The following is a 57,671-nucleotide window of genomic DNA, read 5'->3' as shown; positions in this document are numbered from 1 at the left end:
TGCATTAGAAATGGTAAATTTATTTAAATCTCTAGATTAAATAATATCATTATTAAATAGTAGTATTGATTAAATATTAAAATCTGTCTAAATAACATAAAATACTAAATACCAAAAGGACAAAACATATTTGTTCTTTTGGTACTTAATAATTTCAAATATAATATATCTAACCTCCTACCCATTAGAATATATAAAACCTGTATACTTTTATATACTAACAATTCTATCTTGATGTATTTTTTTCAATATATAGTTTTTTGAAATTATTTATAATATCATCTACCTGAACTATCTCTCCAATATCTTCATAATTATTAGAGCTTCCTATATTATTCACATATATTTTTAACTCAGAATATACACAATCATTATGTAAGTTTTTAACGATATAAGACAGATTCTTAAAATCAATCTCATTGTAATCAAAAAAATCTACTGCTTCAGCTCCTCCATTTTTTACATATGAAATGGCAATTGCTCTACTTGTAAAGGATATGGAAATATAATTTTCTTCACAATTACTCAAAACAATATTTTGTTTAGAAAAAATTATTTTTCGACATCCTAACTGCATAAAAAATTCTTGCAATATTTTTATGTCTATACTTAATGCATCATCTTGAATTAATATATACAAAGCTGATTTCTTAATAGAAACTTTTGCTTGTATATCTCTAATAAATTTTTCAGTCTCTCCTTCAAATAGATAATAATAAAAAGGCACATTTGGAATGGGGTGTATTGAAAATGATACACTCTCTTTTAGGTCATTATCTTTATTATAAAAAATAAAACAATCATGGCATACTACAACAATATATTCCTTCTTATTGAACAATTTGCATACCCCCTCTAAGATATAAATTAATCATCAAAGTTACTTTAAAAATCTTAAAATAATTATAAATACGACTCTAAAAATAAAATACCACAAAAATATATATATTGCTATTAAAGCTATTGTTTTTATTTATAACATAGATTAATACTATACTAATTATCTATTTTATTATTTTTTTAATATACAATACAATATAATTAAGAGTAAGTGGCAATAAAATACTATGATTTAATATGTGCTTATTAAATATTTATGAGGAGAATAAATTATGAAAACATATTCAATACAAGATTTAACACCAGATAAACGTAACCTTATAGAAAAATATTCTCTTACTTTAAATGAGAATTTAATTTGGGAGTTTAAACATGGTAAATACCACACTATAAAATACTTCACACACAAGTTTGCAGTTAAAGAATCTGTTCTGGCTCTTTTGTTCAACATACACAAATTGTGCTATGCTAAAATAAAATACTTTGAGTCAAATTTTTCAAAATATGAACCTTATAAGTACAGTTATCAAGATGGATTTGTTAAATGTGAAATATATGATATGAGTTTTATGTTGCATAAATACAGTAATATAATGATAGATTTGAGAAATTTACAAGAAATCAAAACTATAGAAGAGTTTAGATTATTTTGTAATCACTTAGAAAGTTTTGAATACAATTTACAAGACTTAATTATATAACATTTTAGAGAAAATAAATCTTAGGAAAAAATTTATAGTAAGTAAACTATTTTTAAAAATAAACTATATAATAAAAAATATTACTGGAATTAAAAATTCCAGTAATATAAATTAATTAAATATTTTATTTATATAACTTACGTGTACTTCAATCTATCAAAATAGTTTTGTGATTTCTTATCCTAAATTTTCCTCTGGTAATTCCTTGTGCCACTCTGATACATTTTCTAAACCTTCTATTTCATCTGCAATAAATACAGGGTCTTTTATTCCAGATTTTTTTTGACTTGTGTAATCTTTTAAAGCGATAAATGCATACTTTCCTAAAAGCGATATTGCGATTAAGTTTATTATAGCCATCAATGCCATAAATAAGTCTGCTAGATTCCAAACTACTTCTACTTGAGTAAGAGAACCAAATAAAACCATACCTACAACGAAAACTCTAAATATATTAAGTTTAGTCTTGCTTCCACTCATAAATTCCATATTTGATTCTCCATAATAGTAATTACCTACTATAGAACTAAATGCAAATAAGAATATACAAACTGCTATAAATATGTTCCCCATTGGTCCTATATGATGAGTTAAAGCTTCTTGAGCCAATTCAATTCCAGTTGCCCCACTACTAGCATAATCTGAATATAATAATACCATAAATGCTGTACAGCTACATATGATTATAGTATCAGTAAAAACACCTAAAGATTGAATTAAACCTTGTTTTACTGGATGAGTTACATGTGCTGTTGCAGCAGCATTAGGAGCACTACCCATACCTGCTTCATTAGAGAATAGACCTCTCTTCACTCCAGTCATTACAACTCCCATAAAAGTACCAATTGCCATTCCTTTAAAATCAAATGCACTTTCAACTATTAACGCTATAATTTTTGGTATCTCTGTTATATTCATTCCAACTATAGCTAAAGCAACCAATATATATAATCCTGCAAATACAGGAACTATTATCTCAGAAACTTTTGCAACTCTATGTACTCCACCAAAAATAACTATTGCAGTTAAAATTCCAAGACCTATTCCCATAGCCATTTTACTTATTCCAAATGCATTATTAAATGCAAGCGAAACAGTATTTGCTTGAACTGCATTGAATACAAAACCATAACATATAGTTATAAGTATTGAAAATAAAACTCCCATCCATTTCTTATTTAGACCTTGCTCCATATAATATGCTGGACCACCTCTAAAAGCTTGACCATTTTTAACTTTGTAAATCTGAGCTAATGTACTCTCAACAAAGCTAGAAGCAGAACCAATTAATGCTATAAGCCACATCCAAAATACAGCACCAGGACCACCTGCCACTACTGCAATTGCTATTCCAGCTATATTTCCAGTCCCAACTCTTGAAGATGTACTTATACAAAATGCTTGGAATGAAGATATCTTCCCTTCCTTTTTTGCACTTTTATTTGCTGTACCATCACCCAGAAGTCTAAACATTTCTATAAAATATCTGAATTGTACAAAATTTGTTTTAATAGTAAAGTAAATACCAATTACAACCAACATTATAATTAAGATATACGACCATAAGTAATTGTTTACAAATACTACTGCATTATTAATGCCTGTTAAAATACCATTTAAAAAATCCATTATATTAATTACCCCCTATTTAGTTTTGTTTTCTTAATAAATCTTAAAATCAAAAAAATGAATAATTCCTTGTTAAAAATTCATTAATTTAATTATAATATTTATAAAATCAAATTACAAGGTTTGAAATGAATAATTTTTTTAATATATTGCAGTTTTATATTCAAAATCAATTTTTTTTATTGTTTTTATAATATAGATATATTTAATATTTTATAATTACTTCTAAATACAATAAATTCTATTTCTAATAGTATATTTTTTTGTTTGTCGTTTAATATTATTAGTAATGAGATTATTTTAAAATTTATTTAAATAACAAAAATTTTCTTTAAATTCTGTCAATTTCTCAGAAACTTTGTTAAATAATATACTTTTATGCATCCATTGAAAAAACAATAAAAAAGTAATACTATATATAGTACTAGCATTAGGCACAAAATAATACAAATGGAGGTACTTATATTATGGAATTTCAACAAATAATAGCTATATGTATATTTTTAATAGTTATGGCAGCTATTATTACAGAGAAGGTAAACCGATCTGTAGCAGCTGTTGGTGGTGCACTATTAATGATAATTTTCAATATACTTACACTTGATGAAGGATTGAGCCATATAGATTTCAACACTATTGGTGTATTAGTTGGTATGATGCTATTTGTCGCTGTTGTCAAAAACTCAGGGCTATTTGAATACATAGCTATCTGGACTGCAAAGAAAGCCAAAGGAGACCCGTGGAAAATAATGATTTGTTTTGCTATTATAACGGCTATTTTATCTGCTGTATTAGATAATGTTACTACTGTCTTACTTATTGGTCCAATGACTATAGTTATCACACAAATATTGGGACTTAATCCAGTTCCCTTTTTAATAACACAAATTTTAGCTTCCAATATAGGAGGAACATCTACTCTTATAGGTGACCCTCCAAATATTATGATTGGTAGTGCTGCTAATCTTAGTTTTATGGATTTTGTAATAAATTTAGGCCCTGCTGTTATAGTAATACTTATTGTAACTATAATATGCTTCAAATTTATTTATGGCAAACAACTTATTGTAGATGAGAAAGCTAAAAATTCAATATTAAAACTCGATGAAAAAAAATCTGTCAAAGATAAACCATTACTTATAAAAAGTCTTATATTAATAGCATTTATACTTTTTGGTTTTATGTTTCACAGTACAATCCACATAGACTCTTCTGTTGTTGCACTAACAGGAGCATCTATAATGCTTCTTATAGGAAAACAAGATGTAGATGAAATTATGGCTGGTATTGAATGGTCTACAATTTTATTTTTTATGGGCTTGTTTGTAGTAGTTGGTGGATTAGTAGAAGTTGGCATAATAAACAAATTAGCTCAAGCATTGATTGGACTTACAGAAGGCCATCTTGTATTTACAATGTTATTAATATTATGGTTATCAGCAATAGTTTCTTCTTTCTTAGATAATATTCCATTTGTTGCAACATTAATTCCTCTTATTTTGACTATGCAAGCTGAAGGAATTGATGTTATGCCATTATGGTGGGCGACATCTCTTGGAGCTTGTCTTGGAGGAAATGGTACATTGATAGGAGCATCTGCCAATGTTGTACTAGCAGGTATAGGTAATAAACATGGGCATCCTATATCTTTTAAAGAGTATTTTAAGATAGGTTTTCCACTTATGATTATATCTATTATTATATCTACTTTTTATTTAATTATAAAATTTTAAAAAATATAGTATAATAATACTAAAGGGGATGTGTATATATGAATATTAATACTGTTCAAGGAGATTCAATTGAAGTTCTTTTAAGGCAACTTGGAGCAACAAAAATATCAAAAGTAAGTAGTACATTGTATTTTATCAAGTTTGATTTAGGAGACGGTTGGGAAATATCTTATACTTATAATATTAATGCTAAAGATCAATATTTTTTACAAAGAATTGAACCATATCCTATTGGTAGAGGTCTGTTTAACGATGAATATGAAATAGTGTCATTTATATCAAAGGATTTAAACAAATTTTTAAATGCTAAGAATAGTAGTAACTTCAAAACATTTGTTGAAGTTACTAGGAAAGTTAATTCTATCATTGATAATGTAGAGGAACTATTTTTAAACTACAATGTGGATGGTGATGATTTGAAAACACTTAATAAAGAACTTAATGATATACTAAATGATATTAACTATATAGAGCAACATACAAAAAAAATCTAGTTTAGTATACTTATAAACTTTAAAATCCACCAGAAAATCATGAAAACCTAAATTTGAAAATTTGAAATGCAAAACTTTATTTATCAAAAAAGAAAATAGCTGATGAAGCATATGCTTCATCAGCTATCTTATTTTTAATGATGTCCACATCCATCATGTGAACAAGTATGATTTGATGGAAATTCTACTAATTTTCCATTTTTAAGTAAGTCTAGATTAGCACTTATAGTATCTGCTTCTGCTCTATAAACTTTGATTCCCATTCCATTTAATTTAATTATAGCACCTTGTCCTATTCCTCCAACTACTACTGCATCTACAACTGTGCCTGATAATGCTTTTAGTGGTTGACACTTTCCATGCTCATGCCCTAAATCTCCATTATCTAGAGATTTAACTTCTCCACTCTCTAAATCACACACAACAAAAATTGGAGCAGAACCAAAATGACCATATGGTTTACTATCCAATCCTTTATTCTCTTCTACTGGTATACATACTTTCATTATTATTTCTCCCTTCTCTTACAACATTTTTTAATAGATTTACACTCTTTACTACATCCTAGATGTATTGTATTTATATCAAATACATCTATAAAGCTTTCACTAGAATTACTTAACATAGAGTTTATAAAATCTACACATATATTAAATGATTCTTTGTTAATATGATATAAAACGTAGTATCCTTCTTTATGCCCTGTTATTATTCCAACATCTTTTAATATTTTTATATGTTGTGAAACAGCAGAATCTGAAATTCCTAGATATTTAGAAATTCCTTTTTGGCATATATTTCTCTTAGATACTAATATAAGTATGTTAAGTCTAGTTTCATCACTCAATGCTTTAAATATTTTAACCAAATTTTCCATAAATACCTCTTTTTAATTAAGTAATTACTTAATTAAATTATAGTACTCTTAATTAGATTTTTCAACCATTATTTTTAAATTTTGGAATATATTATAAATAATTTAGATATTTATTATTATAACTTTAGAAATTTCTCAAATAAATATACTTAAAAATACATTTAAGATAATTTAAATAATAAGAATTAATAAATAAAAAACTGCTTTAAAATAATTTTATTATTTTAAAGCAGTTTTTTATAAATATGTTTAAAAAGTTACTCAGTATAAATATTAAATTCTCTTTAATTTATCTAAATAGTAAACAGCATTTAAAGCTGCTATTTGTCCTTGACCTGCTGCTTTTATATAAGAATATGGTTTTCCAACACAATCTCCAGCAGCAAAGCATCCATCTATACTAGTTTTCATATCATTATCAACTTTAATATGGATACCCTCAATTTCTATTCCAGGAATCAATGAACTTGGAGCTGTACTATCTTTTATAACGAATACTCCATCAACTTCAATGTGGTTTTCTTTAAAAGATATTTTGTTTACAAGTTTATCTCCATCTATTTGTACGGGTCTATCATGTATAACTTCAATAGATTCATCTAAGTTATCTGAACCTCTCATAAGATTCTCTTTTTTGTACATAGGTATAAAATAAGTTTTTGAAGTTAATTCACTTAAAAAATTTGCTTCTTCTTTAGATTCTTCATTATATCCTATAACTGCCACCTTTTTATTTCTATAAAGTGGTGCATCACATGTAGCACAATACCCTACTCCTCTGCCTAGAAATTCTTCTTCGCCTTTAATTGGTCTAGTGTATTCTACACCAGTGGCAAGAATTACAGTAGTAGCTTCATACATATCATTTCCAGACATTATTGCAAAGTATTCTCCCATAGCATAAATATTATTTATTCTCTTATTTTCAATTGAAATATCCATACTATCTATATGCGATTTAAACTTGTCTTTTAATTCATCTCCACTTATATCATAAAAACCTAAATAATTATCTATTGAAGGAGCTTTAACAAGCTTGTTACTTAAATTATCACTACCAAACATGATAATTGTTTTATTTCTTATTTTTGCATTTATAGCAGCAGATAATCCAGCAGGACCACTACCTATTATAGCTATATCATATCTCATAACACTCACCCATTTTTTATAAATATGATTTTACTTTCATTTCAATTTTGTTCTTTGGCATAAATCCAATTAGTGTTTCTACTGGTTCTCCATCTTTAAATATAATCATAGTTGGCACTGTAGATACACTAAATTGTTGAGCTATTTCTAAACTCTCATCTATGTCAACTTTTACAAATCTAGCTTCATTTTTCATTTCTTCACCTAACTCTGCAAATACAGGCCCTAACATGTTACAAGGTCCACACCAAGTTGCAAAGAAATCCACTACAACTACTCCTTTACTACCTTCAACACTACTTCTAAATTCAGATGTATTTATAACTTTTGCCATTTTTTTAATCCTCCTATAAACTTTAATTATCCCTATACAATTATACTATGAAATTCATAAATATAATTTTACTTTTATAGGGTCTTTTTATATTTTATTTTATACTAATTAGTATACCCATTCTTTATTTCTAAAAACAGCTTTTTATATTTTTATTATTTTAACTTTTGTGGTATTGATAATTCAAATGTAGTTCCAATACCTATCTCTGAAGTTACATTTATATCAATATCCAAATTCAAACTAATCATACGAGCTATTGAAAGACCTATTCCAGACCCTTCTAAATCTTTATTTCTTACATTTTCACTTCTAAAAAATCTATCAAATATAAGAGGTATTTCTTCTTTTTTTATACCTATACCAGTGTCTCTTATAAGTAAAGTTACTTCATCTTCTATATCTTCTTTTAATTCTAATACTATCTCATCACCTTGTTTTGTGTATTTAAAAGCATTATCAATAAAAATTAATATAAGCTGTCTTAATTTATTTTTATCCGTTATTATAACTTTATTCTTAAGCTCAGAATTAAATACAAATTTTTTTTCCTGAAATTCTGCAATATCAATATAATCTTCTGATATTTCCTCAAGCAATCTTTCTAAATCTACTTCCTCCAAGTTGACTTTAACAATGGAATCTTCTTTAGTAAGAGACAATAAATCAGTTATCATTTTTTTAAGCCTTCTTGTCTCTTTCATTGCAGTAGCTATTGTTTCAACTTCATCATTTACTGTACTCTCTGGGGATTTTAACATACTTTCTAATTTTGATGAAACTATTGTTATTGGCGTTCTTAATTCATGAGAAGCATCTTGTATAAACTTAGCTTGATTTCTCCATGCAGTTTCTATTGGAATTAAAGCTTTTCTAGTAAGATACACAGCAACAAAGTAAGTAATTATTACAGAAATCAGTATACCAATTATAAGAACAGATGTAAGTTGCTTTAAAGAGTTCATCTCAGAGTCGATATTTCTAATTATCTGTATTTGATATCTTCCTACATCTACATTTAATTCTCTAAAGGTATATCCATTTTCTGTATATTTAAAAAATGAATTTTTCTTATCCAATCTTCTATCTGGAAGTAACTCATCAAAATACTCATTTTGAGTATAGTAACTTATTCTACCATCCTCATACACATAGACCATATCTTTTGGGTCTTTAAGTCTTATTGGATTTAAAAACGAGGTTCTTTTAAATTGAGAAACTATATATTCAAGCTCCTCATTTATCTCACTATCAATTCCACTATATGTTAATCCTCTAAAATATGAATATATAAATATAGAAAATATTATTAAAAAGCTACCCACTACAACAATATACATTTTTATTAGATGATTTTTAGTACTAGTGAATACATTCTTATTTATCATCGAATATATATCCTACCTTACGTTTAGTTTTAATATACTTATCATATCCATATTTACTGAGTTTTTTCCTTAGATTACTTACATATACCTCAACTATTTCAATGGTTGCATCTGAATCAATTCCCCATATTCTATCATAAATCTGCTCTTTTAATAAAATTGAACCCTTATTTAAGACAAAATATTCAAGCAAGTTAAACTGCTTATTTTGTAACTTTATTTCTTCTTTTTCAATATATACTCTTTTTTCTAATGTATCCAAATATAAAGATTTAAATTCTATTCCATTTCTTTCTTTTATTTTTCCATTAGTTCTTAATATAGCGTACACTCTTGCTACTAATTCTTCCATATAAAAAGGTTTTGTTAAATAATCATTAGCTCCTATGGTAAATGCTTCTACTTTATCATCTAATGCTTCTTTGGCTGTCAATATAAGCACAGGTGTGTCTATATTATTAACTCTCATTCTTTTTAAAATATCAATTCCATTTATGCTAGGAAGCATTAAATCTAATATAACTAAATCATATATATTTTGATTAACTAAGTATAAAGCTTCTTCTCCATCTTTACATTTTTCAGTTTCAAAATGCTTACTAAGTTCTTCTACTACACTTTCTAAAAGTATTTTATTATCTTCAACTATCAAAACCTTCATAAATATCCCCTGCCTTTATTTGTCTATCTTAACTTTATGAGATTTTAAGTCAATATCTACATTGGCTTTTTCTTTTATATCATCGTATGTGTATCCCACTATTTCAACACTTTTTGCTTTTGTTGAACATAGTATATCTATATCTGTCTCTTCTGAAGCCTTTAAAATTTTATATGATGGTATACGATTTACCACTAAATATTCTCCATTTTCATTAACTTCTGCTGTCTTAAGGATAATATTTCCTAAATCTTTTGATGATGAATTTTTTACTTTTATTTGATATGTGATTCCCTCTTTTGATTCATTTACTTTTTTAAGTTCTGATGTAGATAATACCTCATACTGACTACTATTTTCTAGCTTAATATTGTTATTTCTTATATTAATATCATTTTCTTTTAAATTAATATACACAATCTTACCTTCTGCTTCATACTCATATGCATAAACTTCCACACTCTTTGTAAAAGTTTTATGCGCACACTCTACATAAGCAACTTTACCAGGCATTAGAGTCATATCCAACAAAGCCTTACTATCTGAGGAAATAATTTTTTTATTCTCATCATATTCATTATATACTAATTCAATATTTGATATATTAAATGTCGAATTATTTTCTATCTTTGTGGATGTGTCTACTTTATCACCTTCATCTACATTTATAATCTCTGATTTACCTATATTTAATACTTTTGCATTTTCCTCATCTATTTTTACCTCATTCTTATCTTCAACTTGAATACCAGTTGAATCTTCCTTATCTTCAGATTGAATATCAGTTGAATCAGGTTGTTCATCTTTTTCGCATGCTGTAAGTGTAAAAACAAATATTGTTAATATAATCATTAAAAAAATTGATTTTTTTATTATCTTATTCATATTAAGCACCTCATATAGTAATATTTTATAGTAGATTTTTATACTTTTTCATAAATTCTTTCAATGCTTGTGTGAGTATTTGATGCTTTTCAAAGTTTGAATTACTACAAAGTCTTTCAAAATCATTCCATACTTCTTTATCTATACGTATTCTTGTTGTTTTTAATTCATCTATGGATTCATCATCTATATGTACATCTTTTTTATTAGATATTTTTTTTGGCTTTATATTATAATCCTTTACCTCTAAATACCAATCATATACTTCACAAAGCTTATCTAAGTCTTCCTGAGTTATATTTATTTTTCTATCTTTTTTAGGCTTAACATTTTTTTTTGGCTTTGTATTTTTTAAATCAGTATCATTAAACTTGATTTGTTCAATGCCTTTACTCAAAACCTTTTCATTAGAATTCTTTTTTTTGGTGCTTACTTTTTTTCTATTACTTATATTTTTTTTAAAATTTTCTTCTTCCAAGTTTTTCTTATCCAGATTTTCATTATAATTTAATTCGTCTTTTAATATGTATTTACCTTTTTCTGATTTATATCCTTTTTTATTTAAAAAATTTCTTAAAGTACTTTGACTAATTTTTAGATTTTGAGCTATCTCTGTAAACTTAATCCCCTTACTTTGAAGTTCTAAAAATTTGTCAATTCTTTCCTCGTTGTTATTCATTAATACTCCTCCGTCAATATCTTCTTGTCTTTCTCTTCATGCCCCTTATTATATTTTTCTTTTCTGAATCTACCCTATTAGATTCAATTATTTTTTGCAACATTTTATTATACGTAAAATCATCTAAGTTATTATTTTTTATATAGAGAAATGTTTCTTCTTCATATTTAATAAAACAAATTGATAGCAACCACGCCATTCCCATTTTAACATAATATTCTTCACTTTGTATATTGTTACAACATTCAAAGATTTCTTCAATATGTTTATCATCAACATAATATATTAAAAACATAACTAATGCAAATCTAATTTCCCATGGATTTTCTGAATAAACATATTTTTTAAGTATATCATACATGCTTTCTTTATATTTTTTTGTACATTTCAAGCCACAACAGAATCCATCACAAACTGACCAATTATTAATTTTAGGTATAAACCTTTCTATATAATATAGAGTCTCTTCAAATGTGCTATTTATATTACCAATTACCATACCTTGTAATACAGTTTCTTCATAATATGTATCCTCCGATACATTTAAGAATTCCTTCCAATTTCCTTTACTTATTTCTTTAGATAACTCTCTCAAATTAGGAACCCTAATCCCTATTATATTTTCTGTATTTGGTATGAGCTTTTTATTAAAATCTCTGTACTTGATATCTTGTATAGATTTCATATATTCTAGGAGCTTCTTATACTCTAATTTATTCCATTTTTCCCTATTAAACATCATTTATTTACTCCTTAATTCCTTTTCCTTATTGTAACATAAAAGTACATAAAAAAAAGCTTCCAAGTATCAGAAGCCTTTTTAAAAATATACTAAATTTTTTAAGTTAAAGTTTAAACTAAATTAATATTTACTACAATATAATACAGACTTAAAAACTTTACTAATCTCCAACACCAAAATCTGTATTATTATATAAAACCTCTATATTTGGATTTTCATCTAAATATTTATATTTATTAGTGAACCACTTAACTAACTCTTCATCCCTTTTGATACTTGAAGAATTATTTATAAAAACATTCACAGTTGCTTTTTCAAAATCATTTGATATAATCTCTATATCCCTATCTATCATCTCTTTTGTTTGACCTTCAATTCCTACCATAATACAAGGTGAATCGAAATAGTCTTTTACATCTTGTGGTGTTTTAAATTTTGCATTTTTATTTAAAATGTTATTTCTAAAATCATTGTCAAAAGTCTCAACTCCAATTTTAAATACTATAGGAATTCCAAAATAGTCTCTCATCTCTTTAATCCTATTTTTGTAAGACCAATGACTTTCTAAAAATAATTTTTTTATTTTCTTCTCTTTTATAATACATTTTATTTCTGCTAAAGTATCTTTTGGTAATTCAAAACAACTACCAGAGTTTATGACTTCAAGAACTCCATATTTTCCAGTTATATTTTTCAAAATCTCTATATTTAACTTGTTCATTTCTTCTTCTAAATTAGAATTATCATCTATATAATCACAAAAAGAACACTTTCCCCATATACAAGGAAATCCTTTAAGTAAAACAATTTCTCTTTGATTTTTATTTGTTATTTCACTATATCTATCCATTTTTTTTATCTTCCTCCAGTCAATGATAGTTTTAAAGTTTTTGGAACTGCATTTAATCCTAAATTCACTAAAACAACTGCTACCAATTTGTCTGTATAGTCTGTGAATACTTGAGTTACAAATACACTAAATACATCTCCTAATCCTAATACTTTCAAAATTTGTACTATGTAGGAAGAACCTGATGATGTCATACCTCCAAAGAGAAAAGCTGAAATTATTGAACTTATTATAGATGTTGGAATAGCAAATAACAATACCCCTAATGGAGTTTTTAATCCATTTAAAAAATTCTTTTTAAATGCTATTCCAGCAAGTAAACCTGTTGATATCTGAACTGGTGCAAAGTAAAGAGAATACACATCAAATGTAATTCCACTTATTAAACTTCCAAACACACCTGTAACTACAGCGTATTTAGGACCTAAAAGCGATGCTATCATTATAGTTCCTATTGAATCTAAGTATATAGGTAATCTTAACCCCATAGCTATAAACGCCCCTATTATATTTATAGAGATACCAAAAGCTATAAGTGTAATAGTTTTTACACATATTTTTCTTTTCACACTATATCACTCCTTCCACAGAGTCTATAATGTCTTCATAACCTTTGAAAAGCCTCTTCAAAAACATATACATAAACTTATTTTCATCAACTTCATTTAGAACAATTGCATTAGGACATTTTTTATAGAAATTAAAAGAATCCACTATAGATTGACCTATAGCTATACCATCTTCTACGACTTCTACATATGATTCAAATCCTTTACAAATACTTCTATCTACAAAGTATGCTACTGCTAGAGGGTCATTTATCACACAACCAATTATTCCTTCTTGCTCCCAATGGAAATCAATATAAAACCTAGTTATTTCAGTTATATACTTTGCCATTTTCTCATCAAGTCTATTTATAAACTCAATAATATTAGGAGTAAGTACAATTTTTCTAGTTACATCCAAACCTACCATGTGAATTTTTTTAGATAAATTCTTGTAAACATAATCTGCCCCATGTGGGTCTACCCAATAGTTAAACTCTGCTACTGGAGAGCAATTTCCATGAATTCTAAATGCTCCTCCCATAGACACAAACTCATCAAGATTTTCAAAGACTTCTTTATCTTTCATAAGTGCCTTAGCTATATTTGTAAGTGGTGCAAGTGCTATTATTGATACTTTTTCATGATTATGTAAAGTATTTATTATAAAATCTACTGCCCCATCTTTTACTTTAGCTCCTGTCACTTTTTGATAAAAGTTTTCTCCAATACCATCTTCTCCATGTGTATCTTGAGCTGTTACAAGTTTTCTTTTTAGTGGTGCTTCCTCTCCTTTATATACTGGTATATTTAGTGAAGAGCACATTTGAAGTGTTTTTAGTGCATTTTCTGCACCTACATTTGCTGGAACATTTCCACAACATGTGGTAATTCCAAGTACTTCTAGCTCTGGTGAGTTTAAAGCTAGAAGAATGGCCAAAGAATCATCAATTCCTGGGTCACAATCAATTATTACTTTTCTTTTTTCCATACTTTTATCCTCCTTGATTTGTGGTCGAGGAGAACTACACATCTTTTTTCCACTTTCAAAAAGGTGTGTCTAAGGGTATTAATTATATACTGCCACTATATAATTCCTTAGTTTTTTATACTTGGAGTTCTCGAACAAGTACAGATGTTAGTATTGTTTTAGTCTATTTATTGTAGACCTTCAAAAAAGTTCCATCTGATTTAATAACTACAAAATGAATTTTGTAGTATAAAAGAATTTATTATATTTTGATGTGTCTTGTTAAAGTTTATTTAAAATTATAAGATAACTTTAACAAAATGTGGCACTTTTAAACCGATTATTATTATACAACAATAGTTGAACTATTACAATTAATAACTTAAAGATTTCAGCTATAAAAATTTATTAAATTATATTATTCATAGTTTATTGACAATATTAAATATAAAGCATATAATTACATTGTAAATTAAATTAACACTGTTAAGTTACGAGGTGATTATATGAGTATTAAAGAAAGACGTGAAAATGAAAAAGCAGAAATGAAGAAAAAAATTATGGATGCTAGCATAGAAATTATCAATCAATATGGATATGAAAACTTATCAATAAGAAAAATTGCTTCAAAAATAGATTATTCTCCAACTACAATTTACCTTTACTACAAAGACAAGGCAGAGATTATCAGCGATATAACAAAAAAACTTTATAACACTGTAGAAAGTAATGCTATTGATATTATACATAATTGCTCATCTCTCCCAATAGATAAGCAAATCATAGAAATTATGACTAGTTTTATAAAGACTCTTTCAAGTGAACCTGAAATGTCAAAAGCTATTATGCATAGTAGGATGAACATTATATTTGCATCTGAAAATACAAATAGTGAACCTACTAATAATGGTATAGAAATACTAGATGAACTTCTTTTCCTTGGAATTGAGCAGGGTATATTTAAACAAAACGTAGATAAAACTTCATGGATGCTTATAAGTGCACTATTAGGATTTATTTTATGTATTGTTGAAAATCAATTGTATTCCTTACATAATTTCACTCAAATTATAGAGAATTTCTTAGATATTTTAGTAGGAGGGCTTTACAATGAAAAACCACAATGAAACTAATAAGAAGAAAAAAGTTTTTAAAATATCTATAATCCTATTTCTTGTGTTTATATGCGTTATTATTTTAATTATAACTAACTTAAAACCAGAAAAATTAGTGGTAAAAAATATAAACCCTGCTAATGTGAAAAATGGTATTTATACAGGAAGTGCTGATAATAAACTTGTGAAGGCTACTGTATCTGTTGAAGTTAATAATGGCAGAATTAAAAATATTAAGATACTAGAACATGACACTCTTTTAGGTAAACCTGGTGAAAAAATCATAAAAAATATAGTTGAACAACAATCTTTAGAAGTAGATGCTATAACTTCTGCTACTTATAGCAGTGATACTATACGAAAGGCTATAGAAAATGCTTTGAGAAAAGGAGAATAAATATGAATACTATTATTATATACTCAAGTAAATATGGTTGTACGAAAGACTGTGCAAACATACTAAAAAATAAACTATCAGACAATATCACTATTGTTGATATCAATGATAGTAACCCTAAAATTGAATTATCAAAATTTGATACAATTATTATTGGAAGTTCTATATATGTTGGTTCAGTTTCAAAAAAGATTCGTATATTGTGTAATGATAATATAGAATTATTAAACAAAAAACGAGTTGGTGTATTCCTTTGTTGTGGATTTTCTGAACAGGCAGATAAATATCTAAAATCAAACTTTCCAGCATCTTTATTAGAAAATGCAAATGCAATTGGAGTTTTTGGTAGTGAAGCTCGATTAGAAAAGATGAAATTTTTAGATAAGCTTATTATGAAGTCGGTTTCAAAAGGTAATTATGACAGTTTTAAAATATCACAAGATAGTATAGACGATTTTTTAAGAAATCTTAATAAATAAAATTATTTATTTCAAATCTCCTTACAAGATAAAAAAATTATCTAAAATGTAGTATTATAAATATACTCTGAAGTTTGTAAATATTGATAAAGTAGTTATATATCTATACAATATTATATATTATACAATATTTTCTTATATTTATTTAGACCTATGTATTATATAAGAAAATTCTACTACATTTATTATATTGGAGATGATATTTATGAAATATATTGAAATTAGGATTGCTAATGAAACGGATGCAGAAGAAATATTGGAAATATATACTCCATATATTACTGATACTGCAATTACTTTTGAGTATAGCATTCCAAGCATTGATGATTTTAAAAGCAGAATAAAAGAAATCTGTTCAAAATATCCTTACCTAGTCTGTTTAATTAATAAAAAAATTTTGGATATGCCTATGCTCATGAACACAATGAACGAACTGCTTATCAATGGAATGTTGAATTATCAATTTATGTTGATAAGAAATTTATTAGTAATAAAATAGGAATTGCTCTTTATAATTCAATCATAGATATATTGAAGTTACAAAATATTCAAAATTTGTATGCTAGTATTACGTCACCAAATATAAAAAGCGAAAAACTTCATCAAAGATTTGGTTTCAAACTATGTGGGATTTATCACAATACAGGATATAAATTTGATTGTTGGCATGATGTTATGTTGTTTGAAAAACATATAGGTAATCACTCTAAAAATCCTAATTCTATAAAAACAATCAAACAAGTTAATTCCAAAGAAATAGCTGCTATTTTAAATGAGAATATTAATTTAATAGCTCTTTAGATTTAATATAATTTAATCTATAAAATATGAACAAAAGAAAAAATAGGGAAGATATTTAAAATATTTATTTTAATATTTTAAACATCTTCTCTATTTTTTTCTTAAATTTCATAATAATAGTCTTATTAAAGCAAATACTATAAAAAGAGTTTATCTTTATTTACTAACCTAATTTAAATTTAAAATATAGAAAAATGGAAGGAGAATAATTCATGATAAAATTAATTGGTATCTTGATAGTCGTAATTGGTTTTATACTTAAAATGGATACACTATTTACTGTATTATTAGCAGGCATAGCAACAGGAATTGTTGCAGGATTAGACTTTAATCAAATCTTTACAATCCTGGGTGACTCTTTTGTTTCAAACAGAGGTGTATCATTATTCATACTAACATTACCAGTAATTGGTGTGTTAGAAAGATATGGATTGAAACAAAGAGCTGTTTCCTTAATAGAAAAATTAAAGAAACTTACAACAGGAAAAGTACTTACTATATATATGATAGCTAGACAAGTAGCTGGTGCTCTATCAATAAGAATGAGTGGACACCCTCAGTTTGTGAGACCACTCGTTAATCCTATGGCACAAGCTGCTGGTTTAAGTAATAGTGACGAACTAAAAGAATCTGATGAAGAAGCTATAAAAGCATTGTCTGCTGCATCAGAAAACTATGGAAACTTTTATGGTCAAAATCTATTTGCAGGTAGTAGTGGAGTATTGCTTATAGCTTCTACACTGACTCAGTTCGGATACAATGTAACTGGACTTAACATTGTAAAGGCCAATATTATAATGGCAGTAATAGCACTTGTAGTTGCTACAATTCAATTTACTTTATATGATAAGAAATTAAATAAGAGTCACAAGAGATAGATTTATTTAGGAGGAATAAAAATGCAAAATTTTATAAATATATCATTAGAAGTTTTTTATGCACTGATGGGTTTTCTGATGGTTGTAATAGCATATAGGTCTTTTACTACAATAGATAACAATAAGAAATATGGTACATCATTATTTTGGATACTGATATCATTACCCTTCATATTTGGTAGACTGATTCCAGCTAATATAATCGGAATAATTCTAATATTATCTAGTTTTTTGACACTTTCCAAACAAGTTGTATTTGCAAAATATGAAGAACCGAATGAGAATTTTGGGAAAGAACAAGCATATAAACTTAAAAATAAAATATTTATACCCTCATTAATATTAGCATTTGCTGCAGTAGTTGTGGCTATGAGCCTTACTAATTTTGACAATTCTTCACAGTTCGCAATAGGTGTGGGTTCAATAATTGCATTAATATCAGCTCTTATAATAACTAAAGCAAAGCCTACTACATCAGTTCAAGATGGCTCAAGATTACTTCAGCAAATGGGACCTGCTAGTATGTTACCACAACTTTTGGTTGCATTAGGTGCTCTATTTACTCAAGCTGGAGTTGGTGAAGTCATTTCAAATATGATATCTGGTGTAGTTCCTGCTGATAACAGATTATTTGGTGTTATAGCGTATGTATTAGGTATGGTTATATTTACTATGATAATGGGAAATGCATTTGCTGCGTTTTCAGTCATAACAGCAGGAATTGGAATTCCTTTCGTATTGTCTCAAGGTGGAAATCCTGCTATAATTGGAGCACTAGCATTAACAGCAGGATATTGTGGAACTTTACTTACTCCAATGGCTGCTAATTTTAATATAGTTCCAGCAGCTTTACTTGAATGCAAAAACGACTACATTGTTATAAAATACCAGGCACCAGTTGCTTTAGTATTAATTATAGCTCACATATTAGTAATGTATTTTTTAGGATTTTAATACAATTAGGAGGTAAAATAATGAAAATTTTATTAACAGGATTCGACCCATTTGGTGGAGAACCAATAAATCCAGCTCAAGAAGCAGTTGAAAGGGTTAATGATAATATAAATGGCGCAGAAATTATAAAAATAACTATACCAACAGTTATGACAAAATCTGTTGAAGCTATAGATAAAGCTATCCAACAGCACAATCCAGATATAGTAATATCAGTTGGACAAGCTGGAGGTAGATTTGATATTACTCCTGAGAGGGTAGCTATAAATGTAGATGACTTTAGAATAAAAGATAATGAAGGTAACCAAGTCATAGATACTGTTATAAAAGAAGATGGTCAACCTGCATATTTTTCAAAATTACCTGTAAAAGCTATGGTAAAGCATATGAATGAAAATAAAATTCCAGCAAGTGTTTCAAACACTGCAGGTACATTTGTTTGTAATCATGTAATGTATGGAATTCTTTACATGATAGATAAAAAATATCCTAATATAAGAGGTGGCTTTATACACATACCATATATGACTTCACAGATAATAGATAAAAAGAATACACCTTTTATGTCTCTAGAAGAAATAGTGAAAGGCTTAGAATTAGCTGTGGAAGCTTGTACTATCTATAAAAATGATATAGAGGAAATTGGTGGTGAAATTTCATAATGACTCTTTGAATATTTTTATAAATTTCAAATAAGAGTTATTCAAGTAAAGACTGTAAGTAAATTTGTTTAGATATTTACTTACAGTCTTTTTATAATACATACCAATATAAAATTAAAGTTTATTCTTCTCTCCCCACTCACACATTGCATCTAGAATTGGAATCAAAGATTTTCCTCTTTCAGATAGACTATATTCTACCTTAGGAGGTATTTGAGGATATTCAGTACGAATAATCAAGTTATCTGCCTCCAATTCCTTCAATGATAAACTCAAGGTTTTATAGGAAATTGTATTTATATAACGCTTTAATGCGTTATATCTGACAACCTTAAATTCTACAAGACAATAAAGAATTATCATTTTATATTTGCCATTAATCAATGAAAGTGTATAGCTAAATCCTGTTTCACTTAAATCTGTATTTGAGATATAATCTATACCCATATGTTACACTCTCCTTTTGGTTAGTATTGAACAAAAATGTGCGTACTTGTTTTTAAGATAATTTATAATAAAATTATAGTGTAAGAATAATTGAAAGTCAATTTGATAATAGGAAGTATAATATATAGGTGAAAATCTATTAAATAAAGTTTATTGGAGGAAATTTATAATGAAAGTTTTATTGATTAATGGTAGCCCAAACCAATATGGATGTACTTATACAGCATTAACTGAGATTACTAAAGTATTAAATAAACATGATATTGAAACAGAAATACTGTATTTAGGTAAAAAAGCAATCCCAGGATGTATTGCTTGCTCATCTTGTTTCGAAACTGGAAAATGTATTTGTGATGATAAGGTTAATGAATTAGTTGAGGAACTTGATAATATTGATGGTATCATTATTGGTTCTCCTGTTTATTTTTCTAGTGCAAGTGGTCAATTAACTTCATTTCTTGACCGTTTATTTTTCATAGCTGGGAGTCGCATGGCTACAAAATTAGGTGCTTCAATTGTATCCTGTAGACGTGGTGGTGCAACCGCAACATTTGACCAACTCAACAAATATTTTTCAATTAGCAATATGCCTATTGTATCATCACAGTATTGGAATCAGGTACATGGTTTTACACCAGAAGATGTTATGAAGGATGAAGAAGGCTTACAAACTATGCGAACTTTAGGCGAAAATATGGCATGGCTTCTTAAATGTATTTCAGCTGGTAAGAAATCTGGAATTAAAGAACCACAATATGAAGAGAAAGTTATGACTAATTTTATAAAATAGATAATGAAAATATAATGGAATTTGTTAAAATGAAAGTACTAATCTATAAATAAAAATATATATTACAAAAAATAATAAAACAGAGTTATTAAGTGTATACATCAAATCTCTGTTTTATTATTTTTTATTAAAAAGTTTCAAGTTTCAGTAATATTATACTTATATCCAATGTTATTTTTAAGCAGAAGTGTTTTAATACACACATTTTATATTTTAAAATTATATTAAGTATATCCCTAAAATATACAACACATATATATGGGCTGGATAATATAAATAAAATAAATATTTCATACTCTTACCTTTTTCTCTATTGTAAAGCAACATGAAAGGTAGAGAAGCAACCATCATCCATTGGTAATTTTGTAAAGTAGAATTTTTTAAACTAAAATCTCCATTTGCCATTGTTATAAATACAAAGATACACATTAAAATATAGCAAATACTTAAATTAAGTTTCTTCTCTCTACACAAATAAAAAATAATTCCAAGTGTAATAAGAATTGGTCCACCTTCTACTAAAAATGGTACTGGTACTAAAGTCATAAATAAAGCTAGAAGCTCATTAAATGATTTGAAAAGTATAGTTATTATAAATATTCCTAATATTATAGGGGCTATTATCATTGTTAACCCTATAATAAGATATTTTACTTCTCTTTCTTTTCTAAATTTCTTTATAAATTCTATTGCTTGTAAATAAATTGCTATCAAAAATATTGTTGAAAAAATATTGTTTATAATTATTACCCCTTCTGGATGTGGAAATACACTATTAATTATTTGATTTCCTATTGCCATAATAACAGACCAAATATACAACCTAGTTATGTACTTTTTCCTGTTACTAGTGTGATAAAATCCTTCCACTGCCATAAACGTAAATAAAGGTGCTGATATTCTACCTATCCAATGAAACCAAATAGGTATTTGCATTGTTTCTGGCATAAATGCTGCTATATGGTCAAATGTCATAAATATTAATGCCAAAATCTTAATAGTAAACCCATTTATTCCTTTTTTAAAAAAATTCATATTATTCTCCCCTAATTTTGATTTATTTCTATAATAATTTCTGTCCCTACTCCAATTTTACTATTTACATAAATATTTCCTTTATGAATCTCTATTATCTCTTTAGAAATAGCCATCCCAAGCCCTGAACCTTTATGCAATTCGCCTGTATTGGTACCTCTGTAATATTTCTCAAAAATATGTTTTAAATCATTTTCACTTATCCCAACTCCACTATCTTTTATTATAATTTCTATATTATCTTTTTTTATAATTTTTATCTCTATCAAAGTATCCTCACTATTATGAACTATTGAATTAAATATAAGATTAGTTATGGCTCTTCTTAACAATATTGGGTCTGCGTGTACTTCTATTGACTCTTCATAACATTCAAACTCAATATACCTATTTTTATATCTATTATCATTTAAAATATCCACTATTATATTTCTAACCAAACCAACTAAATTTATTTTTTTCTTATTCAAAACTATATTATTATTTTTTAGTCGAGTAGATAAATTTAGGTCATCAACCAAATCTTTTATATACTTAGATTTATTGTATATAATTTCCGTATACTCTCGTAATTCATCTTCTACAAACTCATAATCTTTGTCATTGATTATTTCTGCATATCCTTGTATAGATGATAAAGGAGTTTTTATATCATGTGTTATATTTGCTAGCCATTCTTCTCTCAATTTTTCATTTTCTTTTCTCTCTGCTTCATTTATTCTTAAAGTATAAGCCAACATATTGATATTTGCAAACACTTCTTCATATATACCTCTATCTTTAAGGTATAAACTATAATTTCCATTGGCCATAGTCTCAACACTCCATAACACACTTGATATTGGTTTTGTAAGCTTTCTACTAAATAAGTAGCCAACACCCAATGCTACCATTCCATCAATCACAAGTGTTATAATAATGATTTTATTTAAAGTTTCTTTAATACTATCGTTAGAATAAGTTAAAATTATTCTTGATGTATCTCTACTAGGCATACCAACTATTACATTTAAATGTTTTTTGTTTAGAGTTTTTTCTAAAATAAAATTAATGTAATTTGTTTCTCTATACTTGTAATTATTAACCATCTGAAATGGCGTATATTTTTTAGGAGTATCCTTTGGTACATTCATTCCATAAACTTCTTCACCTGAATCATTTAAAACTTGTAACCAAGAATTTGATTTTTCTAGTTTATCAATTCCAATCTTTGATAACCTAAGCACTCCATTTTTTTCATATAAATCTTTTTCAAAAGAACGTACAAATTCTTCAGGATTATTTTTAGAGTCCACAGCTTTAAAAAAACTATTAGTTGAAACAACATACAGTATAGAAATTATATTTATAATAACTACTGATATAACTACAAATACGATTGTGAGCATAAAGTTTCTAGTAATCTTCCATCTCATACTCTAATCTTCCTTTACTGCTAATTTATATCCAAGACCTTTTATTGTCAAAATATATTCTGGTTTTGAGGGATTATCCTCCAATTTTTCTCTAATCTTTCTTATATGAACCATTATAGTATTATCAAAACCCACATAATCTTCTCCCCACACCTTATCCCATAATCTCTCTTTACTTATAATCTGATTTTGATTGTGTGCAAATAAAGATAATATTTTTAATTCTTTTGCGGATAATCCTATGGACTGCCCATCTTTTATAAGTTCTGCTCTACTTTCATTTAATTTATATGGTCCAAATGATATAATTTTTTCTTTATCATTGTCTAAATCCACACTTCCATTTTGGCTCTCATTAAAATAACTTAATCTTCTTAAGTGAGCTTTGACCCTAAAAGCTACTTCCTTAGGACTAAATGGTTTTGTAACATAATCATCTCCTCCAATTGCAAGTCCAAGTAATTTGTCTAATTCTTCTGTTTTAGCTGACAAAAATATTATTGGAGAATTAGAGTTTTTTCTTATTTCTTTACAAATATCATAACCTTCTCCATCAGGTAACATAATATCTAGTATAATTAAATCAGGGTTAATATTTTTAAATATTTCTAATCCTTCTATTCTAGTTTTTGCAGCATATACGTTATTAAAACCTTCTTTCTTTAATACAGTTTCTAAAAGTTTTAATATTTCTACCTCGTCATCTATTATTAAAATACTATTTTCCATAAATAACCTCCTATTATAATTTACCTATATATTAGCATACATTTTCTTAAAAATTTATTTATATTGTTTTAAAATAGGTTAATACATAAATAAAGTTACTATTATTTTTGGTTAAAATCTTTCACTTGATGTAAAATTTTTATATGTTATTTGGGTTAATATTATCATTAATGTAATTGAGATTACTATTGATAAACCTATCAATGTATTTGGTACATTGTATCTAACAATTTGTTGACTCATCATAATCCAGTTTGGAGTTATTGACATAAATTTTATGGCTTTATCTGGAATAAAACCTACGCTAAAATATGGTATTGCCATTATCAATCCACCTAGTATAAATGGTATTATAGAGGATTTAAATATAGATGAAAGTGTTAAACCTATTTGTGCAAATATAAAAGAAGCCAAAATAGTTGTTACTATAACAATAAGATACATTTGGATTACTGTAAGATTTAAATTACTATTTCCAAAATACCATAAGTTTTTAATTGGTTCATCCAAATATTTAAAGTCAAAAAAACTAAACCCTCTAATTCCTACTAATAGTATAAAAGAAATATTAATCATAGACAAAATTAAACCATTAGCTACTAGTTTTGATAATACTACTGATTTTTTCCCATTTTTAGTTGTATTTATTAAACCAGTCATATTAGAATCATATTCTTTTGTATAATTTCCAGAAGTTATTATAAACATTACTAAACCTATTAAAGGTATAGAACCTTCTATCTTGTAAAATATATCTGAGTACGTATCTAAAACATCAAATTTTCTAATCAGAACAAAACCAAAAAATAGCAGAAACAACCAAACCATCCAAATACTTTTTGATTTTAATATTTTTATCATTTCAGATTTAACTAAATACATCATTTATACTATACCTCCTTTGCATCTTCTAAATCAAAGTAAAACATATATACATCTTCAAATTTTGCTTGAACTGCTTGTGTATTAGTTTCAGTTGGAATATCATCTGAAACTATTCTAAGTACTATTGAATTAACATCACTTTGAATACTTATAACCTTATACTTAGATTGAATTTTATCAATTTCACACTCATTTTCAACTTGAATATGATATACTTTATTTTCCATGTGACTTAATATTTCTTTGTGTGTTCCTTTCACTAGAAGTTTACCATTTTTAATCATTATTGTTTCTTTTGCAACTGATTCTATATCTGAAATTATATGAGTAGAAAGAATTATTATCTTATCTCTAGATATTTTAGCTATTAAGTTTCTAAATCTAGCTCTTTCTTGTGGGTCAAGACCAGCTGTTGGCTCATCAAGGACTATTATTTTCGGATTATTTAATAAAACTTGTGCTATACCAACTCTTCTCTTCATACCACCAGAAAATTTTCCTATAGCCTTATTTCTTACATCATAAAGTCCTACTAATTCCAATAATTCATCTATATTACTATCTAAATCTTTTCCCTTTAAACCTTTTAATGCCCCTATATACTGTAAAAATTGTTTTGCTGTAAAATTTTTATAAATTCCAAATTCTTGTGGCAAGTATCCTAAAATGTTTCTATAATCATCATCCATCTTAAATATATCCTTACCATTATAGAAAATTTGACCATTGTTAGGTTTTATCAATGTTGTTATTTGTTTCATTAAAGTAGATTTTCCTGCTCCATTGGGTCCTAAAAGACCATAAACTCCATTTTCTAGCGTTATTGTAATATTATCATTTACTACTTTTTTACCATATATCTTTGAAAGATTTTTTATTTCTAACTTATTCATCTTAACTCTCCTTTATTTACTTATATAATCTGATTTTATTACTAAGAAACATAATGACATAGCACCTACGAATATTGCTATCAAAAACCCTATTAATAGATTAACAATATCTATATGCATTTTAAATATCATAATCTCTCCTAGATAATTTCCTATTATTTTATTAAATCCAAATATCAAATCATAATAATTTACAGTAGAAATAACTAAAAGTAATTTTTTAGGTAATACATGAATTACTGACATTATCTTAGTTATAGCTATAATAAATATAAAAAAACTTATTGATGTTATTGAAGATTTACTTATAAATGAACCTAATATGGCTATCATAGCCCATCCTTCAAACATTAAAAGCTCAATACCTATATTTGATATCACATAATTTATTATGCTTAAATTTGATTTCAAAGTAGCTATGTTATCTACTATTCTGAAAGCTTCTAAATCTCCATTAGTTGGCATACCTTGTCGCATACAAGTTATGATGAATATTCCAATCAAATAAACAGAATAAATTATTAGTGGAACTAATAAAGCAACAACTATTTTTGACTTTAATGCTTTTTTCTTCTCTTTTGATGATAGTATGATATCTCTTACTGAAGAAACCACTTCGTCTATATAAATATTTGAGATAATTATAGCGATAGTAATTAACATCCCTACATTTATAAGTGTATTTGTAGCTCTATAATTAAACACCTTCCAAAAACTAACATCTTTATACTGATTCACACTTAAATTATAAAGTTTGATATTTGACATTGACTTAATTTTTTTAGAAAATACATCTGTATCTTTTTGATTTGAAAGTTGATTTAAAATATTAATCTTATTTTGAAATTTATAATTACCTATATCATCACTACTTCTTGTATCTTCTATACGCCCTCTTTCTTTATCTATATAATAATTTTCCGTCTCTAAAACAGGTTTAACAAAGATATTGATTGATAGTATTAACATTAATATCCCTAAAGATATAAACATATTTTTAGATTTAATCAGTTTTTTCATTTCCCAATTTACCAATGTACTAATCCTCCTAAATTATTTTGATTACACATATATATTAAAACTTGAATCTTATATCAATATAGTCTTAACCTTAAATAAAGCTTAAATTATTTGATTTATTGAAACTCATCAAAAGTAGGCTTTTAAATTTACTATTTTATAAAATAGCTTGTAATATGTTTATTTTTTATTGTAATCTTTTAGATTCTCTTTTTTGTAAGAGACTTGCTATACTTTTATTAGTAAGATTAAATTTAAAATAAGTTGGTGATTATATGAGAAATATAGATATTTATACAAAGTTGAAAATAAGCTTTTTAGCATCCATCAGCATGTTTATCATTGCAGCTGCCTTTATTATTTTTATTGGAAATTATATGTTTTCAATTATTTTTATTCTTTTTGGTATTTTTATTGAGTGGCAATTTTACCGTTGTCCAAACTGTAATCATTGTCTAGATTCAAGGATGGAACTTTTAAAGAGTGGCTCTTACTGTCCTTATTGTGGAAAGATTATTAAATAGTTATTCTTTTATCTAGTTTATTTAATATTAATTAATAAAATTTACTCTATGTGTATTTCTAAATTTCTTATTAAGTTATAAAATTTTTAAATATATTAAAAAGATATAAAGAATTGTTATGCACAATTCTCTATATCTTTTGTTGTTTATAAAGACTTTATATATTTTTTTATTATATATGCCTTAAAAATTTTTACCAATAGTAAAATAAATTTTCTATTTTGCTCTTTTGTTTTAAAAATTTTATCCAGCTACTTTTTATATTTACCCATTTGAAATTAAACTAGTTAATTTCAAATCACAATTTTTAATATAAATAATTGAATATAGACTTATTTATCATTAGTTTTTCTTTTAAAAGCAATAAGTATAATTTCATAATATTTTTCATTTTCAAACAAGCATGTTGAATAATAAAGCATCTTCTAGTATTATATATTTGTAGAATAAAACTAAATTGGTAAAACTAGGAAGATTTGGTTTTATAGAGTTATAGGAACTAGTACTAAAAAATTTTATAAGTTTTGTTATTTTGTTACTAAAATACAATTTTTGATTTTACTAAATTTTTTAGGGGGATGAATAATATGTTTATTGGAGAAATAGACAAATGTACACATATATTAACTGCTTATATAAGTAGTTCATACGATTATTGTAATTTTTTAGATACACAATTAGATGATTTTATATCAGAATATGGAGAAACTGTAGTTGAAACATGCTTACATCAAGTTTTATTATTAGTGAGTCGATATAATTAAAATTAAGTTTTTCCTAGGAAAGCCTTTTTGGATTTACCTACCTTAATAAATATATAATTTTTTTGTACTTTATAAGTAACTATAACTTCTGCTAAAGTAAAGATGTATTGGGAGTACATCTTTACTTTTTCATTAAAACAGTTAAAAGCATACATATAAAAATAAATCATCCAATACAAATTATACATTCCTTATACCTAACTTAATGTATGAGCATTTTTCTATACATATATTCTGTAATCTCATCAAATATAGCCTAAATTTTTACTATTTTGTACATTCTCTATAAATCATACAAATAACATCTATAAAATCCCCCTAGTATGTTTAAACCACCTATAAAATAACACCAATATTTAGAATATTCAATATCAACTGCATAACTGGTCAATAAAAATGTATAACTAGACAAAATTCTTATCTTTTCTTTATGTTTATTTATATTTTTATTTATTATTTTTATGAATTAGTTTATTTAAAGTTCATTTAATACAAGTTATCTTAATGTCAATAATTTACTAATTTTCATGTTATCTACACGATTGTAGATTTGTGTATAACTAAGTTCTATATTAAGAGTACTCTCCCAAACGTTAGTACTTTACTTAAAAGTAAGTACTTGTTTAAACATAAAATAGAACATATACTTATATAAACAAATATATAAGGAGATGATTTTTATGAAAAAATGTAAAATAGAAGTTATAAAAACTACATTCCATCAAGATTTAGCAGATAAATATGGATGTGAAGGTATTGTAAAATGCCCTATGCATAAAGTAGGAGAAGTATTTTTTGGAGATTTTGCTAAACCTGAGAAATTATGTGATGAAGCATGGAAGGCAATGTATCAGTATGTATTTGCTTTATCTCATGGTAGTGAATTGTTTTACTATGGAGATTGGATAGATAAAGAAGGAATTGCTATATGTTCTTGCAATGATGGTATTCGTCCTGTTATTTTTAAAATTGAGAGAACAGATGAAGAATCTAAAATGTAGTATAAAATACACTTATACTAATAATTGATTCTATTATCTAGTCAAATTTATATACCTTCATATTTCTAAAGTATAAATCTAATTTCAGAATTTAATTTCTTTCAAAAACTAATTTGCATCTACAAGATTACTTTTTTTAATTAGTTATAATAGGTAAAGCTTACTAAATAAGAATAGCTTTATCTATTTATACTTATGTCTAATTTTATACAATCTAAGAAAATAGTTACAGTATATGCCCTCTTACATATTGATTCATTTCCCACTATTTTTATTATTACTCCTATAGCACTCTATATTTGTAAAATAAAAAGCATCTCCTTTATAATTTTCAAAAACTATATTGAGATGCTTTTTATAATTTAAATCTATATATTTAATTTAAGGAATAATATATCACTGTTCTAACATTATTATAATTCTTCGTATAAATCAGTACTTAAATATTTTAGACCACTATCATTAAGAGTCAAGACTATATTTTTCCCTTTTTCTGTACTTTGTAATAACTTAATTGCTGCACATACATTTGCGCCAGAAGAAAAACCTGCAAAGACACCCTCTAATTTAGCTAATTTTCTTGCTACATCAGTTGCTTCATCATCTGTTACTTGAATGTATCCATCAATAAGTTTTTTGTCTACTAGTGGCAAATCCATAGAGTAGCCTCCACCTTGTATTTTATGCCCTTGGTCAGTTATTTCTTTACCTGAATAAATTGCTGCTGTTGCAGGTTCAACCACATAGCATTTAATAGAAGGATTATGTTTTTTAAGTGTTTTTGAACAACCAGCAAAAGTACTACCACTTCCAAGAAAATCTACAAATACATCAATATTTCCATCTAATTGCTCCCACATTTCTTCTGCTGTATAACTTTCATGTGCGTGGTTACAAGCTTCTAGATTGAATTGGTCTGCTCTAAATGCATTTCTTTCTTTTGCTATTTTTTGAGCCTCGACTTCTACAAGTGCTAAATCTTCACCTGATACTTGTCCATGAACTGAATTTGGCATTTGGTCTACAAGAACTACTTCTGCTCCTAAAGCTTTCATCATTTTTGCTCTTTCCATAGAATTTCCTTTTGACATACATGCAATAAATTTATAACCTTTACATGCACAAGCTATTGCTAATCCTGTTCCTGTATTGCCACTTGTTAATTCCACAACTGCTTGACCTGGAACTAATAACCCTGCATTTTCTGCTTCTGTAATCATTTGTAATGCTACACGATCCTTTTTACTGAATCCTGGATTTAAATATTCCATCTTTGCATAGATATTACCTTCAACTCCAAATTCCTTTGCTATTTTAGATAAACATAACATATGAGTATTGCCTATAGCTTCTGTAACATTATTAAGTACATGCATTACAATTCCCCCTTAATCTCTCAACTAACATCCATTGAAAAACAATCCTTTATGCATTATAATTTATATTACGGATGTACAGTATACTTAACGTTCATTATATTATACCTTTGTAAATTATAAATAACGTTAAATAAATTATACATTCGTAAATTATATTTGTCAATAATTTACATTTTAAGGAGTTAATATGAGTATTAATACTATTATTGCTAAAAATTTAAATAGATTACGTAATGAACGTAACCTAAGTCTAGGTCAACTTGCAGAATTATCTGGTGTAAGTAAGGTCATGTTATCACAAATTGAAAAAGGCGACTCTAATCCAACAGTAAATACAATTTGGAAAATTGCAAGTGGATTAAATGTTCCATATACTGCGATACTTGATCAACCTCAAAACGAAACTTTTATTGTGTCAAAAGCTGATATAGATGTACAAGTTTCAGAAAATGAAGATTATCGTCTTTATTGTTATTATCCTAATACACCAACTAGAAACTTTGAGTTATTTCAAATGGAATTAGAAGAGGGTCATAGTTATACATCTGTTGGTCATTCTGAAAAATCACAAGAATACATTATGATTCTAGAAGGACAATTAAAATTAGAAGCAAATGATTGCGTTTATCAACTTAAAGAGAATGACTCTATTTGTTTTTCAGCTGAATCAGTACATACATACCATAATCAAGGGGAAAAAACATTAAAAACAGTAATAATAAATTACTATCCAGTTTAAAAATATTGTTTAAAAATAGAATAATTATTTCTTATACAAAAATATAAATTCTTTAAACTAAGATTTTGCATCAGGCTATCAACATAAAACTGTCGATAGCCTTTTTAAATTGATTATGATATAATGCAGACAACATTTAGTCGTATAATGTAAATGATATTATAATATAAAACACAGGAGGGATTTTAATGCTCATAACTCATATATATTTTAACGGAAATTGTAATGAGGCGATAGAGCTATATAAGAATGCACTATATGCTGATGTTAAAACGCTCATTGAGGATTCCAATTCAAGTCTTGTCGTTCATGCAGAACTAACAATTCATGATAGATTGCTCATACTAAATGATTTTGGTAATAGTGATGGAGTTTCAAAGTCTGGAGGATATCAGTTATGTCTCCAGTTTGATAATGAAGATGAGTTAAAAAGAGCTTATTCAAATATGGAGTTTGAAAGTATTACAATTAACCCAATACAATCCACAGATTACAGTCCATGCACTGTAAGATTTGAAGATAGATTTGGTGTAAGGTGGGCATTTTGGGTATAGCTGATTGTATATTAGTAAGTAACCCTATTGTAAATTTAGCTTGTTAATACCAATCTTTTAAGTCTTAAAAAAGCTTATGGTAAAATCGAGATAGCTTCTTAAGTTTTATCAAACCAAGAAGCTATTAGTCAACAATCTGAGATAAATCCTTTAAACTAGGATTTATGTTTTTATCTTTAGCTTTACAAATTTATTATATATCTTTACACTTTTATTAATTATGTTATAATAACCTTATATGAAAGTTTTATATTTTTGACAAATGGAGTATGAATTACTCCTTTTTTCTTTTATGTTACTATGATGAACATTTATTTAACATTAATAGGTTATCATGTAAGATAAATACAAAACGTCTCTTATATGTACATTTTTCATTGTTGTAATAATGATTTCATGTATATATTTCTCACAATTGGAGTGCTTTTGCACTCTTTTTTAATATCTTCTATTATTACTTATTAAATATTTCATTACCCTTTTTAAGCTTTTAAAATAAACCTTGGCTGACAAAATATACAACTTGTTAAGATTATTAACTTTGAAAATTTTGAATTAATTCTCTCAGCTACAGATATATTCCATAAATTACACCTTGTAAGACTCTACTAGAATTTAATACTAACATCCACACTAAAAACCTATCCTAAGTACTAATAATGCTATTACTGTAATATACTTGTTATCTAACTATGAATAGATATTCTCACATTTTAAATGAAATGGATAAAGAAGCATCTGATAATATAAACAAGGTTATCTTTAAATAATGTTCAGTTTTGTATCAGTTAATATCATATTTTTCCTAAATATCGGCTAAATGTCAGTAACATGTATATTAGGATGTTCTAGCAAACAACTGTATTTAACTACTATTTAATATTATACAATAGAATTTATATCTTAGATTTGATATAATACATATGGTAAAATTTTAATTTATAAAACCAAAATATGACCTACATATATTAAAATTAACAAATTTAAAACTAAGGAGACTTATATGTTAAAAGCAATAAAAGGAAATATAATTTTCACAAAAACTTCAGATGCTTTCACAGTATTTGAAAATAGTTACATAATACTAGATAAAGGTAAAGTAAAAGGAATCTTTAAAGAAATACCTAAAGAATATAAAAACACAGAAATAATAGATTACACTGACAAACTTATAATACCTGGCATGAATGACCTTCACTGTCATGCATCTCAATTTAAAAATCTAGGAATGGCTATGGATAAAGAACTTCTACCATGGCTTGAAACTTATACATTTCCAGAAGAATCAAATTATGCAGATATAGAATATGCAACAAAAATGTATAGAAAATTTGTGAAAGAGGTTTGGAAATTTGGAACTACAAGAATAACTGTATTTGCTACAGTACATAAAGAAGCGTCTATGAAACTTATGGATATATTCAAAGAGGTTGGACTTGGAGCATACGTTGGTAAAGTAAATATGAATATGAATTGCCCTGACACTTTACTAGAAAATACTCATGATTCTATTACTGACACAGAAGAAATTATAAACAAATACAATGATACAGATTCTATTGTAAAACCAATAATAACCCCTAGATTTATACCAAGCTGTACAAGTGAACTTTTAAAAGGTTTGGGTGATTTATGTTTAAAGTATAATATTCCTATGCAATCACACTTATCTGAAAATCATGATGAAATCGAATGGGTTAAAAGTTTAGAACCTGAATCTAAATTTTATGGAGATGCTTATAATAGATATAATTTATTTGGTCAGACTCCTACACTAATGGCTCACTGTATTCATTGTTCTCAGGAAGAAATAGATTTAATGAGAGAAAATAATGTTATGGCAGTTCACTGCCCAGCTTCTAACTTTAATGTTGGTAGTGGAGCTATGCCTATTAGAAAATTAATTGATAATAATATTAAATTAGCTCTTGGTTCAGATATAAGTGGTGGGCATACTTTGTCAATATTTAAAGCCATAGTATCTGCAATACAATTATCTAAATTATATTGGGTAAATTCTGGTAAGAAGTGTAATTTCTTATCTTTATCTGAAGCTTTTTATATTGCAACAAAAAGTGGAGGAAGTTTCTTTGGAAAAGTTGGTAGTTTTGAGGAAGATTATGATTTTGATGCATTAATTATTGATGATTCAGATTTGAATCATGCCAATTATTCTATACTTGAAAGACTTGAAAGGTTTATCTATGTTGGTGATGATAGAAATATCATTCATAGATATGTATGTGGAAAATTAATTGAAGAACCTAGTATAGAATTATAATAAAAATTTTAATTATATAAAATTTGTCCATATAATCCGTTTCATTTATATGACTACAATTAATAAAAGAGTGTATTTTAAAACTCAAAACTATAGGTTAAAATACACTCTTTTTAGCTTATTTATAGTATTAGTGAATGTAACATATTTTTACTAATACTATTTTCCTTAATATAATCCCCTCTTAGCATTTAAGATTATCTACATGTATCCAGATATTAAGCAGAATACCTATAGTTTTATAAAATTAATAACTCATTTTGGTAGGTAACCTTAAACTTTACTTTTACTTTTGTTGTACGCTTTACATACACTAAATCTTAAGATTACCCATCCTATCTGCAACTTTATTTTCATAAATAATACTGATGATATTAAAATAAGTAGTATTGGTTTTATAAGAATATCAAAATTATTAAATTGAAATAATCTATTGTAAAAAATAAAACTTATTACAATTATAACTGTAGCTGTTAGAAGATACACAACCTCTATTGAATAATCTGTTCATTTCATATCTTATTATTTTCAAATTATTAAAGATTTAATTACTCTCTTGTAAGATTATAAGCTTTTAAAAAGTCCTAATATTATATATTATTTTTCTTTATTTTTTATTTATATTAAAATTTTTAATAAATACTAAATTTTATTTGTAAATATCTAGTAATTTTTGTGTTATTTTTATATAATATATATGTATAAATAATTTTGGAGGTTTTATCTAATGAGTGAATTTAAAAATGTTACTGCAGTAAAAAAGGCAAACGTTTATTTTGATGGTAAAGTAAGTAGTAGAGTAATAATATTTCCTAATGGAGAAAGAAAAACTTTAGGATTAATGTTACCTGGAGAATATACTTTTTCTACTAGAGAAGAAGAAATAATGGAAATGCTTGCTGGAAGTATGGATGTAAAATTACCTGGAAGTAATGAGTTTATAACTTATAAAGAAGGGCAGAAGTTTAATGTTCCTAGTGATTCAAGTTTCGATTTAAAAGTTAATGAAGTTGTTGACTACTGTTGCTCATATATAGCTGATTAATAAACATACATATTCTTACATAAAATAAAACACATCTAAAAAGAGCAGTTCAATTAAAAACTGCTCTTTTTTATATATTCTTAAATTTAATTTAAATCTGGAACTATTGTATCTAATATCTCATCTAATACGAATAGCATTACTTTTATCATAATTGGCATTAATACTGCTAATGTTATAGTTATAAGAATTAAGTCTTTACTCAATGCTACAAATGAGAATAATCCACCTAAAAACAAAATTCCAATAACAAATGCAATAGTCATACTTACAATTAAAAATAGTCTTTCTTTATTAAATGGTAAACATTGTTGTCTTAATATTAAAAGACCACATACACCAGTTAATATCGCACACATTGTAGAAAATACGCTTGAACTATAACCTAAGTATTCAACTATGTTGTACACAATAATTACATTTACTGTTACACACAATGCTCCTGGTAAGGCATTTTTTAATATATTGAGTAAAAAATTTCCTGAAATTCTACTTTTATTTGCTTCAAGAGCTAAGAAGAATGATGGTATCCCCACTGTCACAGCTCCAATTAGTGATAATTGTATAGGCACAAATGGATACTGTCTACTAAAGAAGAATAATGTTAATATAGACAAGAAGAATGAGAAAATTGTCTTTACTAAAAATAAAGAAGATGCTCTTTGAATATTATTAATTATCTTTCTTCCTTCCATAACAACTTTTGGCATTGATGCAAAATTTGAGTCCAGTAATACTAAATTAGAAACATTTTTAGTAATATCACTTCCAGAAGCCATTGCTATACTACAATCAGCTTCTTTAAGTGCTAACACGTCATTTACACCATCTCCAGTCATAGCTACTGTATGATTTTGTTTTTTTAGTGCTAAAATCATTTGTTTTTTCTGTTGTGGACTTACCCTTCCAAAAACACTATATTTATCAACAGCTTCATATATATCTTCATCATTTTTAAGTGTTGTAGCATCAATAAAATTACTAGCCGTTTTAAGACCTGCTTTTCTAGCCACTTCACTTACTGTTATTGGATTGTCTCCAGATATAATTTTTATATCTACACCCTCATTATAAAAAAATTCTAATGTCTCTTTAGCTTCATCTCTAATTTTGTCCAGTATCAATATAAAAGCTAGTGGTTTTATATCTTTAGGTATATTGTTTCCTTCCATACAAGAATTACTATGAGCTAAAACTATTACTCTATTACCTTTTTTAGAATATCTTTCAACCTCTGCTTTAAACTCTTTATATTTCTCCTTAAAAATAAACTCAAATGCTCCTAATAAATATGTCCCTTTATTTTCAAAGGATACTCCACTGTATTTTCTTTCTGATGAAAATGGAATTAAATTTTTAACTTTATATGTATCTAAAATATTGTATTTATCTCTTATTGCATTTAATGTTGCATTATCATCTTTAAGGGCATTACATATATTGCCCATTATATCATCAATATCTACTTTCTCTAGCATTACTACATCATCAACTTGCATTTTACCCTCTGTAATTGTACCTGTTTTATCAAGGCATAATGTATCGACTCTGGCAAGAGTTTCTACACAGTATAACTCCTGCACTAAAGTTTTATGACTTGCAAGCTTTATAAGTTCCTACAGCTAATGCAATACTTGTAAGTAGTGTCAATCCCTCTGGTATCATTCCATTTACAGCTGCCACAGTTCCTACTACAGATGTTGTTATAGAATCTCCATTTCCAAAATGTTGCTTTGCAAATAATATAATTCCTAGAGGAATAATTATTATACCTACAACTTTTAATATTGTATTTAATGAATTTCTAAGTTGAGAGTTATGTTTTCTAGAAACCTTAGCATCATTAGCTATCTTATTTGCATAGTTGTCTTTACCTATATTTTCAACTCTCACAAAAGCTTCTCCAGAAACTATAAAACTACCAGAATATAAGAAATCACCTTTGTTTTTTACAATAATATCAGATTCTCCTGTAATTAAAGACTCATTTACCTCTAATTTTCCATCTAAAACTTTTGAATCTGCACAAATTTGATTACCTGTTTTTAAAATCATAATATCATCTAGTACCAATTCTTGTACATCAATTTCTTTTTTCTCTCTTTCTCTTATAACGGATACCTTATTTGAGACTATGACAGATAGATTGTCCAGCAACCTTTTAGCTCTTATTTCTTGAATTACCCCTATAATAGTATTAATTACAGCAATAAATATAAATAGAGTATTCTTAAAAGAACCAACTGATACTAATAGACATACTAAAACAATATTTATCAAGTTAAAAAGTGTAAACACATTATCTTTAAGAATTTGTTTATATGTTTTAGTTTTTCCATTATCAAATACATTAATTAAATTATCATCTATTCTACTTTGAAGTTGTCTACTGCTTAACCCCATATTTATATCACAATTATACCTTTTTAAATTAATATTATCCATATTCTACTCCTTTCAACTTAACGATTTTTTTATACTTAAAGCTACAAATATATTATAAAAGTATCAATTTTTTTATTTTATTATTCTATAGTTTATATAATAAAATATAAATCTAAAGATTTAAATATTATAATTCTTAAGATTTCCTAAATTTTTATAAATTTCGATATATTTTAGTTAAGTTTCTCTTAATCTAAAAAGTAGATAAATTGTCCCAAAATAAATTTCTATAGAACCTATAAATATTGGTATTATAATCATTATCCTAACATTCTATATGGATGCTAACTTAATTTAAAACTTCAGTGCTAAATACCATACATATCAATACATAAAAAAGCTATCTAGACTATATTAAGTCAGATAGCTTTTTCTTATAAATACAAATTTATTTATATTTACAATTTTTATTTTTAATTTTTTATCTTTGTGACCATGTAAGTATAGGTTTCTTTACCGCTCTTGCGTCATCCACTCTCTTAACTAAAGTATTATGTGGAGCAGTTTTCAATAGCTCTGGCTCTTCTTTTGCCTCTTTAGCAACATTTTTCATAGCTTCTATAAAACTATCTAATGTTTCAATGCTTTCACTTTCTGTAGGCTCTATCATAAGTGCTTCATTTATAATAAGAGGAAAATACATTGTTGGAGGATGGTATCCATAATCTAAAAGTCTCTTTGCTATATCGATAGTTTTTATATTTGCCTCTCCTCTTGGTAATCCACCTAATACAAACTCATGTTTACATAAAGTATCTATTGGTAAGATATAATTATCTTTTATACTCTCTTTGATATAATTAGCATTTAAAACTGCCATCTCACTTGCTTCTTTAAGGCCATCTCTTCCCATAGTTAATATATATGTGTAAGCTCTTACAAGCACTCCAAAATTACCATAGAAGTTTTTAATTTTTCCAATAGATTTTTCTCTATCATAATTTAATACATACTTATCTTCTTGTTTCTCAATCACTGGTATTGGTAAAAAAGGTACCAATTCTTTTTTAACTCCAACAGGACCAGCTCCTGGCCCTCCTCCACCATGAGGAGTAGAAAAAGTCTTATGAAGATTAAGATGCACTACATCAAATCCCATATCTCCAGGTCTTGTTATTCCCATAATAGCATTCATATTTGCACCATCATAGTACAAAAGCCCTCCTGCTTCATGTACAAGGCTTGCTATTTCTTTTATATTTTTTTCAAACAATCCAAGAGTACTTGGGTTAGTAAGCATAAGAGCTGCTACTTCATCACTTAAGACTTCTTTTAATGCATCTATGTCTACAGCTCCATTTTTATCAGATGCTATCTGAATCACATCAAAGTTTGCCATAGCTGCACTTGCTGGATTTGTTCCATGTGCAGAATCAGGAATTATTACTTTAGTTCTCTTATGGTCTCCTCTGTTTTCATGGTATGCTTTTATAATCATTAACCCTGTAAATTCTCCATGTGAACCTGCTGAAGGTTGTAGTGTGACTTCATCCATACCTGTAATTTCTGCAAGTCTACTTGACAAGTCATACATTAAAGAAAGAGAACCTTGTGCTGTATCTGAAGATTGGTATGGATGCATTCCTGTAAAGTTTGGAAGTGCTGCCATATCTTCATTTATTTTAGGGTTATATTTCATAGTACAAGAACCTAAAGGATAAAAACCTGTATCAACTCCAAAATTTTTATTCGATAATAGGGTATAATGTCTAACCAATTCTAATTCACCAACTTCTGGCAAATTCAATTCACTTTGTCTAACCATACTTTGGTCAATCATATCTTCTACTTTTATATCATCTATATCTAACTTTGGAAGTGAATATGCTTTTCTACCTTTTTTAGATATATCTATCAACAAACTATTATATTCTTTCATTATAATCCCTCCATTATTCCAACTAACTTATCTATTTCTTCTTTGCTTCTTTTCTCAGTCACACAAAGTAAAGTTGAATTTTTTAATTCTGGATAATTGTGTTCTAAATTATAACCACCTAATATATTTTCTTCTAAAAGTTTATTATTTATAGTTTCTACATTAAGATTTCCTTGTACAGTAAATTCTTTGAAAAATTTACCTTTGAACATTGGCTTATATTTCCCAGTTTGTATAAGTTTATTATAAGCATAATGTGCTTTTTTCATAGATTGCATGCCAACTTCTTTAAAACCTTCTTTACCCATAGTAGCCATATATATTGAGGCTACAAGAGCATTTAAGGCTTGATTTGAACATATATTAGAAGTTGCTTTTTCTCTCCTTACATGTTGTTCTCTAGTTTGTAAAGTTAGTACATATGCAGTTTTACCTTCTGTATCTAAACTTTGCCCAACTATTCTTCCTGGCATTTTTCTTGTATACTTAGATTTGCTAGCCAAAAATCCTACATAAGGACCTCCAAAATTGATAGGATTTCCTAATGATTGAGCTTCTCCAACAACAATATCTGCTCCTATTTCACCTGGTGTCTTTAAAACACCTAATGATATTGGGTCAACACTCATAATTAACATAGCCTTATTTTCATGAGTTATTTTTTCTATTTCTTCCATTTCTTCAATAATTCCAAAGAAGTTAGGAGTCTGTATAAGAACACATGCTGTATCTTTATCTACTGAAGCTCTTAATTTTTCTATATCTGTAATTCCATATTCATTACAAAAATCAATTTCTACTATTTCACAATCTTTATATTGCAGATAAGTCTTTAGTACTGATAAAGTTTCAGGATGTGTAGTTTTTGATACTACTATTTTACTTTTTCTCGTCTGGTTCATAGCCATTATACATGCTTCTATTGCAGCAGTTGCCCCATCATACATTGATGCATTTGCAATTTCCATACCAGTAATTTCTGCAATCATAGATTGGAACTCAAACACTACTTGTAAAGTCCCTTGACTTATTTCAGCTTGATATGGAGTATATGCTGTATAAAACTCAGATCTTGAAGTTATATGTTTTATAATTGATGGTATATAATGGTCATATGCACCAGCTCCAAGAAAACAAGTTAAATCTTCTAAACTTAAATTTTCTTCTGACAATCTTTTTACTATTTTACTTACTTCTAATTCAGATTTCCCACTTTCTAAATTCAAATCTCTTTTTAACTTTATTTCATCTGGTATATCTGAAAATAATTCATCAACTGAATTTAATCCTACTACCTTTAGCATTTTTGATTTATCTTCACTTGTGGCAGGTATATATGAAAATTTATTCTCTTCATTTGATATAGTATTATCTTTTTTATATTGCTTTTTGTAAAAAGGTTTCTTAACTATCATCGCAGGAACAACTTTTTTTCTTATTGCTATTCCTATTTCATTTCCTAATTTTGCATATTCAGAATCTATAATTCCCATACCTAAAATTTTTCCTGTTGTTGGGGATGCACATCCTGTTGTTACAAAACCTACTGTTTTGTCGCCAATCTTTATATCGTATCCATTTCTAGGCATCCCTTTACCTTGCATCTCAAAGCCTATTAATTTTCTTTTAGCTCCACTTTCTTTTTCTTCTGATAAGATTGTTTTCCCAACAAAGCCTTCCTTGTTTGTTTTTACAAAAATTGATAAGCCTCCTTCAATTGGAGATATATGTTCATTTATTTCATGGCCATACAGAGGTAGAGCTGCTTCAAATCTCAAAGTATCTCTACAGCCTAAACCAGCAGGACATATGTCTTCTCCTCCAGCCTTTAAAACTTCATTCCAAATTATTTCTGTATGTTCGCTTTTACAATATATCTCAAATCCATCTTCTCCAGTATATCCTGTTCTTGAAACTAAACAAGTTAAACCACATATTTTTGTTGATGGAATTGACTTATAAAATTTTATTGATTTTAAATCTATATCTATGATTTTTTGAAGAATTTCTTCTGCTTTAGGCCCTTGAACTGCTAGTTGACTAACTTCATTAGAAACATTTTTTATATCTACATGGTATCCTTCACTTTGTTTTATTATCCATGCTACATCTTTATCTATATTCCCTGCATTTATTACTAATAAATAATCTTCTTCACCAAATTTATATATTAATAAATCGTCAACTACTCCTCCATTTTCATAACACATAGGTGTATATATAATGTCATTTATCTTTAATGTGCTTATATCATTTGTAACTAAATTTTGTATAAATTTTTCTGAATCTGCACCTTTTATTTGTACCTCTCCCATATGAGATACATCAAATATACCTGCACTTTTTCTAACCATTTCATGCTCTTTATTTATTCCTTCATATTCTAAAGGCATTTCCCAGCCAGCAAATTCAACAAGTTTTGCTCCAAGCTCTTTGTGTATATTATACAAAGGTACTCTTTTCAATTCATTCATATATAACCCTCCCTATAAATTTAGACCCACTATATTTAAGTAATTTTGATATTATGTCCTGTACTTTTTCATAAAAAAAAGATATATCAGCATAGAAAATAATCCTAGCCTATATATCCCTGTTTGTATACCTGAAAGATTTAATAATTTAATATTATTTTGCTTCTTCGGTGACTTATAGTCTATTAACCTAAGTCTCTCCAGAGTCCCATCAATTAGCGATATATTTGCCTGAAAGTTTCTCTAAGAATTGGCATTTCTTAAATTGCTTCTTCGGCGCCTTTTTATATAAAGATCTCTCTCGCTAATCTCATTTGGAAATATTTATTTTCATTTTTATTGTATGAATATTTCAATTAAATGTCAACACATTATATTTATTTTTTTTTATGTATTAATTTTTTTGTTAAGTTTTTATTATCAATTATACTACTTTTATAATATTAACTTTTATACATATATGTTATATATTAATGTAAAATAATATATTTATTTAATTTATTACTAGCATGTCATATAAAACACTAAAAGTAAAGTTATATTGTAATTTACTATATTATGTTAAAGATATATTTATACATGCAATAGAATCGTTTGCAAATTTATCTTTGTGAAAAATAAGATTTTATCTTATTGACAAATATCTAAGAATTTATATGTAATTGTAATTTTAAACAACAAAAAAAGCACTCAATGTGCTTTTATATTTATTAATAAAATATCCTTAGAAATATATTCATATTATATTCGATTTATCAAAAAATAAAAACGGGATAGCCCACTCCGAAAGCCAGCAATCCCAGTTTTTTTCAGCACAACTAAGTACTGTAGAGTGCGGATGAAGGGAGTCGAACCCCCACGCCAATGGCGCTAGATCCTAAGTCTAGTGCGTCTGCCAATTCCGCCACATCCGCTTATTACTCTTTTATTTTACTATATTTCGCTATTATTTTCAATAACTTTTTAAAATTATCTAAAAACTAACAAAAGAATGATAATAAAAGGTGAAATTTATTTATATCTTTATTCTGCAAGTTCTATCTCTGCTTCATCAACTCTCTTACCAATTATTTGAATACCAACAAATACAGCAGCTATAGCTACTGGTAATACTATATATATTGGCAATCCTAATCCAGCTGGTATATATCCAAATACAATAGTGATTACTGCTGTAAATATAGCATATGGCATTTGAGTATTAACATGGTCTATATGATTACAACCAGCTCCCATTGAAGAAAGTATTGTTGTATCTGAAATCGGAGAACAGTGGTCTCCAAATATTGCACCTGTTAAGACTGCACTTGTACTCACTATTACATAAGACATATCAGGATTTAATGAGTAAGCTAGTGGTATTGCTAGTGGCATAAGTATACCCATTGTTCCATAAGCTGTTCCAGTAGCAAAAGATATTATTGCTCCTAAACCAAATATTAAACTTGGCAATAAGAATGGAGGTAGTGAACCTGATAATAAGTGTATCAAAAATTTAGCTGTACCTAATTCTTTTATTACTGAACTTAATGACCATGCAAGTATTAATATTACACCAGTTATTACTAAACTTTTCATCCCATCTATCCAAACATCAATTGCTTCTGACACTGTAAAAATCTTTTTAACTACAGCCATTATAATAGCAACTAAACTTGCAACAAGTGCAGATTGGAATAATGCTCTAGATGCATCAGATGCACTAAATGCTTCTTTTATTGCTCCAAAAGAATATGGTGAATTTGTAAATAGTTGTATTAGAGCTTTATCTTCACCACCCATTATAGACGTATATCCACTATAATAGAATGATGCCAAAGCAACTATTATTAATGTTCCTATTGGGATTATAGCATTCCACACACTCAATTTCACTCCATTTTTTGGTGCTAAATCATCTAATTCTTCTACACCTTCATCAAGGTCTGTACCAACTTTTCTACTTCTAGATTTTATTTCTGCTTTTTTCATTGGCCCAAATTCTTTTAATAATAATGCTGATATTACAATAAATGCTAATATTAATATATTATAAAATCTAAATGGTATTGTATTTAAAAATATACCAAATGCATCAACATCTACACTTATACTTTCAAAAGCATCATGTATTAAACCAACTTCAAGACCTATCCATGTAGATATTATAGCTAATCCAGCAACTGGTGCTGCTGTAGCATCTATTATAAAGGCTAATTTTTCTCTTGATATTTTCATTTTATCTGCAACAGGTCTCATCATAGGACCTACTATTAATGAATTTGCATAATCATCAAAGAATACCAAAAGACCTAAAAACCATGTTATAATTTGTGTACCTTTCGCTGATTTCGCTCTTTTGGCAAGTGCCTCAGCTATAGCCTTAGCTCCTCCCATCTTTGCAACAAGATTTATAACCCCTCCAATTGCTAGAACTTGTAGTATTATCCCTGCATTCCACGGGTCTGATAACGATACCAAAGCTCTATCCACTAAGTCTAAAAATGCTTGTATGAATGTAGCAAACACATTTATACCACTAGCTTTAATTATAAAACTCCCAGAAAGAATCCCTATAAGTAAAGAAATTATTACGTTTTTAGTTATGAATGCAAGTATTATAGCAACTAATGGTGGTATTAAAGTTAAGATTCCAAATTTTTCTGCATTAGCTAGTGCGATAGTGTCTATATCTTCCTCTGCAAAAACCATTACTGTTGACATTATAAACATAATTGTCGTCAGAAAAATAATATTAATTTTTTTGTTTCTCATATAAATCTCCCTCTCTTTTTTAGTTTTGTGAATTATACAGGGTATTTGATAAAACTAAAAAAGCCTTAAGTGCTAAACACTCAAGGCTTGAAAATTACAATACATCAACAATATTAAAATAAATATAATATAATTCCTTAAATGATAGCTCACCACAAATAAACCTGTGACAGTTGTACATATTTTCTATGTACCCCCAGCAATATAATCTTAAAGCATCAATTATAAAACTTCGGCAATATCTCCTTTCCTAATAAATCTCTGTGCTTAACTCATTATTAGTACTGATAGATTATTGCGCCTCTACCCTTCTATTCACTTTTATTAAGTATATTTTGAGTATATATTATTTATTTAAACTTTGCAAGTTAGTTTTTAAAATTCCTTTTTATTTTTTACATAAAATCCCAAACTTCTCTAATTATGTTTAATATACACTTCTATTAATATAAGATTGTCTTCTTTTTTAAATCTTCTAATTTAAAGGACTTTTTACATTATTGTCGAATTATAAAATTAATTGTACTAAAAATAACAAAAAAATTTTATCAATTATATGGAGGAATTACTTTAATGTTACTAATTTACAATGAAAAGACAAACCCTTACTTCAATTTAGCGATGGAAGAATATCTTCTAAAAAATTTTGACGAAGACTTATTTATTTTATGGAGGAATGAACCTTCTATAATTGTTGGAAAAAATCAAAATACACTTTCTGAAATAAATTTAGAATATATAAAAGAAAATTCTATACCTGTTGTTAGGAGACAATCTGGTGGTGGAGCTGTATTTCATGATTTAGGAAATATAAATTTTACATTCATAGCCTGCAATAATAATAGCTTTAGTGATTTCAGAAGATTCACTCAACCAATAATAGACTTACTTAAGACATTAGATGTAAACGCTGAATTTTCTGGAAGAAATGACCTTCTTATAGATGGTAAGAAGTTTTCTGGAAATGCTCAATACAACTACAAAAATAAGGTGATGCATCATGGTACACTGTTATTTTCATCTGAGATAAATGACCTTTCAAAAGCTCTAAAGGTAAAACCTATAAAATTTGAAGGAAAGGGCATAAAGTCTGTAAAATCTCGTGTAACTAATATAAGTGAACATCTACAATCTAAAATGGATATACTAGAATTTAAGGACGCAATAATGAATTATCTCTCTAAAACTAACACTGATAATACTAATTATTATTTAAGTGATTATGACATAGAACAAATAGAAAAACTTACTAAGTCAAAATATGAAACTTGGGATTGGAACTTTGGTAATTCCCCAAAATATACCCTTTCAAATGAGTTAAAATATTCTGGTGGAAACGTTGAGTTTAATCTAAATGTTGATAAGGGAATAATAACTACTATAAAATTTTTTGGAGACTTTTTTGGAAAACGTGATGTTTCATTTGTGGAAGATAAACTTGCTGGAACGAAACATGAAGAGAATGCTTTAAGGAATGTTTTAGATTCCATTGAAATAAATGATTATTTCTTAGGAGCTGACACTGATATTCTAATTTCTGGAATCTTAGGTGTTAAATAGAAATATTAAAAATTTTAAAATATTTATAAAATTATGTTTACATATGTAAAAAATCATGATAATATTTATAACATAATTAAAAATTGATACTTCTTATCCAGAGTGGTGAAGGGACTGGCCCTATGAAACCCAGCAACCAGTATATTTTTATATACATTGGTGCTAAATCCTGCAGTATTATACTGAAAGATGAGTCTAAATTAGCTTTTAAAGCCTGAGTTTAAACTCAGGCTTATTTTATTTTGCAGTGTGATAAAAGAGGGTATTTTATTTTTAACTAATCAATCATATTCAGGAGGGAATTTATATGAAATTCAAAAAATTATTAAGTTTATTATTATGTCTAGTTTTTACTTTATCTATAGTTGGATGTTCTAAAGGTAACGATGATAAAAAAATTGTTGTTGGCGCTACTTTAGTACCAGGTGGAGAATTATTAGAAGAATTAAAACCACTTATCGAAGAAAAAGGTTATACTTTGGAGGTTAAAAATTTTGATGACTACATACTTCCAAACGAAGCTTTAAATAACGGAGAAATTGATGCAAATCTATTCCAACATGAACCTTATCTAAAAGAAGCTGTTAAAGCTAAAGGATATAAAATAATGGCTGGAAAAAAACTATATGTATGCCCAGCAATCCTTTACTCTTACAAGATAAAATCTATTGATGAATTTAAAAAAGGAGATACAATCGCAATAAGTAACAACCCATCTTCTTGTTCTAAAGACCTTAGATACCTTGAAAGTATCGGACTTTTAACTTTACCTAAAGGTGATGGATTAGTTAGTCCTAAAGATATAATAGAAAATCCAAAAGGCATACAATTTAAAGAATTGGATATCGCTCAGATTCCATCTTCTCTTCCAGATGTAACTGCTGCATTTATAGATACTACATACGCAGTACCTGCTGGCCTTGATGCTAAGAAAAATGGACTTTATACAGCACCTATAAATGATGAGTATGCAAATCTTTTGGCATTTAGAACTGAAGATAAAGATAGTGAAAAAATTAAAGTTCTACAAGATGTTCTTACATCAGATAAAGCAAGAAGTATAATTGAAGAGAAATATAAAGGCATTGTAATTCCTGTTTTCTAGTATATTTAGTATAATTTTAATATTATTATTCTAATCTTGTTGAATATTGACTTGTTAAGTGCTACCATTTAAGTAAATCTATGTTTATGGAGGAAAATTACTATGGCTATAGAATTAAAAAAGGGGCAAAAAATAAACCTTACAAAAAAAGAAAATAGTGATTTAGGTGAAATCTTAGTTAATTTAAATTGGAATCAAAAAATACAAAAAAAAGGTTTTTTTGGCTCTCTAAAAAGCAGTAATATAGATTTAGATTTAGGTTGCTTGTTTGAAATGAAAAATGGTGTAAAAGGTGCTGTACAGGCATTAGGTAATTCTTTTGGTAGTTTAGGACATCCGCCTTTTGCTCAATTAGATGGAGATGACAGAACAGGTAGCAATACACAAGGAGAAAACATAAGAATAAATGGTAATAAAATAAAAGAAATAAAAAGAATACTTATTTATGCTTTTATCTATGAAGGTGTAGCTAATTGGTCTGAGGCTGATGGAATTGTAACAATCAAACAGAAACAGGATTCAGATTTAGTTGTTAAACTTGATGAACATAAAAATGGCTATAATATGTGTTCAATAGCCTTGATAGAAAATGTAAATGATGAGACATTCAGTGTTGAAAAAGTAATTAAATACTTTAAAGGTCATAGAGAAATGGACAATGAGTTCCATTGGGGCTTAAAATGGGTTGCAGGAAGAAAATAAGTGTATTTATAAGGGACTATAAGTAAATTTACTTACAGTCCCTTTTTTCATTAAGTATTTACTTGGTAACTATTATAAACACATTCTTTATCCAGTAGTTCCTCAAATTCTAACATGGGCATTGGTTTATAAAATACATATCCTTGAACTAAATCACATCCAATCTCCTTTAGAAACTCAACTTGCTCCTTATATTCAATACCTTCAGCAACAGTTGTAATATTCAATTCTTTTAGCATATGTATAATATTTTTTATTACTGTTCTTTCTTTTTCTTTGTCTAAACTAGCATTAAAAAACATAGAATCAAGCTTCAAAACATCAAATGGTAAATCTTTTAAGACACCTAAAGATGAGTAACCTTTTCCAAAGTCATCTAGAGAACAAGTGAATCCATTTTCATGTAAATCATGTATAATTTCCAAAAAGTGTTCTTGATTCTCAAAAGCAACACTCTCAGTAAATTCAATTTCTATAGTATTTCGGGGTATATTATATTTCTTTTGTATATTTGAGTAAGTTTCCACAAATTTAGTATTATAGAACTGTATTCTAGAAACATTAACTGATATCTGAACAAATGGTTTATTTTCATCTAATCTCTTTCTAATCCATATACAGACTTCTTCAAAAACATACTTATCTACTAAACCAATAAAAAAATCCTTTTCCAATATTGGAATAAATACTGCAGGAGATATAATCCCTTTATCTGGAGTCATCCAACGTACTAAAGCTTCTGCACAATCTATTTTTTGATTATGTAAATTAACTTTAGGTTGAAAATAAACTATAAATTCTCTATTTTCAATAGCTTCATGTATTCTACTTTTGATTGTATTTTCTTCAATCATTTTTTTACGAATATTTTCATTATAAAAAGCATAATTAGTCCCTGGTTTATTTTTAACAGTTTTTTGTGCAAAGTTTGCCCGATTTATTAAATCATCTATGTTTAGTTTTTCAATCACATCTTCAATACAACAAATTCCACTGACAATAGTGATACTATATTTGTTTTTAATTTCATTTGTAATATTAATTAGTTTATCATCTACAACTCTTTGCCTTATTACTAAATCTGACTTATCTACATAACATCTTAAAGCAATAAATCTATCTGCAATTTCTCTTGCGAATATCTCATATTTTCCAATATCATTCATCATAAGATTAGCATATCTTTTCAGTATCATATCTCCATAATCATATCCAAATATATCATTAACGTATTTAAAATTTTCAAAATCAATATAGAATATAGCAAATTTCTTATCTTTATATTTGTGAATATTTTGATTTGCATCTATCTTAAACTTTTCTATAGTATTTGCTCCTGTTAGCTCATCTTTATATGCAATGTTTTTTAAATCTACATTTAGTTTTTCCAAACTAATTAATTTTCTATTATATTGTATAATCAATATAATCCATGCTAACATACCTATAGTAGATATAATGATTATTAAAGTCATTAGATAATCACTTTTTTCTTTAGAGAAATTTTCTATCTCAAACACTGTACTATTTGCAAGATTAAAAAATTCTTCACTTATATCTAATAAATGATTATTCTCTTCATTCATCCTTACTTTTTCTATTTCAGTGTTTAAATCTTTCCACTTTTTTTCTAGTAAAAATAAGTACTCATTATATTTTTTGCAATCAGCGTCTACCAAACCGTACTTTCCATCCCCTGTAATCAATTCATGTAAAATCCCATCAATATAATCTCTCAACTCATCATTGGGTTTATTGTTCATTTCTAATTTGCTTAAACGCTGACTAGCTCCCCGAACAATGCCAACATAATTAATAAGTTTTCCATAGTCCCCAATATTATGAATCAATTTAATCGAAATGGAACTTATAGAAATTAATAAAATAAATAAGACTAAGATAGTTACCTTCAAAACTCTCTTCATAAAATACCCCTATCCTCTATGTTGTTTTTCATGTGTATAATCATTTTTCAAATAAGATGCATGAAATTCCAATAAAAACTTATATGCAGTTAAGATATAGAAATTTTTATTTTACATAGTTTATTTTTAGCATTATATCCATTTACAAAAACGTTTTTTATATAGAAATTCTTATTTTCAAATATAGTTATCTTACTTTTAGTTGTAAAACATAGCTTAAAACTATATAATTGCGACAACATACATCTATATAGTTCAATTATATTTAAAAATTATTCTTTTTGTCCAGTACAACTTTGTATTTTATTATATTTTGAATAGATTTATATTGTAATTAAGATTATTATTTAAATCATAAAAAATCAGCCACTTAAAGTGGCTGATTAAATAAGTAATAAATAAAACATGTTTATTGTAAATAATAGATTTACTTATTAACTGCTTGTGATGCATCATCTATCATTTTATTTAAAGAAGTTAGACCTCCATCATTCACATACCATGTTGGTGAATCCAGATAGATTATATTATCATTTTTATATGCATCCATAGACTTTATTATATCATTATTTAAAACAGATTTTGCTGTTGAACCCTCTTTTATATCACTCCCTGTAGCTATTCCTCTATCTATAACAAACATAACTTCTGGATTTTGTTTAGCTATATACTCAAAAGTAATATTTTGACCATGACTTGATTCTTTTATATTTTTATCTTTATTTTCAAATCCAAAACTATTGTATAATATACTAAATCTTGATTCTTCACCAAATACACTTAAATTACCTTCATTTACCATTAGGGTTAAAGCATTTAAGTTTTTTTCTTTTACTTTTTTATTTAAAGTCTCTATCTTCTTTTCAATTTTACTAAATTCTTGATTAGCTTTTTCTTCCACTCCAAATATTTTTCCTATTTTATCTATATTATTTTTAACAGAATCCAAATACTTCTTATCATCTTTACTTGTACTTATTGTTGGTGCTATTTTCGATAATTGCTCATAAAAATCTTCTTGTCTTCCATTTATTATAATTAAATCTGGATTTGCTGATTTTATACCTTCTAAGTCTGGTTCTTTCAATCCTCCTAAATCTGCATATTTTTCATCTTTATATTTTTCTAAAGATGTTGGCAAACTTGATTTTGGAAGTCCTACTAAGCTCTCTCCTACTCCTAACGTATCCATTGTATCTAGAGCTGAATAATCAAATACTACTACCTTCTTAGGATTTAGCTTTACATCTGTTTCTCCCAAACTATGAGTTATCTTTACAGTATCATTTGAATTATCTGATGTCTTAGATTCATTTTTTTTGCCTCCACCTAATGCAAACACTGTCACCAATACTACTATTACCACTGTGGCTACTATTGCTACTTTTTTATTCATGCTGATATCTCCCTCTTTCTTATTGATGTCTATTTTAATTTAAATTTTTATAAAATTCATTTGTTTTTATATAATACTTTGAATTTTATAGATGATTCGTTAAAAATAAATACAAATTCGATTTCCATTTATATTTTTAATATTGAAATTCATCTCATAAATATCTTCTAAAACTTTTTCATTGACTATCTCATCTGTACGACCTACCTTCTCAATTTTTCCATTTTTTAATGCAACTATATTATCTGAATAGCATGATGCGAAGTTTATATCATGCATTACTAACACTATAGTCTTATCTAGGTCATCACAAAGGTCTCTAAGCACTTTCATCATCTGAACTGAATGATTCATATCTAAATTATTAAGTGGTTCATCAAGCAATATATACTCTGTATCTTGGGCTATTACCATTGCTATATAGGCTCTTTGTCTCTGACCTCCGCTCAACTCATCTAGATATTTATGTTGTATATCAGTCAATTTCATATATTCTATCGCTTCGTCAATATACTTCTCATCCTCTTTAGTTAGATTTCCTTCACTATACGGAAATCTTCCAAACCCAACCAATTCCCTTATTGTGAGCCTTAAAGTTATATTATTAGATTGTTTAAGAATAGCTATTTTTTTAGCTAATTCCTTGTTAGTGTAGCTAGCTAAGTTTTTACCTTCTATTATTACTTCGCCACTATCACCACCTATAAGCCTTGTTACTATTGATAATACAGTACTTTTCCCAGCTCCATTTGGTCCTATAAAAGAAGTTATCTTTCCTTTCTCTATATTAAAAGAAACATCTTCTACAACATTTTTGTTCTTATATTTTTTAAATATATTTCTTATTTCTATCACTTATTTGCCCCCTTTAACAATAACTGAATAAAGTAAATTCCTCCTATGAAATTTATTACTACACTCAAAGTAGTATCAAATTTAAATACATGTTGTATAAAAAATTGACCAATTATTAATGTAATCATGCCTATTAGCATAGAACCAAAAATTAAATATGTATGCTTATACGTTTTAAAAACTTCTCTAGATATATTAGCAAGTAAAAGCCCTAAAAATGTCATTGGACCAATAAGTGCTGTTGATATTGAAACTAAAATTGCTATTACTATTATCATTTTTTTAACTACTTTATCAAAATCTACACCTAAATTAATTGATTGCTCTCTACCCAATGATAATACATCTAAATACTTTATTTCGTCATATATAAAAGGTATCATGGCAATAATTATTATAAATGCTATTAAAAGTACATTAGTATTTATATTATTTAAACTGGCCATTATGCTAGTTTGTAAAGCTAGAAATTCATTTGGGTCTATCATTACTTGAATAAAGGTTGTTGCACTTTTAAATAAGATTCCAAATATCATACCTACTAGGACTAAAAAGAAAATATTATTTTTATTTTTTTCAAATAATGTCTTATATAATAACATTGATGCTCCAATCATCACAGCAACATTGACAATAAAATTATAATTTTCATTAATAATCAAACTGCTAGTTGAACCAAATATAAATACTATTATAGTTTGAATCATTACATATAATGAATCCAATCCTAATACGCTTGGTGTTAGTATTTGATTGTTTGTAATTGTTTGAAACACTACAGTAGTAAATGCTATACACCCTCCACCTAATATCATAGCAAGTATTTTTGGTATTCTTTGTGATAGTGCATAATCTATATTATTCATATCTATTCCATAAATTGTAAAAATCACTATTGATATTAATAGTAATATACTAATGAAATAAATTTTCTTATTAAGACTAAGCTTCATTTACATTCCTCCTTAGTATCAAATAAAGGAATAGTATACTTCCTATGACTCCAACTGTAAGTCCTATAGATATTTCATATGGATAAATAATTATCCTTCCAAAAATATCGCATATAAGCACAAATATAGCTCCAAATAAACCAGTATACCATATGTTTGCTCTTATATTATCACCCATATATAAGGACACAATGTTTGGAACTATTAGACCTATAAAAGGTATATTACCAGCTGTAACGACTACACATACTGTGACAAGGGCCACTATTACCAAACCTATATTAACAACCTTTTTGTAGCTCAACCCTAAGTTTGTTGCAAAATCTATGCCCATGCCAACAACAGTAAATTTATTTGCATAGACATATGCTAATATTATAAGAGGTATTGTGATGTATAATATCTCATAATTTCCTTTAAGTATCATAGAAAAGTCGCCTTGCATCCAAGAACTTACATTTTGACTCAAATCGTATTTATATGCAATAAAATCTGTCATAGAACCTATTATATTTCCAAACATTATACCTACTAATGGTACGAAAATTATATTTTTAAATTGTAATCTGCTTATTATTTTCATAAACATAAAAGTCCCTATAAGAGAAAATACAAATGCTATTATGGTCTTTGTAAGAATAGACGCAGTTGGTATTAAAAGCATACAAATTACTATACCAAATTGAGCTGCATCTATTGTAGCCCCTGTTGTGGGTGATACAAATTTATTTTTACTTATCTGTTGCATTATAAGACCTGCTATACTCATCCCTACACCTGCAATCAATATACTTATCAATCTTGGTATTCTACTCATAACAAATACCATAAGTTTATGTTGATTTTTTGCAAATAGATGCATTATATTTATATCTTCAGCTCCTATAAATAAAGAAAAATAAGACAAAATTATTATTCCTATGACTAAATACCTTTTTTTCATTCTCCCTCCTTAAAAACTTTTCTTTTTTTAAAATGATAATTATTATCATTTTTTACTTTTATAGTTTATCAATAATAATTATCATTGTCAATAGATATATATATTTTTTTGTTTTACATATAAAAAATGTTACTAGAATTGAAACTTCTAGTAACATTAAAATTCAATTTAATAAAATAAATTATAAATGCTAATTTAAATATGTATGTGTTACATTAAATATAATAAATATCTTATGCGTTTAAACTATTCATTATATTATTTTAATATATCTTTAAAGAGTCTATAAAAATTACCACTAGAAATTAAATCTATATCTCTTTTTTTATAACCTCTATTTTCAAGTTCTACTATTATATTATGTGCTGTATGTGTGCTCTCAAGACCATCTACACTTGGAATACTGGCATTTTCAGTAAAAGAACCTATAGTTTCTGTCCCCAAGTAATCACTAAAGTCAAACCCAAAAGATACATGTTCTATACCTATAAGATTTACCATATAGTCTATATGGTCAACTAAGTGTATCAAATCTTGTTTTTTGGGATTACTATTAGTAAATCCTCTAAAACTATTTATTCCTACTAATCCACCTGTCTTTGAAATTTCTTTTAATTGAGCATCTGTAAGATTTCTTTTAGCATCACATAGATTTCTTGCGTTAGAATGAGAAGCTATTACTGGCTTACTTACAATAGACATCAAATCCCAAAATGACTTGTCATTCAAATGTGACACATCCACAATCATGCCCAATTCTTCCATCTTATTTACTGCTTTTTTCCCTATTTCAGTTAAACCTCTGTTCTTATCTCCTAAACATCCTGTCGCAAGTTCATTTTGCTCATTCCAAGTTAACGATGCATGTCTTGCTCCAACTTCCTTGTAAAAATAATCTATTAAATCTATATTTTTTCCAATATGACTTAATCCTTCTATTCCAATTAAAATATTTATTTTATTTTCACTTATACCTTTACTTATATCAGAATATTTTTTTACTATATTTACAATATCTTTCATATCTTCAATTTCATCTTTTATGGAGTTTACAATTTGTTTAACTCTTTTTTCAGGTTCCTTATCATATGGAGGGTCTATCCATATTACAAAGATAGCTCCTTCTATATTTGCTCTTTTAAAACTATCAAGATGAATTCTTCTAAATACATCTTTCTCCCCGTTAAGTCTTCTTATTGTTACATCTGCCCAAGTATCTGAATGTCCATCGAAAATCATAACAACCTCCAGTTAAATAAAAATCTTTATCAAAATAAACTTTTTAATTCACGAAAAACTATATTAAATTAAAATTATATTAAAATATTTCCCACTAAAAGGCCAAAATAATTACCAACTATGTATCCAAATGTTCCAACTATAAGTATTGGTCCCACTAGTTTAGACCAGCCTTTTGATATTGCCATAGCTGCTGCTGTTGTAGGTCCACCAATATTTGCATTAGATGCAAGAATGGCTTCTTCTAAACTAAATTTAAATATTTTGGCAACTATAAATGTAACTAACATATTTATTAGTACCATTATTCCACAGTATAAAAGTAGTAGTGGTGATTTTTGAATTATTAATGTTATAGAAGCAGGAACACCTACTACTACAAAGAAAATATAAATCAAAAATGTACCTATCTCTTGTGCTCCTTTTATATCACTAAAGAATTTAGGCATAAAGGTAGCAAATAACATAGTCAAAGTAGTTATTATTAAATATTGATTACCGAATAGAGTATTTAACATTGCTAAAAAAGGATTTGATGTTGGTATTATAGCTTTGAACCAAGTTGATAACTCTACAGATACTGCAACAATTATAAAGGCACTACCAATAGCTATTGCTATATCTTTTAAAGATATTTCTTTTCTTCCCCAATAATTTGCTGCTATTGTTTCTCCTTCAGTTACATCAGTACGTTCCATCTCATCTACATGTGGATGTTTAAAATGTTTTCTAAAAAATCCAATGGATGGGATAGCTATTAAAACAAAGAAATATAAAGCCATTAAAAGATTATCTGCTACAACTGTTGCTGATACTAATTCTCCGGGTGCATTAAATGCTCCTGACATGGCTGCGAAGTTTACATTTCCACCTATATAAGAACCTGTCATCATAGCTGCAACAATATTTAAATCTGGTACTGCATTTTTTAATAGTAAAAATCCAACCATAGCTCCAAGAACAGTTCCTACAGAGCCTACAAGAAATATTACAAGTAATCTTCCACTTTCTTTCCATATCTTTTTAATGTTACATTGATATAACAGTAAAGCTATGGCTAAAGGAACAACATATCCCCATACCTGGTCATACACAACAGACTCTACTGGTATGATATTTAGATTTGATAGTAACATGGCTCCTACAAGAGCTATTATTGCCCCTGATATTTTCGATGCCCAGTTGTACTTTTGTTCCAGATAAATACTAAATGCTGCCCATCCAGTTATGACTGCCCATAGTACCCAAATATTATCAGGACTTACAAAACTCTTCATCTTACCTACCTCCTATTTCATTAAATTAAAATATTCAAATCAATATTCAATATATTGAATATTAGTTTTATTATAATCCATCTTTTCAGAAAATTCAATATAACATGGAAAATACATGAATAATAAAACTTTTTTATTTTATTACTCTTTAGAAATTATATGTTATAATCATGTCTAAGGGGGTTTGTATCTAATGAATATAGATGTCGGAAGTAAAATTAGAGCTCTTAGAAAATCTAAAAATATCAGTATCTCTACTTTAGCAAAGAACTCGGATTTAAGTACGGGTTTAATAAGTCAAATTGAGCGAAATATGGTTGTTCCATCAATTGTAGCAATGTGGAAAATATCAAAAGCTCTTGATATAAATATAGGTTATTTTTTTGATGAGATTGGAAAAGAAGACTCTGATATAGTAGTAAAGAAAAACAATAGAAAAAAAATAGTAACTAATGATTCTACAAAATTTTATGAACTTCTTGTTCCTAATTTATCTGGTAAGAAAATAGAATTTTTACTTGTTACGCTAGATGGTCATACAAAAAAAAGTAGTGAATTTGTAACACATGAAGGGGAAGAATGTGGTTATATAATAAAAGGAAAAATGAAGATAATACTTGGAAATAAGGAATATGTACTAGAAGAAGGAGATAGTTTTTATTTTAACAGTACTATTCCACATGTATATGAAAATTATGATGATGATATATGTATCTCAGTTTGGGCAATGACTCCACCTTCATTTTAATATATGGAACTCTTACTTAAATATAAATTAATAAAAATCTGAAATAAATTAGTATGACAAATTTTATTCTAATTTATTTCAGATTTTTTTAGTTTATTAATTATATATATTTATTATTATATATTAAGCAGACAACTTTCATCTAA

Annotated in this window: 57 protein-coding genes, 1 tRNA gene, 1 pseudogene and 5 riboswitches (2 of these 64 cut by a window edge); of the genes and pseudogenes, 23 read left to right on the top strand and 36 right to left on the bottom strand. The window is 27.1% G+C overall.

Translation table 11 applies throughout. From position 1 onward, the window contains the following. On the top strand, nt 1-40 hold the final stretch of the coding sequence (ribH, locus tag ACTG46_RS09225) for a 6,7-dimethyl-8-ribityllumazine synthase (protein ID WP_021384489.1). Its footprint begins 422 nt before the window's first position; the window shows 40 of its 462 coding nt (coding positions 423-462); its start codon lies beyond the left edge, outside the window; the stop codon is at nt 38-40. A gap of 186 nt (nt 41-226) precedes the next feature. Here ribH and ACTG46_RS09220 read toward each other — a convergent pair whose 3' ends face one another. After that, nucleotides 227-841: a hypothetical protein gene (locus tag ACTG46_RS09220; protein WP_479923989.1), complete on the bottom strand. Its 615-nt coding sequence runs from the start codon at nt 839-841 to the stop codon at nt 227-229. Between the two features lie 271 nt (nt 842-1,112). Between ACTG46_RS09220 and ACTG46_RS09215 the strand changes: the two genes are divergently transcribed. Further along, entirely contained in the window at nt 1,113-1,541 is a 429-nt protein-coding gene (locus ACTG46_RS09215) for a hypothetical protein (RefSeq protein WP_074178310.1), read from the top strand. 177 nt (nt 1,542-1,718) lie between these two features. On the opposite strand, the gene ACTG46_RS09210 is transcribed toward ACTG46_RS09215, so the two are convergent. Beyond that, on the bottom strand, nt 1,719-3,170 hold the full coding sequence (locus ACTG46_RS09210; RefSeq protein ID WP_054276621.1) for an alanine/glycine:cation symporter family protein: 1,452 nt from the start codon (nt 3,168-3,170) through the stop codon (nt 1,719-1,721). 467 nt (nt 3,171-3,637) lie between these two features. On the opposite strand from ACTG46_RS09210, the gene ACTG46_RS09205 reads away from it, so the two are divergent. Together ACTG46_RS09205 and ACTG46_RS09200 are read left to right on the top strand one after the other, a co-directional pair. After that, nucleotides 3,638-4,903 (top strand): ArsB/NhaD family transporter, encoded by a 1,266-nt coding sequence (locus tag ACTG46_RS09205; protein ID WP_479923988.1) that lies wholly within the window; start codon nt 3,638-3,640, stop codon nt 4,901-4,903. A gap of 38 nt (nt 4,904-4,941) precedes the next feature. Continuing rightward, complete coding sequence (locus ACTG46_RS09200; protein WP_479923987.1) at nt 4,942-5,397, top strand: hypothetical protein; 456 nt, start codon at nt 4,942-4,944, stop codon at nt 5,395-5,397. 134 nt (nt 5,398-5,531) lie between these two features. Here the strand turns inward: ACTG46_RS09200 and ACTG46_RS09195 are convergent, their stop codons facing one another. The 12 genes from ACTG46_RS09195 to ACTG46_RS09140 all read right to left on the bottom strand — a co-directional run bounded on the left by ACTG46_RS09195 (nt 5,532) and on the right by ACTG46_RS09140 (nt 14,504). Beyond that, nucleotides 5,532-5,903: a NifB/NifX family molybdenum-iron cluster-binding protein gene (locus ACTG46_RS09195; protein ID WP_223195934.1), complete on the bottom strand. Its 372-nt coding sequence runs from the start codon at nt 5,901-5,903 to the stop codon at nt 5,532-5,534. A 2-nt stretch (nt 5,904-5,905) separates the two neighbouring features. Continuing rightward, on the bottom strand, nt 5,906-6,274 hold the full coding sequence (locus ACTG46_RS09190) for an ArsR/SmtB family transcription factor (RefSeq protein ID WP_479923986.1): 369 nt from the start codon (nt 6,272-6,274) through the stop codon (nt 5,906-5,908). 273 nt (nt 6,275-6,547) lie between these two features. Beyond that, the gene (locus ACTG46_RS09185) at nt 6,548-7,426 is read right to left on the bottom strand and encodes an NAD(P)/FAD-dependent oxidoreductase (protein WP_054270174.1); all 879 of its coding nucleotides are present in this window, start codon (nt 7,424-7,426) and stop codon (nt 6,548-6,550) included. 16 nt (nt 7,427-7,442) lie between these two features. Continuing rightward, entirely contained in the window at nt 7,443-7,760 is a 318-nt protein-coding gene (gene trxA / locus ACTG46_RS09180; RefSeq protein ID WP_021384467.1) for a thioredoxin, read from the bottom strand. A 155-nt stretch (nt 7,761-7,915) separates the two neighbouring features. After that, nucleotides 7,916-9,148: a sensor histidine kinase gene (locus tag ACTG46_RS09175; protein ID WP_074178315.1), complete on the bottom strand. Its 1,233-nt coding sequence runs from the start codon at nt 9,146-9,148 to the stop codon at nt 7,916-7,918. Then, nucleotides 9,138-9,809, bottom strand: coding sequence for a response regulator transcription factor (locus ACTG46_RS09170; RefSeq protein WP_479923985.1), 672 nt, complete (start codon nt 9,807-9,809; stop codon nt 9,138-9,140). Before ACTG46_RS09170 ends, ACTG46_RS09175 begins: the two co-directional genes overlap by 11 nt. 15 nt (nt 9,810-9,824) lie before the next feature. Then, the gene (locus ACTG46_RS09165; protein WP_054270171.1) at nt 9,825-10,694 is read right to left on the bottom strand and encodes a hypothetical protein; all 870 of its coding nucleotides are present in this window, start codon (nt 10,692-10,694) and stop codon (nt 9,825-9,827) included. A 25-nt stretch (nt 10,695-10,719) separates the two neighbouring features. Then, nucleotides 10,720-11,373, bottom strand: coding sequence for a DNA-binding protein (locus ACTG46_RS09160; protein ID WP_479923984.1), 654 nt, complete (start codon nt 11,371-11,373; stop codon nt 10,720-10,722). A gap of 13 nt (nt 11,374-11,386) precedes the next feature. After that, the gene (locus tag ACTG46_RS09155) at nt 11,387-12,115 is read right to left on the bottom strand and encodes a DNA alkylation repair protein (RefSeq protein WP_479923983.1); all 729 of its coding nucleotides are present in this window, start codon (nt 12,113-12,115) and stop codon (nt 11,387-11,389) included. A gap of 160 nt (nt 12,116-12,275) precedes the next feature. Continuing rightward, on the bottom strand, nt 12,276-12,965 hold the full coding sequence (locus ACTG46_RS09150) for a radical SAM protein (protein WP_479923982.1): 690 nt from the start codon (nt 12,963-12,965) through the stop codon (nt 12,276-12,278). Nucleotides 12,966-12,970: 5 nt separating this feature from the next. Continuing rightward, nucleotides 12,971-13,534 (bottom strand): ECF transporter S component, encoded by a 564-nt coding sequence (locus ACTG46_RS09145; RefSeq protein WP_479923981.1) that lies wholly within the window; start codon nt 13,532-13,534, stop codon nt 12,971-12,973. 1 nt (nt 13,535) lies between these two features. Continuing rightward, a complete protein-coding gene (locus ACTG46_RS09140) occupies nt 13,536-14,504 on the bottom strand; it encodes a nucleoside hydrolase (RefSeq protein ID WP_479923980.1) in 969 nt (322 codons plus the stop codon). 101 nt (nt 14,505-14,605) lie between these two features. Further along, nucleotides 14,606-14,649: riboswitch (PreQ1 riboswitch) on the bottom strand. A gap of 340 nt (nt 14,650-14,989) precedes the next feature. Between ACTG46_RS09140 and ACTG46_RS09135 the strand changes: the two genes are divergently transcribed. The 8 genes and pseudogenes from ACTG46_RS09135 to pcp all read left to right on the top strand — a co-directional run bounded on the left by ACTG46_RS09135 (nt 14,990) and on the right by pcp (nt 19,769). Beyond that, nucleotides 14,990-15,610, top strand: a complete 621-nt coding sequence (locus ACTG46_RS09135) for a TetR/AcrR family transcriptional regulator (protein WP_479923979.1) — start codon at nt 14,990-14,992, stop codon at nt 15,608-15,610. Further along, nucleotides 15,594-15,995, top strand: a complete 402-nt coding sequence (locus ACTG46_RS09130) for an FMN-binding protein (protein ID WP_479923978.1) — start codon at nt 15,594-15,596, stop codon at nt 15,993-15,995. Before ACTG46_RS09135 ends, ACTG46_RS09130 begins: the two co-directional genes overlap by 17 nt. A gap of 2 nt (nt 15,996-15,997) precedes the next feature. Next, complete coding sequence (locus ACTG46_RS09125) at nt 15,998-16,474, top strand: flavodoxin domain-containing protein (RefSeq protein WP_054276612.1); 477 nt, start codon at nt 15,998-16,000, stop codon at nt 16,472-16,474. 196 nt (nt 16,475-16,670) lie between these two features. Next, a complete protein-coding gene (locus ACTG46_RS09120) occupies nt 16,671-16,973 on the top strand; it encodes an N-acetyltransferase family protein (protein ID WP_479923977.1) in 303 nt (100 codons plus the stop codon). Then, a pseudogene (locus tag ACTG46_RS09115) lies at nt 16,934-17,275 on the top strand (N-acetyltransferase family protein); the annotation flags it as partial. The gene ACTG46_RS09120 and the pseudogene ACTG46_RS09115, both read left to right, overlap by 40 nt. Nucleotides 17,276-17,487: 212 nt before the next feature. Beyond that, nucleotides 17,488-18,153, top strand: coding sequence for a DUF969 domain-containing protein (locus ACTG46_RS09110; protein ID WP_054270161.1), 666 nt, complete (start codon nt 17,488-17,490; stop codon nt 18,151-18,153). Nucleotides 18,154-18,174: 21 nt separating this feature from the next. Next, on the top strand, nt 18,175-19,107 hold the full coding sequence (locus ACTG46_RS09105; protein WP_479923976.1) for a DUF979 domain-containing protein: 933 nt from the start codon (nt 18,175-18,177) through the stop codon (nt 19,105-19,107). 20 nt (nt 19,108-19,127) lie between these two features. After that, nucleotides 19,128-19,769 (top strand): pyroglutamyl-peptidase I, encoded by a 642-nt coding sequence (gene pcp, locus ACTG46_RS09100; protein WP_054270159.1) that lies wholly within the window; start codon nt 19,128-19,130, stop codon nt 19,767-19,769. A 114-nt stretch (nt 19,770-19,883) separates the two neighbouring features. Here the strand turns inward: pcp and ACTG46_RS09095 are convergent, their stop codons facing one another. Next, a complete protein-coding gene (locus ACTG46_RS09095; protein ID WP_054270158.1) occupies nt 19,884-20,216 on the bottom strand; it encodes a winged helix-turn-helix transcriptional regulator in 333 nt (110 codons plus the stop codon). Nucleotides 20,217-20,385: 169 nt separating this feature from the next. Here ACTG46_RS09095 and ACTG46_RS09090 point away from each other — a divergent pair, with 169 nt between their 5' ends. Next, nucleotides 20,386-21,006: a flavodoxin family protein gene (locus ACTG46_RS09090; RefSeq protein WP_479923975.1), complete on the top strand. Its 621-nt coding sequence runs from the start codon at nt 20,386-20,388 to the stop codon at nt 21,004-21,006. A gap of 219 nt (nt 21,007-21,225) precedes the next feature. Here ACTG46_RS09090 and ACTG46_RS09085 read toward each other — a convergent pair whose 3' ends face one another. The 6 genes from ACTG46_RS09085 to ACTG46_RS09060 form a co-directional block, all read right to left on the bottom strand. Further along, on the bottom strand, nt 21,226-22,041 hold the full coding sequence (locus tag ACTG46_RS09085; protein ID WP_479923974.1) for a TraX family protein: 816 nt from the start codon (nt 22,039-22,041) through the stop codon (nt 21,226-21,228). Between the two features lie 11 nt (nt 22,042-22,052). Beyond that, nucleotides 22,053-23,456, bottom strand: coding sequence for a sensor histidine kinase (locus ACTG46_RS09080; protein ID WP_479923973.1), 1,404 nt, complete (start codon nt 23,454-23,456; stop codon nt 22,053-22,055). Nucleotides 23,457-23,459: 3 nt separating this feature from the next. Continuing rightward, entirely contained in the window at nt 23,460-24,185 is a 726-nt protein-coding gene (locus tag ACTG46_RS09075; protein ID WP_479923972.1) for a response regulator transcription factor, read from the bottom strand. A 111-nt stretch (nt 24,186-24,296) separates the two neighbouring features. Further along, nucleotides 24,297-25,070 (bottom strand): ABC transporter permease, encoded by a 774-nt coding sequence (locus tag ACTG46_RS09070; RefSeq protein ID WP_054270153.1) that lies wholly within the window; start codon nt 25,068-25,070, stop codon nt 24,297-24,299. Nucleotides 25,071-25,075: 5 nt separating this feature from the next. Then, the gene (locus tag ACTG46_RS09065; protein WP_479923971.1) at nt 25,076-25,963 is read right to left on the bottom strand and encodes an ABC transporter ATP-binding protein; all 888 of its coding nucleotides are present in this window, start codon (nt 25,961-25,963) and stop codon (nt 25,076-25,078) included. A gap of 12 nt (nt 25,964-25,975) precedes the next feature. Next, on the bottom strand, nt 25,976-26,998 hold the full coding sequence (locus ACTG46_RS09060; protein ID WP_479923970.1) for a hypothetical protein: 1,023 nt from the start codon (nt 26,996-26,998) through the stop codon (nt 25,976-25,978). Nucleotides 26,999-28,094: 1,096 nt separating this feature from the next. On the opposite strand from ACTG46_RS09060, the gene ACTG46_RS09055 reads away from it, so the two are divergent. Beyond that, nucleotides 28,095-28,271, top strand: a complete 177-nt coding sequence (locus ACTG46_RS09055) for a hypothetical protein (protein ID WP_009889562.1) — start codon at nt 28,095-28,097, stop codon at nt 28,269-28,271. A 680-nt stretch (nt 28,272-28,951) separates the two neighbouring features. Next, entirely contained in the window at nt 28,952-29,272 is a 321-nt protein-coding gene (locus ACTG46_RS09050) for a TIGR04076 family protein (protein WP_479923969.1), read from the top strand. 413 nt (nt 29,273-29,685) lie between these two features. Here ACTG46_RS09050 and ACTG46_RS09045 read toward each other — a convergent pair whose 3' ends face one another. Further along, on the bottom strand, nt 29,686-30,648 hold the full coding sequence (locus tag ACTG46_RS09045; protein WP_479923968.1) for a PLP-dependent cysteine synthase family protein: 963 nt from the start codon (nt 30,646-30,648) through the stop codon (nt 29,686-29,688). A 190-nt stretch (nt 30,649-30,838) separates the two neighbouring features. Between ACTG46_RS09045 and ACTG46_RS09040 the strand changes: the two genes are divergently transcribed. The 4 genes from ACTG46_RS09040 (at nt 30,839) to ppnP (ending at nt 35,270) form a co-directional block, all read left to right on the top strand. Then, nucleotides 30,839-31,390 (top strand): helix-turn-helix domain-containing protein, encoded by a 552-nt coding sequence (locus ACTG46_RS09040; RefSeq protein ID WP_054270148.1) that lies wholly within the window; start codon nt 30,839-30,841, stop codon nt 31,388-31,390. Between the two features lie 188 nt (nt 31,391-31,578). Then, complete coding sequence (locus ACTG46_RS09035) at nt 31,579-31,944, top strand: VOC family protein (protein ID WP_479923967.1); 366 nt, start codon at nt 31,579-31,581, stop codon at nt 31,942-31,944. Between the two features lie 1,003 nt (nt 31,945-32,947). Then, nucleotides 32,948-34,225 (top strand): amidohydrolase family protein, encoded by a 1,278-nt coding sequence (locus ACTG46_RS09030; protein WP_219673110.1) that lies wholly within the window; start codon nt 32,948-32,950, stop codon nt 34,223-34,225. Nucleotides 34,226-34,952: 727 nt separating this feature from the next. Then, a complete protein-coding gene (gene ppnP, locus ACTG46_RS09025; protein WP_054270138.1) occupies nt 34,953-35,270 on the top strand; it encodes a pyrimidine/purine nucleoside phosphorylase in 318 nt (105 codons plus the stop codon). An 86-nt stretch (nt 35,271-35,356) separates the two neighbouring features. On the opposite strand, the gene ACTG46_RS09020 is transcribed toward ppnP, so the two are convergent. The 6 genes from ACTG46_RS09020 to ACTG46_RS08995 all read right to left on the bottom strand — a co-directional run bounded on the left by ACTG46_RS09020 (nt 35,357) and on the right by ACTG46_RS08995 (nt 44,822). After that, on the bottom strand, nt 35,357-36,853 hold the full coding sequence (locus ACTG46_RS09020) for an HAD-IC family P-type ATPase (RefSeq protein ID WP_479923966.1): 1,497 nt from the start codon (nt 36,851-36,853) through the stop codon (nt 35,357-35,359). Between the two features lie 7 nt (nt 36,854-36,860). Beyond that, nucleotides 36,861-37,715 carry an HAD-IC family P-type ATPase gene (locus ACTG46_RS09015; RefSeq protein WP_479923965.1) on the bottom strand — a complete coding sequence of 285 codons (855 nt, stop codon included), beginning with the start codon at nt 37,713-37,715 and terminating at the stop codon, nt 36,861-36,863. Nucleotides 37,716-38,136: 421 nt separating this feature from the next. Continuing rightward, nucleotides 38,137-39,594 carry an aminomethyl-transferring glycine dehydrogenase subunit GcvPB gene (gene gcvPB, locus ACTG46_RS09010; protein ID WP_054270136.1) on the bottom strand — a complete coding sequence of 486 codons (1,458 nt, stop codon included), beginning with the start codon at nt 39,592-39,594 and terminating at the stop codon, nt 38,137-38,139. Further along, nucleotides 39,594-42,068, bottom strand: a complete 2,475-nt coding sequence (gene gcvPA / locus ACTG46_RS09005) for an aminomethyl-transferring glycine dehydrogenase subunit GcvPA (protein WP_407812206.1) — start codon at nt 42,066-42,068, stop codon at nt 39,594-39,596. The genes gcvPB and gcvPA overlap by 1 nt, the downstream gene beginning before the upstream one ends. Before the next feature lie 117 nt (nt 42,069-42,185). Further along, nucleotides 42,186-42,274, bottom strand: a riboswitch (glycine riboswitch). A 3-nt stretch (nt 42,275-42,277) separates the two neighbouring features. Continuing rightward, a riboswitch (glycine riboswitch) is annotated at nt 42,278-42,382 on the bottom strand. Nucleotides 42,383-42,901: 519 nt separating this feature from the next. After that, nucleotides 42,902-42,982, bottom strand: a tRNA-Leu gene (locus ACTG46_RS09000). 109 nt (nt 42,983-43,091) lie between these two features. Then, nucleotides 43,092-44,822, bottom strand: coding sequence for a Na+/H+ antiporter NhaC family protein (locus ACTG46_RS08995; protein ID WP_054270135.1), 1,731 nt, complete (start codon nt 44,820-44,822; stop codon nt 43,092-43,094). 137 nt (nt 44,823-44,959) lie between these two features. Continuing rightward, nucleotides 44,960-45,136, bottom strand: a riboswitch (Lysine riboswitch). A gap of 259 nt (nt 45,137-45,395) precedes the next feature. On the opposite strand from ACTG46_RS08995, the gene lplA reads away from it, so the two are divergent. The 3 genes from lplA to ACTG46_RS08980 all read left to right on the top strand — a co-directional run bounded on the left by lplA (nt 45,396) and on the right by ACTG46_RS08980 (nt 48,189). Continuing rightward, nucleotides 45,396-46,382, top strand: coding sequence for a lipoate--protein ligase (lplA, locus tag ACTG46_RS08990; protein ID WP_054276593.1), 987 nt, complete (start codon nt 45,396-45,398; stop codon nt 46,380-46,382). Between the two features lie 90 nt (nt 46,383-46,472). Beyond that, nucleotides 46,473-46,578: riboswitch (SAM riboswitch) on the top strand. Between the two features lie 111 nt (nt 46,579-46,689). Then, a complete protein-coding gene (locus ACTG46_RS08985; RefSeq protein ID WP_054270133.1) occupies nt 46,690-47,487 on the top strand; it encodes a MetQ/NlpA family ABC transporter substrate-binding protein in 798 nt (265 codons plus the stop codon). Nucleotides 47,488-47,589: 102 nt separating this feature from the next. Further along, nucleotides 47,590-48,189, top strand: a complete 600-nt coding sequence (locus tag ACTG46_RS08980) for a TerD family protein (protein ID WP_054270132.1) — start codon at nt 47,590-47,592, stop codon at nt 48,187-48,189. Nucleotides 48,190-48,239: 50 nt separating this feature from the next. Here the strand turns inward: ACTG46_RS08980 and ACTG46_RS08975 are convergent, their stop codons facing one another. From ACTG46_RS08975 to ACTG46_RS08945, 7 genes are all read right to left on the bottom strand, one after another. Further along, entirely contained in the window at nt 48,240-50,114 is a 1,875-nt protein-coding gene (locus tag ACTG46_RS08975) for a GGDEF domain-containing phosphodiesterase (protein WP_167640187.1), read from the bottom strand. A gap of 427 nt (nt 50,115-50,541) precedes the next feature. Next, nucleotides 50,542-51,510 (bottom strand): siderophore ABC transporter substrate-binding protein, encoded by a 969-nt coding sequence (locus ACTG46_RS08970; RefSeq protein ID WP_167640186.1) that lies wholly within the window; start codon nt 51,508-51,510, stop codon nt 50,542-50,544. Nucleotides 51,511-51,609: 99 nt separating this feature from the next. Next, nucleotides 51,610-52,365 carry an iron ABC transporter ATP-binding protein gene (locus ACTG46_RS08965; protein ID WP_054270129.1) on the bottom strand — a complete coding sequence of 252 codons (756 nt, stop codon included), beginning with the start codon at nt 52,363-52,365 and terminating at the stop codon, nt 51,610-51,612. Continuing rightward, nucleotides 52,362-53,318 carry an iron chelate uptake ABC transporter family permease subunit gene (locus ACTG46_RS08960; protein WP_479923964.1) on the bottom strand — a complete coding sequence of 319 codons (957 nt, stop codon included), beginning with the start codon at nt 53,316-53,318 and terminating at the stop codon, nt 52,362-52,364. Before ACTG46_RS08960 ends, ACTG46_RS08965 begins: the two co-directional genes overlap by 4 nt. Continuing rightward, nucleotides 53,308-54,261 (bottom strand): ABC transporter permease, encoded by a 954-nt coding sequence (locus tag ACTG46_RS08955; protein ID WP_223195536.1) that lies wholly within the window; start codon nt 54,259-54,261, stop codon nt 53,308-53,310. The genes ACTG46_RS08960 and ACTG46_RS08955 overlap by 11 nt, the downstream gene beginning before the upstream one ends. 258 nt (nt 54,262-54,519) lie before the next feature. After that, complete coding sequence (locus ACTG46_RS08950; RefSeq protein ID WP_479923963.1) at nt 54,520-55,500, bottom strand: dipeptidase; 981 nt, start codon at nt 55,498-55,500, stop codon at nt 54,520-54,522. A gap of 74 nt (nt 55,501-55,574) precedes the next feature. Continuing rightward, nucleotides 55,575-56,777: a DUF819 family protein gene (locus ACTG46_RS08945; RefSeq protein WP_054270125.1), complete on the bottom strand. Its 1,203-nt coding sequence runs from the start codon at nt 56,775-56,777 to the stop codon at nt 55,575-55,577. Between the two features lie 193 nt (nt 56,778-56,970). On the opposite strand from ACTG46_RS08945, the gene ACTG46_RS08940 reads away from it, so the two are divergent. Continuing rightward, nucleotides 56,971-57,525 carry a cupin domain-containing protein gene (locus ACTG46_RS08940; RefSeq protein WP_219673124.1) on the top strand — a complete coding sequence of 185 codons (555 nt, stop codon included), beginning with the start codon at nt 56,971-56,973 and terminating at the stop codon, nt 57,523-57,525. 116 nt (nt 57,526-57,641) lie between these two features. Here ACTG46_RS08940 and ACTG46_RS08935 read toward each other — a convergent pair whose 3' ends face one another. Further along, nucleotides 57,642-57,671: the final stretch of an HAD hydrolase family protein gene (locus ACTG46_RS08935; RefSeq protein ID WP_054270124.1), read on the bottom strand. The gene runs 762 nt beyond the window's last position; 30 of the gene's 792 nt are visible here — the last part of the coding sequence; its start codon lies beyond the right edge, outside the window; its stop codon occupies nt 57,642-57,644.

This window comes from Clostridioides sp. LIBA-7678, from assembly GCF_056716065.1.
The sequence above is the reverse complement of the archived record's forward strand: the minus strand, read 5'-3'. Positions and strand labels throughout refer to the sequence as shown.

Coding starts and splice junctions, on each gene's coding strand:
- ACTG46_RS09140 (WP_479923980.1), bottom strand. CDS start 14,504: ATGGAAAAAAGAAAAGTAATAATTGATTGTGACCCAGGAATTGATGAT.
- ACTG46_RS09110 (WP_054270161.1), top strand. CDS start 17,488: ATGATAAAATTAATTGGTATCTTGATAGTCGTAATTGGTTTTATACTT.
- ACTG46_RS09165 (WP_054270171.1), bottom strand. CDS start 10,694: ATGAATAAGATAATAAAAAAATCAATTTTTTTAATGATTATATTAACA.
- ACTG46_RS09035 (WP_479923967.1), top strand. CDS start 31,579: ATGCTCATAACTCATATATATTTTAACGGAAATTGTAATGAGGCGATA.
- ACTG46_RS09050 (WP_479923969.1), top strand. CDS start 28,952: ATGAAAAAATGTAAAATAGAAGTTATAAAAACTACATTCCATCAAGAT.
- ACTG46_RS09105 (WP_479923976.1), top strand. CDS start 18,175: ATGCAAAATTTTATAAATATATCATTAGAAGTTTTTTATGCACTGATG.
- ACTG46_RS09015 (WP_479923965.1), bottom strand. CDS start 37,715: ATGGATAATATTAATTTAAAAAGGTATAATTGTGATATAAATATGGGG.
- ACTG46_RS09085 (WP_479923974.1), bottom strand. CDS start 22,041: ATGAATTTTTTTAAAAAAGGAATAAATGGGTTTACTATTAAGATTTTG.
- ACTG46_RS08940 (WP_219673124.1), top strand. CDS start 56,971: ATGAATATAGATGTCGGAAGTAAAATTAGAGCTCTTAGAAAATCTAAA.
- ACTG46_RS09070 (WP_054270153.1), bottom strand. CDS start 25,070: ATGATGTATTTAGTTAAATCTGAAATGATAAAAATATTAAAATCAAAA.
- ACTG46_RS09210 (WP_054276621.1), bottom strand. CDS start 3,170: ATGGATTTTTTAAATGGTATTTTAACAGGCATTAATAATGCAGTAGTA.
- ACTG46_RS09155 (WP_479923983.1), bottom strand. CDS start 12,115: ATGATGTTTAATAGGGAAAAATGGAATAAATTAGAGTATAAGAAGCTC.
- ACTG46_RS09095 (WP_054270158.1), bottom strand. CDS start 20,216: ATGGGTATAGATTATATCTCAAATACAGATTTAAGTGAAACAGGATTT.
- ACTG46_RS09205 (WP_479923988.1), top strand. CDS start 3,638: ATGGAATTTCAACAAATAATAGCTATATGTATATTTTTAATAGTTATG.
- ACTG46_RS08975 (WP_167640187.1), bottom strand. CDS start 50,114: ATGAAGAGAGTTTTGAAGGTAACTATCTTAGTCTTATTTATTTTATTA.
- ACTG46_RS08960 (WP_479923964.1), bottom strand. CDS start 53,318: ATGAAGCTTAGTCTTAATAAGAAAATTTATTTCATTAGTATATTACTA.
- ACTG46_RS09090 (WP_479923975.1), top strand. CDS start 20,386: ATGAAAGTTTTATTGATTAATGGTAGCCCAAACCAATATGGATGTACT.
- ACTG46_RS09150 (WP_479923982.1), bottom strand. CDS start 12,965: ATGGATAGATATAGTGAAATAACAAATAAAAATCAAAGAGAAATTGTT.
- ACTG46_RS09200 (WP_479923987.1), top strand. CDS start 4,942: ATGAATATTAATACTGTTCAAGGAGATTCAATTGAAGTTCTTTTAAGG.
- ACTG46_RS08985 (WP_054270133.1), top strand. CDS start 46,690: ATGAAATTCAAAAAATTATTAAGTTTATTATTATGTCTAGTTTTTACT.
- ACTG46_RS09065 (WP_479923971.1), bottom strand. CDS start 25,963: ATGAATAAGTTAGAAATAAAAAATCTTTCAAAGATATATGGTAAAAAA.
- ACTG46_RS09055 (WP_009889562.1), top strand. CDS start 28,095: ATGTTTATTGGAGAAATAGACAAATGTACACATATATTAACTGCTTAT.
- ACTG46_RS08950 (WP_479923963.1), bottom strand. CDS start 55,500: ATGATTTTCGATGGACATTCAGATACTTGGGCAGATGTAACAATAAGA.
- ACTG46_RS09040 (WP_054270148.1), top strand. CDS start 30,839: ATGAGTATTAATACTATTATTGCTAAAAATTTAAATAGATTACGTAAT.
- ACTG46_RS09030 (WP_219673110.1), top strand. CDS start 32,948: ATGTTAAAAGCAATAAAAGGAAATATAATTTTCACAAAAACTTCAGAT.
- ACTG46_RS09080 (WP_479923973.1), bottom strand. CDS start 23,456: ATGAGATGGAAGATTACTAGAAACTTTATGCTCACAATCGTATTTGTA.
- ACTG46_RS08980 (WP_054270132.1), top strand. CDS start 47,590: ATGGCTATAGAATTAAAAAAGGGGCAAAAAATAAACCTTACAAAAAAA.
- ACTG46_RS09160 (WP_479923984.1), bottom strand. CDS start 11,373: ATGAATAACAACGAGGAAAGAATTGACAAATTTTTAGAACTTCAAAGT.
- ACTG46_RS09195 (WP_223195934.1), bottom strand. CDS start 5,903: ATGAAAGTATGTATACCAGTAGAAGAGAATAAAGGATTGGATAGTAAA.
- ACTG46_RS09170 (WP_479923985.1), bottom strand. CDS start 9,809: ATGAAGGTTTTGATAGTTGAAGATAATAAAATACTTTTAGAAAGTGTA.
- ACTG46_RS09130 (WP_479923978.1), top strand. CDS start 15,594: ATGAAAAACCACAATGAAACTAATAAGAAGAAAAAAGTTTTTAAAATA.
- ACTG46_RS09135 (WP_479923979.1), top strand. CDS start 14,990: ATGAGTATTAAAGAAAGACGTGAAAATGAAAAAGCAGAAATGAAGAAA.
- ACTG46_RS09075 (WP_479923972.1), bottom strand. CDS start 24,185: ATGGAAAATAGTATTTTAATAATAGATGACGAGGTAGAAATATTAAAA.
- lplA (WP_054276593.1), top strand. CDS start 45,396: ATGTTACTAATTTACAATGAAAAGACAAACCCTTACTTCAATTTAGCG.
- gcvPB (WP_054270136.1), bottom strand. CDS start 39,594: ATGAAAGAATATAATAGTTTGTTGATAGATATATCTAAAAAAGGTAGA.
- ACTG46_RS08995 (WP_054270135.1), bottom strand. CDS start 44,822: ATGAGAAACAAAAAAATTAATATTATTTTTCTGACGACAATTATGTTT.
- ACTG46_RS09045 (WP_479923968.1), bottom strand. CDS start 30,648: ATGCATGTACTTAATAATGTTACAGAAGCTATAGGCAATACTCATATG.
- ACTG46_RS09185 (WP_054270174.1), bottom strand. CDS start 7,426: ATGAGATATGATATAGCTATAATAGGTAGTGGTCCTGCTGGATTATCT.
- ACTG46_RS09215 (WP_074178310.1), top strand. CDS start 1,113: ATGAAAACATATTCAATACAAGATTTAACACCAGATAAACGTAACCTT.
- ACTG46_RS09125 (WP_054276612.1), top strand. CDS start 15,998: ATGAATACTATTATTATATACTCAAGTAAATATGGTTGTACGAAAGAC.
- ACTG46_RS08970 (WP_167640186.1), bottom strand. CDS start 51,510: ATGAATAAAAAAGTAGCAATAGTAGCCACAGTGGTAATAGTAGTATTG.
- ACTG46_RS09120 (WP_479923977.1), top strand. CDS start 16,671: ATGATATTTATGAAATATATTGAAATTAGGATTGCTAATGAAACGGAT.
- ACTG46_RS09190 (WP_479923986.1), bottom strand. CDS start 6,274: ATGGAAAATTTGGTTAAAATATTTAAAGCATTGAGTGATGAAACTAGA.
- pcp (WP_054270159.1), top strand. CDS start 19,128: ATGAAAATTTTATTAACAGGATTCGACCCATTTGGTGGAGAACCAATA.
- ACTG46_RS08945 (WP_054270125.1), bottom strand. CDS start 56,777: ATGAAGAGTTTTGTAAGTCCTGATAATATTTGGGTACTATGGGCAGTC.
- ppnP (WP_054270138.1), top strand. CDS start 34,953: ATGAGTGAATTTAAAAATGTTACTGCAGTAAAAAAGGCAAACGTTTAT.
- trxA (WP_021384467.1), bottom strand. CDS start 7,760: ATGGCAAAAGTTATAAATACATCTGAATTTAGAAGTAGTGTTGAAGGT.
- gcvPA (WP_407812206.1), bottom strand. CDS start 42,068: ATGAATGAATTGAAAAGAGTACCTTTGTATAATATACACAAAGAGCTT.
- ACTG46_RS09175 (WP_074178315.1), bottom strand. CDS start 9,148: ATGATAAATAAGAATGTATTCACTAGTACTAAAAATCATCTAATAAAA.
- ACTG46_RS08955 (WP_223195536.1), bottom strand. CDS start 54,261: ATGAAAAAAAGGTATTTAGTCATAGGAATAATAATTTTGTCTTATTTT.